The 43,073-nt window shown below is 65.5% G+C and carries 37 protein-coding genes, 1 pseudogene and 1 riboswitch; of the genes and pseudogenes, 20 read left to right on the top strand and 18 right to left on the bottom strand.

Annotated elements, in window-relative coordinates; all coding sequences use genetic code 11:
* The first annotated feature begins 57 nt into the window (after window positions 1–57).
* Entirely contained in the window at window positions 58–996 is a 939-nt protein-coding gene (locus ACE3TQ_RS19520) for a diguanylate cyclase domain-containing protein (RefSeq protein WP_374584074.1), read from the top strand.
* A 9-nt stretch (window positions 997–1,005) separates the two neighbouring features.
* Here ACE3TQ_RS19520 and ACE3TQ_RS19515 read toward each other — a convergent pair whose 3' ends face one another.
* Both ACE3TQ_RS19515 and ACE3TQ_RS19510 read right to left on the bottom strand, forming a co-directional pair.
* Window positions 1,006–2,406: a D-amino acid dehydrogenase gene (locus tag ACE3TQ_RS19515; protein WP_374584076.1), complete on the bottom strand. Its 1,401-nt coding sequence runs from the start codon at window positions 2,404–2,406 to the stop codon at window positions 1,006–1,008.
* Window positions 2,407–2,434: 28 nt separating this feature from the next.
* Window positions 2,435–2,521: riboswitch (glycine riboswitch) on the bottom strand.
* 36 nt (window positions 2,522–2,557) lie between these two features.
* Window positions 2,558–2,932 carry a hypothetical protein gene (locus ACE3TQ_RS19510; RefSeq protein WP_374584072.1) on the bottom strand — a complete coding sequence of 125 codons (375 nt, stop codon included), beginning with the start codon at window positions 2,930–2,932 and terminating at the stop codon, window positions 2,558–2,560.
* 121 nt (window positions 2,933–3,053) lie between these two features.
* Here ACE3TQ_RS19510 and tal point away from each other — a divergent pair, with 121 nt between their 5' ends.
* The 6 genes from tal to ACE3TQ_RS19480 all read left to right on the top strand — a co-directional run bounded on the left by tal (window position 3,054) and on the right by ACE3TQ_RS19480 (window position 12,852).
* Window positions 3,054–3,983: a transaldolase gene (tal, locus tag ACE3TQ_RS19505; RefSeq protein ID WP_374584070.1), complete on the top strand. Its 930-nt coding sequence runs from the start codon at window positions 3,054–3,056 to the stop codon at window positions 3,981–3,983.
* Between the two features lie 121 nt (window positions 3,984–4,104).
* Window positions 4,105–5,295, top strand: a complete 1,191-nt coding sequence (locus ACE3TQ_RS19500; protein ID WP_374584068.1) for an efflux RND transporter periplasmic adaptor subunit — start codon at window positions 4,105–4,107, stop codon at window positions 5,293–5,295.
* A 12-nt stretch (window positions 5,296–5,307) separates the two neighbouring features.
* A complete protein-coding gene (locus ACE3TQ_RS19495) occupies window positions 5,308–8,454 on the top strand; it encodes an efflux RND transporter permease subunit (protein ID WP_374584066.1) in 3,147 nt (1,048 codons plus the stop codon).
* Window positions 8,451–9,923 (top strand): efflux transporter outer membrane subunit, encoded by a 1,473-nt coding sequence (locus tag ACE3TQ_RS19490; protein WP_374584064.1) that lies wholly within the window; start codon window positions 8,451–8,453, stop codon window positions 9,921–9,923. The genes ACE3TQ_RS19495 and ACE3TQ_RS19490 overlap by 4 nt, the downstream gene beginning before the upstream one ends.
* On the top strand, window positions 9,923–10,996 hold the full coding sequence (locus ACE3TQ_RS19485; RefSeq protein ID WP_374584062.1) for a patatin-like phospholipase family protein: 1,074 nt from the start codon (window positions 9,923–9,925) through the stop codon (window positions 10,994–10,996). Before ACE3TQ_RS19490 ends, ACE3TQ_RS19485 begins: the two co-directional genes overlap by 1 nt.
* 89 nt (window positions 10,997–11,085) lie before the next feature.
* Entirely contained in the window at window positions 11,086–12,852 is a 1,767-nt protein-coding gene (locus ACE3TQ_RS19480; protein WP_374584060.1) for a methyl-accepting chemotaxis protein, read from the top strand.
* On the opposite strand, the gene hemW is transcribed toward ACE3TQ_RS19480, so the two are convergent.
* The 5 genes from hemW to ACE3TQ_RS19455 are packed head-to-tail and all read right to left on the bottom strand — an operon-like array spanning window position 12,849 to window position 17,360.
* The gene (hemW, locus tag ACE3TQ_RS19475; RefSeq protein ID WP_374584059.1) at window positions 12,849–14,096 is read right to left on the bottom strand and encodes a radical SAM family heme chaperone HemW; all 1,248 of its coding nucleotides are present in this window, start codon (window positions 14,094–14,096) and stop codon (window positions 12,849–12,851) included. The genes ACE3TQ_RS19480 and hemW overlap by 4 nt on opposite strands.
* On the bottom strand, window positions 14,093–14,677 hold the full coding sequence (gene rdgB / locus ACE3TQ_RS19470; protein WP_374584057.1) for an RdgB/HAM1 family non-canonical purine NTP pyrophosphatase: 585 nt from the start codon (window positions 14,675–14,677) through the stop codon (window positions 14,093–14,095). Before rdgB ends, hemW begins: the two co-directional genes overlap by 4 nt.
* A gap of 9 nt (window positions 14,678–14,686) precedes the next feature.
* A complete protein-coding gene (gene rph / locus ACE3TQ_RS19465; RefSeq protein WP_374584055.1) occupies window positions 14,687–15,415 on the bottom strand; it encodes a ribonuclease PH in 729 nt (242 codons plus the stop codon).
* 7 nt (window positions 15,416–15,422) lie between these two features.
* A complete protein-coding gene (locus ACE3TQ_RS19460) occupies window positions 15,423–16,355 on the bottom strand; it encodes a PP2C family serine/threonine-protein phosphatase (protein WP_374584053.1) in 933 nt (310 codons plus the stop codon).
* 12 nt (window positions 16,356–16,367) lie between these two features.
* Window positions 16,368–17,360, bottom strand: a complete 993-nt coding sequence (locus ACE3TQ_RS19455; protein ID WP_374584051.1) for a serine/threonine protein kinase — start codon at window positions 17,358–17,360, stop codon at window positions 16,368–16,370.
* Window positions 17,361–17,457: 97 nt separating this feature from the next.
* On the opposite strand from ACE3TQ_RS19455, the gene ACE3TQ_RS19450 reads away from it, so the two are divergent.
* Entirely contained in the window at window positions 17,458–18,348 is an 891-nt protein-coding gene (locus ACE3TQ_RS19450) for a YicC/YloC family endoribonuclease (protein WP_374584049.1), read from the top strand.
* A 193-nt stretch (window positions 18,349–18,541) separates the two neighbouring features.
* Here the strand turns inward: ACE3TQ_RS19450 and ACE3TQ_RS19445 are convergent, their stop codons facing one another.
* Window positions 18,542–19,843: a M20/M25/M40 family metallo-hydrolase gene (locus ACE3TQ_RS19445; RefSeq protein ID WP_374584047.1), complete on the bottom strand. Its 1,302-nt coding sequence runs from the start codon at window positions 19,841–19,843 to the stop codon at window positions 18,542–18,544.
* A 49-nt stretch (window positions 19,844–19,892) separates the two neighbouring features.
* Here ACE3TQ_RS19445 and ACE3TQ_RS19440 point away from each other — a divergent pair, with 49 nt between their 5' ends.
* Entirely contained in the window at window positions 19,893–20,642 is a 750-nt protein-coding gene (locus tag ACE3TQ_RS19440) for a DUF72 domain-containing protein (protein ID WP_374584045.1), read from the top strand.
* 6 nt (window positions 20,643–20,648) lie between these two features.
* On the opposite strand, the gene ACE3TQ_RS19435 is transcribed toward ACE3TQ_RS19440, so the two are convergent.
* Window positions 20,649–21,686: an ABC transporter ATP-binding protein gene (locus tag ACE3TQ_RS19435; RefSeq protein ID WP_374584043.1), complete on the bottom strand. Its 1,038-nt coding sequence runs from the start codon at window positions 21,684–21,686 to the stop codon at window positions 20,649–20,651.
* 52 nt (window positions 21,687–21,738) lie between these two features.
* On the opposite strand from ACE3TQ_RS19435, the gene ACE3TQ_RS19430 reads away from it, so the two are divergent.
* Complete coding sequence (locus ACE3TQ_RS19430) at window positions 21,739–23,385, top strand: ABC transporter permease (RefSeq protein ID WP_374584041.1); 1,647 nt, start codon at window positions 21,739–21,741, stop codon at window positions 23,383–23,385.
* Here ACE3TQ_RS19430 and ACE3TQ_RS19425 read toward each other — a convergent pair.
* The 3 genes from ACE3TQ_RS19425 to ACE3TQ_RS19415 form a co-directional block, all read right to left on the bottom strand.
* Complete coding sequence (locus tag ACE3TQ_RS19425) at window positions 23,361–24,368, bottom strand: extracellular solute-binding protein (RefSeq protein ID WP_374584039.1); 1,008 nt, start codon at window positions 24,366–24,368, stop codon at window positions 23,361–23,363. The genes ACE3TQ_RS19430 and ACE3TQ_RS19425 overlap by 25 nt on opposite strands.
* Before the next feature lie 70 nt (window positions 24,369–24,438).
* A complete protein-coding gene (locus ACE3TQ_RS19420) occupies window positions 24,439–25,320 on the bottom strand; it encodes an alpha/beta fold hydrolase (RefSeq protein WP_374584038.1) in 882 nt (293 codons plus the stop codon).
* Window positions 25,317–25,901, bottom strand: a complete 585-nt coding sequence (locus tag ACE3TQ_RS19415) for a TetR/AcrR family transcriptional regulator (protein WP_374584036.1) — start codon at window positions 25,899–25,901, stop codon at window positions 25,317–25,319. The genes ACE3TQ_RS19420 and ACE3TQ_RS19415 overlap by 4 nt, the downstream gene beginning before the upstream one ends.
* Before the next feature lie 105 nt (window positions 25,902–26,006).
* Between ACE3TQ_RS19415 and gmk the strand changes: the two genes are divergently transcribed.
* From gmk to ACE3TQ_RS19400, 3 genes are read left to right on the top strand one after another with little or no spacing between them, the layout of a single operon-like run.
* Window positions 26,007–26,645 carry a guanylate kinase gene (gene gmk, locus ACE3TQ_RS19410; RefSeq protein WP_374584034.1) on the top strand — a complete coding sequence of 213 codons (639 nt, stop codon included), beginning with the start codon at window positions 26,007–26,009 and terminating at the stop codon, window positions 26,643–26,645.
* 27 nt (window positions 26,646–26,672) lie between these two features.
* Window positions 26,673–26,876: a DNA-directed RNA polymerase subunit omega gene (gene rpoZ / locus ACE3TQ_RS19405; protein WP_005665923.1), complete on the top strand. Its 204-nt coding sequence runs from the start codon at window positions 26,673–26,675 to the stop codon at window positions 26,874–26,876.
* A 24-nt stretch (window positions 26,877–26,900) separates the two neighbouring features.
* Complete coding sequence (locus tag ACE3TQ_RS19400) at window positions 26,901–29,180, top strand: bifunctional (p)ppGpp synthetase/guanosine-3',5'-bis(diphosphate) 3'-pyrophosphohydrolase (RefSeq protein ID WP_374584030.1); 2,280 nt, start codon at window positions 26,901–26,903, stop codon at window positions 29,178–29,180.
* A gap of 6 nt (window positions 29,181–29,186) precedes the next feature.
* Here ACE3TQ_RS19400 and ACE3TQ_RS19395 read toward each other — a convergent pair whose 3' ends face one another.
* The 6 genes from ACE3TQ_RS19395 to greB all read right to left on the bottom strand — a co-directional run bounded on the left by ACE3TQ_RS19395 (window position 29,187) and on the right by greB (window position 34,377).
* Entirely contained in the window at window positions 29,187–29,825 is a 639-nt protein-coding gene (locus ACE3TQ_RS19395; protein WP_374584028.1) for a transposase, read from the bottom strand.
* 103 nt (window positions 29,826–29,928) lie between these two features.
* Window positions 29,929–31,152, bottom strand: a complete 1,224-nt coding sequence (locus tag ACE3TQ_RS19390) for an ABC transporter permease (protein WP_374584026.1) — start codon at window positions 31,150–31,152, stop codon at window positions 29,929–29,931.
* A 4-nt stretch (window positions 31,153–31,156) separates the two neighbouring features.
* Window positions 31,157–31,840, bottom strand: coding sequence for an ABC transporter ATP-binding protein (locus ACE3TQ_RS19385; RefSeq protein ID WP_374584024.1), 684 nt, complete (start codon window positions 31,838–31,840; stop codon window positions 31,157–31,159).
* On the bottom strand, window positions 31,837–33,051 hold the full coding sequence (locus ACE3TQ_RS19380; protein WP_374584022.1) for an efflux RND transporter periplasmic adaptor subunit: 1,215 nt from the start codon (window positions 33,049–33,051) through the stop codon (window positions 31,837–31,839). The genes ACE3TQ_RS19385 and ACE3TQ_RS19380 overlap by 4 nt, the downstream gene beginning before the upstream one ends.
* A 9-nt stretch (window positions 33,052–33,060) precedes the next feature.
* A complete protein-coding gene (locus ACE3TQ_RS19375) occupies window positions 33,061–33,741 on the bottom strand; it encodes a YIP1 family protein (protein WP_374584020.1) in 681 nt (226 codons plus the stop codon).
* A gap of 72 nt (window positions 33,742–33,813) precedes the next feature.
* Window positions 33,814–34,377 carry a transcription elongation factor GreB gene (gene greB, locus ACE3TQ_RS19370; RefSeq protein ID WP_374584017.1) on the bottom strand — a complete coding sequence of 188 codons (564 nt, stop codon included), beginning with the start codon at window positions 34,375–34,377 and terminating at the stop codon, window positions 33,814–33,816.
* An 18-nt stretch (window positions 34,378–34,395) separates the two neighbouring features.
* Here greB and ACE3TQ_RS19365 point away from each other — a divergent pair, with 18 nt between their 5' ends.
* From ACE3TQ_RS19365 to ACE3TQ_RS19335, 7 genes and pseudogenes are all read left to right on the top strand, one after another.
* Window positions 34,396–35,475: a histidine kinase gene (locus ACE3TQ_RS19365; RefSeq protein ID WP_374584015.1), complete on the top strand. Its 1,080-nt coding sequence runs from the start codon at window positions 34,396–34,398 to the stop codon at window positions 35,473–35,475.
* Window positions 35,468–36,115: a response regulator gene (locus ACE3TQ_RS19360; RefSeq protein ID WP_374584013.1), complete on the top strand. Its 648-nt coding sequence runs from the start codon at window positions 35,468–35,470 to the stop codon at window positions 36,113–36,115. The genes ACE3TQ_RS19365 and ACE3TQ_RS19360 overlap by 8 nt, the downstream gene beginning before the upstream one ends.
* Window positions 36,116–36,227: 112 nt before the next feature.
* Window positions 36,228–37,805, top strand: coding sequence for a GGDEF domain-containing protein (locus ACE3TQ_RS19355; protein ID WP_374584011.1), 1,578 nt, complete (start codon window positions 36,228–36,230; stop codon window positions 37,803–37,805).
* 365 nt (window positions 37,806–38,170) lie between these two features.
* Window positions 38,171–39,658 (top strand): flagellin, encoded by a 1,488-nt coding sequence (locus ACE3TQ_RS19350; protein WP_374584009.1) that lies wholly within the window; start codon window positions 38,171–38,173, stop codon window positions 39,656–39,658.
* Between the two features lie 74 nt (window positions 39,659–39,732).
* On the top strand, window positions 39,733–40,107 hold the full coding sequence (locus ACE3TQ_RS19345) for a flagellar protein FlaG (protein WP_374584007.1): 375 nt from the start codon (window positions 39,733–39,735) through the stop codon (window positions 40,105–40,107).
* 183 nt (window positions 40,108–40,290) lie between these two features.
* Window positions 40,291–42,942, top strand: a complete 2,652-nt coding sequence (fliD, locus tag ACE3TQ_RS19340) for a flagellar filament capping protein FliD (RefSeq protein WP_374584005.1) — start codon at window positions 40,291–40,293, stop codon at window positions 42,940–42,942.
* Window positions 42,943–42,964: 22 nt separating this feature from the next.
* Window positions 42,965–43,073 (top strand): annotated as a pseudogene (locus tag ACE3TQ_RS19335) (flagellar export chaperone FliS); the annotation flags it as partial.

Raw genomic sequence — 43,073 nt, 5'->3', positions numbered from 1 at the left:
GGCCCAGTTCGTGTCCGATTGTCAGACCTGACCCCGAATTTCTATATAATCCGCCGCATGCAAGAAACTACCCTCTTCGGCCGTGTACTCGGCCTTGCCAATCTTGGCTTGATGGTGCTGGATTCGGACCAGCGTATCGTTTTCTGGAACCAGTGGCTGGCCAGCCGTTCGGGCATGGCGGCGTCGCGTGTGCAGGGCTTGCTCCTGACGGAGGCGTTCCCGGAACTCCTTGGCCAGCGTATGGAACAGGCGGTGCATACTGCGCTGGCGAACAAGCTGCCGACTGTGCTGCCGCAGAACCAGAACCGTTCGCCGTTCCCGCTCTTTGCCGCGGGCACCTGGGGCGGTGAACGCATCGAGCAGGCGGTGACGCTGACCCCGTTCAGTGAGGGCAAGGAGCGCTTTTGCCTGGTCGAGGTGGCGGACGTCAGCAACACCGTAGGCCGCGAGCGCCTGCTGCGCGGCCAGGCCGAGGCCTTGCGCGCGCAATCCTATGTGGATGGCTTGACCGGCATCGCCAACCGCCGCCATTTCGACGTAGCGCTGGATCGCGAGCTGCGGCGCGCCCACCGCCAGGGCAATCCGCTCTCGCTGCTGTTGATGGATATCGACTCCTTCAAGGCCTATAACGACCATTTCGGCCACCAGCAGGGCGATGCCTGCCTGACCCTGGTGGCGGAGGCCTTCGCTTCGCGCCTGCAGCGCCCGGCCGACCTGGCGGCGCGCTACGGCGGCGAGGAGTTCGCCGCCGTGCTGCCGGATACCACGGCGGAACAGGCGGCCCAGCATGCGGAAGTGATCCGCGCCTACGTGGAGTCGCTGAAGATGGCGCACGCGCCCAAGGCCGTGCATCCGCAAGTGACCCTGAGCATCGGCGTGGCCAGCTTCGACCGGGAGCGCCTGAACGACGCAAAGGCGCTGCTGGAAGCGGCCGACCGCGCGCTGTACACCGCCAAGCACGAGGGCCGCAACCGCGTGGTGGTGGCGCGCGGCTGAGGCCTGCCTTTACGCCGCCAGCACTGCCCGGCGCCGCTGCACGCCGGATTCCAGCGCGGCCTGTACCTGCCCGGCGATGAGGTCGGCCGTGGCAGCCGACATGGTCCAGCCCAGGTGGCCGTGGCCGGTGTTGTAGAACACGCCGGGCCGCTTGCCCGGCCCCACGCGCGGCATCAGGTCCGGCATCATTGGCCGCAGCCCGGCCCACGGCACCACCTGGCGCGTGCTGACGCCGGGGAAGCATTGCTGCACCCATTGCACCAGCGGCGCGATGCGGTCGGCGCGGATGTCGCGGTTGAAGCCATTGAACTCGGCCGTGCCGGCGACGCGGAAGCGGTCGGCGCCCAGGCGGCTGCTCACCAGCTTGGTGGCGTCGTCGAGCAGGCTGACATTGGGGGCGCTGGCGCGGCTGGCCGCATCGTCCAGCATGACGGTGATCGAGTAGCCCTTCACCGGATACACATTGACGCGGTCGCCCAGCATGGCGGCGAAGGCGCGGCTGGCCGTGCCGGCGCACACCACCACGGCGTCGAAGCGGCGCGCTTCCTCGACACCGTCGATCGCGAAAGCGACGCGCGTGCCGTCCTCCCCCGCCTCCAGCCGCCGCACGTCGGCGCCGCACAGCATTTGCACGCCGCGCGCCTGCGCCGCCTGCGCCAGGCCGACCGTGAACTTGTGGATATCGCCTGTGCTGTCGCTCTCGGTGAAGAAGCCGCCGTAGAAGCGGCCGGCCAGCGTCGGTTCAATCGCCTGCATCTCGAGCGGGGTGACGGCGCGCCGCTGCAGGCCGCCTTGCGCCAGCAGCTTGCTGACCTGCGCCGCGTGCTCGAAACCGGCCTTGTCGCGGTAGATGTGCAGGATGCCCTGCTGCTTTTCGTCGAACTGGATGCCTTCCTCACGCGCCCAGCCGAACAGGTGCTGGCGCGCCGCGATGGCCAGGCGCGCGCTGGCGACGGTGTTCGCTTCGTAGCGGGGAATGGCGGCCAGGAATTCGGCGAACCAGGACAGCTTGTGCCAGTCCGGCCGCGGATTGACCAGCAGCGGCGCATCGCTGCGCAGCATCCACTTCAGGCCTTTGGCCACCGTGCCCCAGCTGTTCCATACCTCCGCGTTGGAGGCCGACAGCTGGCCGCCGTTGGCGAACGAGGTTTCCATGGCGGGATAGCGATGGCGTTCGAACAGGGTGACGTCCAGGCCGCGCCGCGCCAGGGCGTAAGCGCTCGTGACGCCGGTGATGCCGCCGCCGATAACTGCGATTGATTTCATGTCGGGGTTCCGATCCCAGTGCAAAAAGGGGTTGGACGCCGCGCAACGCGCGCGGCGAACACCCCCTCTGTACGGAACCTGAGAGATTCGCGGCGTGGCGCGATCGGCGCCTGCCGCTTGCTCCTTCGGTGCGCCGGATGGCACTGCATCCGGCAACTCTTCAGAGTTGTACTGCGCCTGGTCGGTCCGGTGGCCTGAGAGATTCCGGGGTGGTTGCTCCTTCGGCGCCAGCTGTGCTGAACTCTCCCGATTTGGCGTTAGTTTTTAACTAATGGCCTGCAGCATACCACCGTTCTTATTGAACGGCTACCTTGCCGTGCGAGGCGGCGCCGGTGGCGCCCAGCACGCCGGCGATCAGCAGCACGTACCACAGCGCGCCGGTGCCGCCCTGCAGCGCCATGAGGGCGGTGGCGTCGGCCACCAGCACCGCCGCGCAGCCCAGCGCCAGCAGCAGCAAGGCCACCGAGACGGAGAACGACAGCAGGCGGAAGTTGGCCACGCGCGCGCCGGTGGCGAACATCAGGTAGCCGGTCACGCTAAACAGCGGGAACATCACCCACAGCGAGGCGCTGGCCGACAATCCGCCCACGCCCAGCTGCGACAACACCAGCGCGGCGCCGGAAAACAAACCGAGCGCCAGCAGCAGCGCTCCAACAATAGCCAAAACCATGGCGGCCTCCCCAGACATGAGATATGAAAATACCAATACCACTAATTCTAAACGCAACATAGACAGCCGCGCCGATTTAGTACAATAGGTTTTTTTGGTCCCAACCGTTTCCAGGACAGCAATGAACCAGCTCGAACAACTCAAGAAATTCACCACTGTCGTTGCCGACACCGGCGACTTCCAGTCGATCAAGGCCTACGCGCCGCAGGACGCCACCACCAACCCTTCCCTGATCCTGAAGGCGGTGCAGAAGGACGAGTACAAGCCGCTGCTGGAAAAAGCCGTGCGCGACAACCCGAACGCCACCACCGGCGACATCATCGACAAGCTGCTGATCGCCTTCGGCACCGAGATCCTGAAGTACGTGCCGGGCCGCGTCTCGACCGAGATCGACGCCGCCCTGTCCTTCGACGTGGCCGGCAACGTGGCCAAGGGCCGCGAGCTGATCGCGCTGTACGAAAAGGCCGGCATCCCGCGCGAGCGCGTGCTGATCAAGATCGCCTCCACCTGGGAGGGCATCCGCGCCTCCGAGCAGCTGGAGAAGGAAGGCATCCGCACCAATATGACCCTGCTGTTCTCCCTGTGCCAGGCGATCGCCTGCGCGGAAGCGGGTTCGCAGCTGATCTCCCCGTTCGTCGGCCGCATCTACGACTGGTACAAGAAGTCCACCGGCATCGACTACCAGGGCGCCGAAGATCCGGGCGTGCAGTCGGTCAAGCGCATCTACAACTACTACCGCAAGTTCGGCTACAAGACCGAAGTGATGGGCGCGTCCTTCCGCAACACCGGCCAGATCCTGGAACTGGCGGGCTGCGACCTGCTGACCATTTCGCCGGACCTGCTGCAAAAGCTGGCTGACACCCAGGCTCCGGTCGAGCGCAAGCTGAACCCGGCCGATTCCGGCACGGCGGTCAAGATCTCGGTGGACGAGAAGACCTTCCGCTTCATGCTGAACGAAGACGCCATGGCGACCGAGAAGCTGGCCGAAGGCATCCGCGCCTTCGTGGCCGACTCCAACAAGCTGAAGCAGATGATCTCGGCCATGCGCTAAGCGCTGCCTGCCGCATAGGGAAAAAGGGCGCTGCGGCGCCCTTTTTTGCTATACAAAACGTTACAATTAACAGTGTTATACAATTTTCGGCGCAGTCCCACTCCACAAGAAGAGACGCCCAATGAAACCTGTATCGCGCTCCCTGCCCCTGGCGGCAGCCGCCCTGTCGCTTATCCTGGCAGCCTGCGGCAACAAGAAAGACGCCAGCAACGGCCCCCCGCCCCCGCCCACTGTTTCCGTCATCACCGCCAGCGCCGGCGCCGTCACTGTCACCAATGAGCTGCCCGGCCGCGTCGAGGCCTCGCGCATCGCCCAGGTACGCGCGCGCACGCCCGGCATCGTGCTGCAGCGGGTGTTCAAGGAGGGCGGCGACGTGCGGGCGGGCGAGGTGCTGTTCCGCATCGACCCGGCGCAGTTCCAGGCCAACGTGGAAAGCGCCGATGCCGCGGTGGCGCGCGCCGAAGCCAACCTGGCCCAGGCCGAGCTGAAAGCCAGGCGCTACAAGCCGCTGCTGGCGGCGCAGGCGGTCAGCCAGCAGGAGTACGACGACGCGCTGACGGCGCAGAAGCAGGCCGGCGCCGAGCTGCAGTCGGCGCGCGCGGCGCGCAAGAATGCCGGCCTGACCCTGGGCTACGCCACCGTGACGGCGCCGATCTCGGGCCGCGTCGGGCGCGCGCTGGTGACCGAGGGCGCCCTGGTGGGCCAGAACGAGGCGACGCCGATGGCCACCGTGCAGCAGCTCGACCCGATCTACGTCACCATCACCCAGTCCTCGGCCGAGCTGCTGCGCCTGAAACAGGCGCTGGCCAAGGGCACGTTGAAGAGCGCCGGCAAGGACCAGGCGCGCGTCACCCTGCTGACCGAGGATGGGCAGGAATACCCGCGCGCCGGCAAGCTGCTGTTCTCCGATGTGGCGGTGGACGAATCGTCCGGCGCAGTGTCGATGCGCGCCGAATTCCCCAACCCCGAGCGCATCCTGCTGCCGGGCATGTACGTGCGGGCGCGCCTGGAGCAAGGCGTGAACGAGGCCGCCATCACGGTGCCGCAGCAGGCCGTGGTGCGCGGCGCGGAAGGCGCGTCGGTGCTGGTGGTGGGCAGCGACAACAAGGTGTCCTCGGTGCCGGTCAAGGCCGACGCGGCGGCCGGCGGCAGCTGGGTGGTCAGCTCCGGCCTGAAGGGCGGCGAGCGCGTCATCGTGGAAGGCTTCCAGAAGACCAAGCCGGGCGGTACCGTCAACCCGGTGCCGTGGAAAGGCCCGGCAGGCGGCCCCGCAGGCAGTGCGCCTGCCGCATCCGCCCCGGCGGCCAAATAAAGGGGCCGCCCCATGGCAAAATTCTTCATCGACCGCCCCGTCTTCGCGTGGGTGATCGCCCTCTTCATCCTGCTCGGCGGGGCGCTGGCGATCACCGTGCTGCCGGTGGCGCAATACCCGACCATCGCACCGCCATCCATCGTCATCAGCGCCGCCTACCCGGGCGCCTCGGCCCAGGTGCTGGACGACGCCGTCACCTCGGTCATCGAGCAGGAGATGAACGGCGCCGACGGCCTGCAATACGTTGAATCGCAGAGCGACTCGAACGGCTCGGTCAGCATCACCGTCACCTTCCAGCCCGGCACCAATCCCGACCTGGCGGCGGTGGACGTGCAGAACCGCATCAAGCGCGTCGAATCGCGCCTGCCGCAGGCGGTGATCCAGCAGGGCGTGCAGGTCAACAAGGCGCGCTCCAACATCCTGATGTTCGTCGGCGCCTCCTCCACCGACGGCAGCATGGACACCACGGCCATCGGCGACTACCTGGCGCGCAACGTGGTCAACGAGATCAAGCGCCTGCCCGGCGTCGGCCAGGCCGAACTGTTCGGCACCGAACGCTCGATGCGGGTCTGGGTCGATCCCGACAAGCTGACCGGCTACAAGCTCAATATGGGCGACGTCACCACGGCCATCCGCCAGCAAAACGCGCAGGTGGCGGCCGGCACGGTGGGCGACCTGCCCAACCCGCGCGCCCAGACCTGGTTCGCGCCGGTGGTGGTGACCGGCCAACTGAGCTCGGTGGAGGAGTTCGGCAAGATCGTGCTGCGCGCCAACCGCGACGGCTCGCTGGTCCGCCTGCGCGACGTGGCCCGCCTGGAGCTGGGCGGCGCCAGCTACCGCGTCAGCGCGCGCCTGAACGGCGAACCGTTCGTCGCCATCGCCGTGCAGCAGTCGCTGACCGGCAATGCACTGGCCACCGCCACCATCGTGCGCGAGAAAATGGACGAGCTGCAGAAGTACTTCCCGCCCGGCCTGAAGTACACCGTGCCGTACGACACCTCGCTGTTCGTCAAGATCTCCATCGAGGAAGTGGTCAAGACCCTGCTGGAAGCGGTGGCGCTGGTGTTCCTGGTGATGTACGTCTTCCTGCAGAACATCCGCTACACCCTGATCCCGACCATCGTGGTGCCGATTGCGCTGATGGGCACTTTCGCCGCCATGCAGGTGTTCGGCTTCTCGATCAACGTGCTGACCATGTTCGGCATGGTGCTGGCGATCGGTATCCTGGTGGACGACGCCATCGTGGTGGTGGAAAACGTGGAACGCATCATGCGCGAGGAAGGGCTGTCGCCGCGCGACGCCACGCGCAAGGCCATGTCGCAGATCACCGGCGCCATCATCGGCATCACCCTGGTGCTGATCGCGGTGTTCATCCCGATGGCCTTCTTCGGCGGCGCGGTGGGCGCCATCTACCGCCAGTTCTCGCTGGCCATGGTGTCGGCCATGGTGTTCTCGGCGCTGATGGCGCTGTCGCTCACGCCGGCGCTGTGCGCCACCATGCTGAAGCCGGTGCAGGCCGGCCATGCGCACGCCAGGAGCGGCGTGTTCGGCTGGTTCAACCGCGGCTTTGCCGCCACCGCCACCCGCTACCAGGGCTGGGTGGCGCGCATCCTCACGCGCACCGGGCGCTTCATGCTGATCTTCGCCGCGCTGCTCGGCATCGTGGCCTGGCTGTACGTGCGCCTGCCCTCCTCCTTCCTGCCGAACGAGGACCAGGGCTATATCATCGCCAACGTGCAGCTGCCGCCGGGCGCCGCGCGCGGCCGCACCGAGGCGGTGCTGGCGGAAGTGGACAAGTACTTCCGCAGCCAGCCCGGCGTGGCGCGCACCATCGCAGTGGCCGGCTTCAGCTTCTCGGGCAGCGGCCAGAACGCCGGCCTGGTGTTCGTGCCACTGAAGGACTGGAAGGAGCGCGGGCCGGACCAGTCGGCCGAAGCGATCGCCGGCCGCTCCTTCGGCGGCCTGGCGCATATCCAGGACGCGCAGATCTTCGCCTTGAGCCCGCCGCCGATCCGCGAGCTGGGCAACGCCACCGGCATCACGGCGCGCCTGCAGGACCGCGGCGGCCTGGGTCACGACGCCCTGCTGGCGGCGCGCAACCAGCTGCTGGAAATGGCGGGCAAGAGCAAGGTGCTGGTCGGCATGCGGCCGGAGGGCCTGGAGGACGCGCCGCAAATGCAGGTCGATGTGGACCGCGAAAAGGCCAACGCACTGGGCGTGGCCTTCGCCGACATCGGCGCCACGCTGGGCACGGCGCTTGGCTCGTCCTATGTGAACGACTTCGCCAACAGCGGCCGCCAGCAGCGCGTGATCGTGCAGGCCGACCAGGCGCGCCGCATGCAGCCGGAGGATATCCTGCGGCTGCAGGTGCGCAGCAACAGCGGCACCATGGTGCCGTTCGCCTCCTTCGCCACCACGCGCTGGGTGACGGGACCGATCCAGCTGGTGCGCTACAACGGCTACCCGGCCTACCGCCTGAGCGCCAACGCGGCGCCCGGCTATTCGACCGGCGAAGCCATGGCCGAGCTGACCCGCCTGGCCGAACAGCTGCCGCCCGGCTTCGGCATCGAATGGACCGGCCAGTCGGCCGAAGAACGCTTGTCCGGCGCGCAGGCGCCGATGCTGTTCGCCCTGTCGCTGCTGGCCGCCTTCCTGGTGCTGGCGGCGCTGTACGAATCGGAATCAATCCCGGTGGCCGTGCTGCTGGTGGTGCCGCTAGGCGTGCTCGGTGCCCTGCTCGGCGCCCACCTGCGCGACCTGCCGAACGACGTCTACTTCAAGGTCGGGCTGATTGCGATCATCGGCCTGTCGGCCAAGAACGCGATCCTGATCATCGAGTTCGCCAAGGACCTGCAGGCGCAGGGCATGGGCCTGATCGAAGCGACGCTGGAAGCGGTGCACCTGCGCTTCCGCCCCATCATCATGACATCGCTGGCCTTCATCCTCGGCGTGCTGCCGCTGGTGATCGCGTCCGGCGCCGGCTCGGCCTCGCAGCGCGCCATCGGTACCGGCGTGATGGGCGGCATGATCACCGCCACCGTGCTGGCGGTGTTCCTGGTGCCGGTGTTCTTTGTCGTGATACGCCGCATCTTCAAGGGCAGCGAACGCCAGCGCCGCCTGGCGGCGCATGAAATGGACCTTCCGGAGCCGAAGCAATGATGACGTCCCTCCCCGCCTCCCGCACGCCGCCGCTGCTGCGCGCCGTGGCCGCCACGCTGCTGCTGGCCGGCCTGGTATCGGGCTGCTCGATGGCACCTGCCTACCAGCGTCCCGCCGCCCCGGTGCCCGACACCTTCCCCGCCACGCCGCCCGCCGCTGGCGCGGCCGCGCCGGCCGCCAGCGCGCCATCGACGCAAGCGCCGCTGGCGGCAGCCGATACCGCCTGGCGCACCTTCTTCCCTGACGGCCGTCTGCAGCAAATCATCGCCACGGCGCTCGACAACAACCGCGACCTGCGCATCGCCGCCCTGCGCATCGAAGAAGCGCGCGGTGCCTACCGCATCCAGCGCGCCGACCGCCTGCCGGCCCTGAACGCCTCGCTGGCCGGCTCGCGCAGCCGCACGCCCGGCTTCGCCAATGCCGGCGGCCAGTCGCAAGTGGGCGAGCGCTACGACGCCGGCCTGGCCATCCCCGCCTTCGAGCTGGATTTCTTCGGCCGCGTAAAGAGCCTGAGCGACGCGGCCCTGTCCAGCTACCTCGCCACCGAGGAGGCCCGGCAGGCCGCGCATATCAGCCTGGTGGCCGAAGTGGCCAAGGCCTATTACACCGAGCGCGCACTGGCCGAACAGCAAGCCCTGGCCGAACGCACCTACGAAGCCCGCAAGCGCACCTTCGAGCTGACCCGCCAGCGCGTGGAAGGCGGCGCCTCCTCGCGCCTCGACCTGCGCTCCAACGAGCAGCAGATGGAAACTGCGCGCGCCGCCGCCCTGTCGCTGGCGCGCCAGCGCGCCCAGGCGTCCAACGCCCTCAACCTGCTCGCCGGGCAGCCCGTGCAGCCAGCCGACGGCGCCGCCCCGCTGGCCGACAGCGTGGCCGATACGGTCGCCACACTGAGCGCCGGCCTGCCGTCCGACCTGCTGGCCAAGCGGCCCGACATCCGCGCCGCCGAGCTGCGCCTGAAGGCCGCCAACGCCAACATCGGCGCCGCCCGCGCCGCCTTCTTCCCGCGCATCACGCTGACCACCGCGATCGGCAGCGCCAGCCGCGAATTCAGCGGCCTGTTCGACAGCGGCAACGACACCTGGAGCTTCACGCCGCAATTGGTGCTGCCCATCTTCGACGCCGGCCGCAACCTGGCCAACCTCGATGTCAGCCACGCCCGCAAGAACATTGCCGTGGCCGACTACGAAAGGACGATCCAGCAAGCCTTCCGCGAAGTGGCCGACGCCCTGGCGGCAAAGACCTACCTGGGCGAACAGGTCGCCGCCCAGCGCGCCGTGCAGGACGCCCAGGCCGAGCGCCTGCGTCTATTACAATTACGCTTTGAGAATGGGGTCGCCAGCTCGCTCGACGTGCTGGACGCCCAACGCGAATTGTTCAGCGCGGAACAGGCCCTGGTCCAGGCGCGCCTGCTGCGCACAACCAGCGCCATCGACTTGTATCGCGCGCTTGGAGGAGGTTTAAAGTAGTGGATTCACCGATCAGCATCCGGCTCGGCCAGCGCGCCCGCCAGCGCATCGAGCGCGAAGGCCTGCAGGCCGCCGACATCGCCATCATCCCCGCCGCAGCGGGCGGCCCCAAAGGCCTGATCCTGAACGGCATCGACCAGTGGATGTTCGGCGAATGGCTGAAACAGGCACCGCGCCAGCGCCGCCTGATCGGCGCCTCGATCGGCGCCTGGCGCATGGCCGCCGCCGCCTTCCACGACCCGGTGGCCGCGCACCAGCGCCTGGCCCACCACTACGCGCACCAGACCTACCCGGCCAAGGTGGACGCCGCCTACGTCAGCAGCGTCGTCCGCGCCCTGCTGGACAGCGTGCTCGATGGCCGTGGCAGCGAAATGCTGAGCAATCCCGACTACCGCCTGTCCGTCATCACGGTGCGCGGCATCGGCCCGCTGGCGCAGACGCGTGGCAGCAAATGGCGCGAAATGGCCGGCTTCCTGCGCGCCGCCGCTGGCAATGCCGTCTCGCGCAGCCGCCTGGCCGGCGCCATGGAGCGCGTGGTGTTCCATGACGCGCGCGACGACGCGGCCTGGCTGCGCAGCAGCTTCGACGCCTTTGCCTCGCACTTCGTCGGCCTGTCGGAGCACAACCTGCACGCCGCCCTGCTGGCCTCCGGCTCGATCCCGCTGGTGCTGCAGGCCGTCAGCGGCATCCACGGCGCACCGCACGGCGACTACTGGGACGGCGGCCTGATCGACTACCACCTGCACCTGCCCTACCAGCGCGACGAGGGGCTGGTGCTGTACCCGCATTTCACCGACCATATCGTGCCCGGCTGGCTGGACAAATCCATGCCGTGGCGCCGCGCGCGCGACAGTGCGCTGGACAACGTGATCCTGGTCTCGCCCTCGCCATCCTTCGTGCAGCGCCTGCCCAACCGCAAACTGCCCGACCGCACGGACTTCAAGCATTACGGCCAGGACCACGCCGCCCGCATCCGCGACTGGCTGCAGGCCATTGGCGAGAGCGAACGCATGGCCGACGCCCTGGCGCAATGGGCCGAAAAACCCGACCTGCGCCAGGTCCAATCCTTCTGATCGAGCCACAGCCGTTGCAGCCTTGCAACAACTTATCAAGGCGACACCTTTCAGGCGCATACTAGCAATCCAATCTCCGGGAGGCTGGTATGCAAATCCTCACCCAACTGCGCATTGGTCCCCGCCTGGCGGCGGGTTTCGGCATCGTCCTGCTGCTGTCGGCCCTCGGCACCGGCTACGCCCTGTACCACTCCAACGACACCGCCAACGCCACACGCGCCATGATGGACCGCCCGCTGGCCAAGGAACGCATCGTCTCCGACTGGTATGTGCTGATCTACTCCGCCATCGCGCGTACCCAGCTGATCGCGCGCAGCAGCGACGCCGAACTCTCGAACAAATTCGCCACCGTCATCGCCGACAGCACCAAGCGCGGCGGCGAACTGCTGAAATCCATCGAAGCCCTGCTCGAATCGGAGGTAGAACGCAAGATCTACCAGGACGCCATCGCCCTGCGCAAAAAATACCAGGACGCGAAGGACGCCGTGATGAAGGCCAACAAGGACGGCGACGCGGCCGAAGGCGAACGCCTGTACCGCGACGTCTTCGACCCGGCCGCCAAAGCCTACCAGGACAAGGTCAAGGAACTGCTGGCGCAGCAGCGCAAGGCGATCGACGCCACGGCGGCCGGCATCAACGCCGCCCACGAACGCAGCACACGCCTGATGATCTTGCTCAGCACCCTGCTGCTGGCCTTTGGCGCCTGGGCCGCCTGGATGATCTCGCGCAGCATCACGCGGCCGCTGAACTCCGCGCTCGGCATCGCCAACACCGTGGCCGAAGGCGACCTGACCACGCACTTTGAAGAGCAGACCGCGCGCGACGAAATCGGCGACCTGATGAAAGCCCTGCGCGGCATGAACGACGCGCTGCGGCGCGTGGTGAGCCAGGTGCAGACCGGCACCACCGCCATCGCCAGCGCCTCCAGCGAAATCGCCTCCGGCAACCTGGACCTGTCCTCGCGCACCGAGCAGCAAGCCAGCTCGCTGGAGGAAACCGCCTCCTCGATGGAGGAACTGACCTCCACCGTCAAGCAGAACGCCGACAACGCCAACCAGGCCAACCAGCTGGCGCAGGCCGCCTCCGACGTGGCAGCGCGCGGCGGCGAGATCGTCGGCCAGGTGGTGCAGACCATGGGCTCCATCGACGCCTCCTCGCGCAAGATCGTGGACATTATCGGCACCATCGACGGCATTGCCTTCCAGACCAACATCCTGGCCCTGAACGCCGCGGTGGAAGCGGCGCGCGCCGGCGAACAGGGGCGCGGCTTCGCCGTCGTGGCCTCCGAAGTGCGCAACCTGGCGCAGCGCTCGGCCGCCGCCGCCAAGGAAATCAAGGAGCTGATCGACAACTCCGTCTCGCAAGTGAACGCCGGCACCGCGCTGGTGCAGCAGGCCGGCACCACAATGGGCGAAGTGGTGAGCAGCGTACGGCGCGTGACCGACATCATGGGCGAGATCACCTCCGCCAGCCGCGAACAAAGCGTCGGCATCGATGAAGTGAACCAGGCCATCGGCCAGATGGACCAGGTGACGCAGCAGAACGCCGCGCTGGTGGAAGAAGCCGCCGCCGCAGCGGCCAGCATGCAGGAACAGGCCGCCCAGCTGGCGCAGGTGGCCGCCTCCTTCCGCCTCGGCACGGAAGCGGTGGCACGCTGGAGCGCCGCGCCAAGCGCGCCAGCGCCGCCGCCAGCCGTCGCCGGCGAGGACGGCGCGCCGCAGCAGCGCCTTGCCGCGCCCGATCAGCGCGCCAAAGCGCGCCCCGCAGCCGCCGGCGCGGCGCCGGCGACGGAACGCCGCAGCAAGACCGAGCGCCGCGCGCCGGCCGCGACCAACGATGAATGGGAAGAGTTTTAAGCCTCGTCGCCGAGGAACATCTGCTGCAGGTCGTTCAGGAAGCGGTGGCCTAGCTCGGTCGGTTTGATCAGCATGTGGTCGCGGTACAGCAGGCCTTTCGCCTCGGCCGCGTTGAGCTGCTTTTCAATCGCGTTCAGCGCCACCCCGGTGCGTTCGGCGAACAGGTTCGGCTCAAACCCGCCCTGCAGGCGCAGCGCGTTCAGCATGAATTCGAAGCCCATCTCATCGCGCGCCAGCTCGCGCTCCTCCTGCACCGGGTTGCCGGCAGCCACCGCGTCCATATACGCCTTGGGCTGCTTGAAGCGCGCCTGGCGCAGCACGCGGTGCGGGAAGGACAGCTTGCTGTGCGCGCCGGCGCCGATGCCCAGGTAATCGCCGAACTGCCAGTAGTTCAGGTTATGCCGCGCCTGGTGGCCCGGCTGGGCGTAGGCCGACACCTCGTAATGGCCGTAGCCGTTGGCCGTGGTCAGCTCGGCGATCATGTCCTGCATGTCCGCGCTCAGGTCGTCGTCCGGCAGCTGCGGCGGATACTTGGCGAACAGCGTGTTCGGCTCCATCGTCAGGTGGTACAGCGACAGGTGCGGCGGCTTGAAATCGATGGCGGTCTGGATATCCTGGCGCGCCTGCTCCAGCGACTGGTTCGGCAGCGCGTACATCAGGTCCAGGTTGAAGTTGTCGAAGTTCGCCAGCGCGATCTCCACCGCGCGCTTGGCCTCGCCGTCATCGTGGATGCGGCCCAGCGCCTTCAGGTGCCCGCTGTTGAAGCTCTGGATGCCGATCGACAGGCGGTTGATGCCGCTGTCGCGGTAGGAACGGAACTTCTCCGCCTCGAAGGTGCCAGGGTTGGCCTCCATCGTGATCTCGCAGGCGCCATCCAGCGGCAGCAGGCTGCGCAGGTCCGACATCAGGCGGTCCATGCCGGCCGCCGACATCAGGCTCGGCGTGCCGCCGCCGATGAAGACGGTGTAGATCTTGCGGCCCCAGATCAGCGGCAGCGACATTTCCAGGTCGCGCCGCAGCGCGTCCAGGTACTCCTGCTCCGGCACCTCACCCTTGGCCTCATGCGAATTGAAATCGCAATACGGGCACTTGCGCACGCACCACGGCCAGTGGATGTAGAGCGACAGCGGCGGCAATGCCTGCAGGTTAAGCGCGCCCGGGCGCAGGTAGGCTGCAGCGACGCCGGCGGCGCTGTCGATGGTGCGGCTTGGTACGGCAGTGCCGACCGGCTTAATCAGGATCATTTCAGCTTCTCAACCAGTGCGCGCAAGGCCTGGCCGCGATGCGACAGGCGGTTCTTCTCTTCCGGCGCCAGCTCGGCCACATGCTTGCCCAGCGACGGCACCAGGAAATACGGGTCGTAGCCAAAGCCGCCCGCGCCGCGCGCCTCGGGACGGATTTCGCCGTTCCAGCGCCCGTCGGCAATCACCGGCTGCGGATCGTCGGCATGGCGCACGTACACCAGCACGCAGTAGTAGTAGGCCGACTTGTCGGCATGCGGCGCCAGGTCAGCGATCAGCTTCTCGCTGTTGCGCGCGTCCGACTTCGGCTCGCCCGCATAGCGCGCCGAAAACACGCCCGGCGCGCCGCCCAGCGCATTGACGCACACGCCCGAATCGTCGGCCAGCGCCGGCAAGCCGGTCAGGCGCGACGCATGGCGCGCCTTGGCCAGTGCATTTTCGACAAAAGTATGGAACGGCTCCTCCGCCTCCGGGACGTTGAATTCCCCCTGCGGATGGGCGGACAGGCCAATGGTCGAGAGCAGCTCGTTGAATTCCTTCAGCTTGCCCTGGTTGTTTGATGCAAGAACGATTTTCTGGGTCATGGCCGTATTTTACAGGCCCAGCGCCTGCTTCTGCAGTTTGACCAGGTCGCGGATGCCGCCCTCGGCCAGGTCCAGCAGACGGTTCATGGCCGCGCGGTCGAAGGCCGCGCCCTCGGCGGTGCCCTGCACTTCCACGAAGCTACCGGCGTCCGTCATGATCACGTTCATGTCGGTATCGCAGTCCGAATCCTCCACATAGTCCAGGTCCAGCACCGGCACGCCCTTGTACACGCCGACCGAGATCGCCGCCACGAAATGCTTGACCGGGATAGTCTCGATCGCGCCGCGCGCCTTCAGCTTGGCGAACGCATCGTACGCCGCCACCATGGCGCCGGTGATGGACGCGGTGCGGGTGCCGCCGTCGGCCTGGATCACGTCGCAGTCCAGCTGCAAGGTGCGCTCGCCGAACGCCTCCAGGTCGAAGGCCGCGCGCAGCGAACGGCCGATCAGGCGCTGGATCTCCTGCGTGCGGCCGCTCTGCTTGCCCTTGGCCGCCTCGCGGTCCATGCGCGAATGGGTGGAACGCGGCAGCATGCCGTATTCCGCCGTCATCCAGCCCTGGCCCTTGCCCTTCAGGAAGCCCGGCACCTTCTCCTCGATGCTGGCGGTGCAAATCACCTTGGTATCGCCGCACTCGATCAGCACCGACCCTTCGGCATGCTTGGTGTAATCGCGCGTGATGCGGATGGTGCGCAGCGCATCGACAGCGCGGCCGCTTGGGCGGGTGACAGTACTCATGTGTTTCCTATTTCAATAATTGGGTGGATTTCTCGATCGCGCCGCGGATTTCCGCGATCGCCTTTTCAATTTCGTCATCGTCGAACACGTCGATCTCGGTCTTGGCGCCATGGATGGTGGTGCTCACCACATCCTCCGGCAATGCCTCGGTTGAGATCACGGTCGAACCGCCGTGGGTGGTCGGCGTACCGTCGGACACCAGCGCGCCCTGCCAGATGATGGCCAGCGCCGTCACGTTGTCGCTATGCTCGCCGGCGCGGCGCAGCGCGGTCGCCAGCATATCTGGCACGGCGCGCACCACGGTCTGCGTGGTCAGCATCTGCACCAGCTCATCGTCCGTCACCACCGACCACAAGCCGTCCGAGCACAGCAGCAGCGAATCGCCCGGCAGCAGGTTGGAGCGGCCCGAAATCTCGATGCGCGGAGCGCTGCCCGCGCCCAGGCAGGAGAACAGCTTATTGCGGTCCGGGTGCGTATTGCGCGCCGAGGGCGGGATCTGGCCCTTTTCGATCATGTTCTCCACATGCGAATGGTCGCGCGTACGGCCGTGGATCTGGCCATTGCGCACCCAGTACAGGCGCGAATCGCCGCAATGCGCCCACACCGCCGTATTGTGCTGCACCAGGCAGGCCACGATGGTGGTGCGCGGCGACTCCGGCATGTTATTGGCCGCCGTGTACTTGTGGATCTCATGGTGCGCAGCCTGCAACGCCTCCTCCAGGAAGCGCTCCGCCCCCTTCACGTAAGGCGTCGCCTGCTGCTGGAACATCTGCGAAATGGTGCGGGTAGCGATGGTGGCGGCGATCTCGCCGCGGGCGTGGCCGCCCATGCCATCGGCCAGGACCAGCAGCAGCGCATCGCGCGTGAAGCTGTAGCCCATGCGGTCCTGGTTGACCTTACGGCCGCCAATATGCGTTTCCTGATAAACGGCGAATTGCATGGCGTGCCCTCCTTAATGTTGCGTACGCGGGGCCGCGTCTTTTTTACGACCAAAACCAAGCTTGCCAGCCAGCTTGCCCAGCTTCTCCAAAGCCCCCGGCGGAGGCGGCGGCTCGACCGAAGTGGGCGGCTGCTGCAGCAGCTTTTGCAGTTCGAACAAGCTTTGCGGACGCGCCAGCGGATCGATCTGCAGCGCCCATCGTACCAGCTTGACCAGTTCCGGCGAATACTGCCCGTCCAGCTTCTGGAAATGCGGCTCCATCTTGTCCTCCTTGCGGCGCTGGTCGGCCGGCTGCGGCGGCTGGCCCAGCATGCAGGCGAACATCGAAGCCCCGATCGAATACACGTCGGTCCACGGGCCCAGCGCCTCGGTCTTGCTGTACAGCTCAGGCGGCGCAAAGCCAGGGGTATACATCGGCATCAGCTTCGGGCTGTCCGAATTAACGGTCTGGCGCGCCGCACCGAAGTCCAGCAGCATTGGCGTGCCATCCGTGCGCAGGTAAATATTGGCCGGTTTCAGGTCCAGATGCAGCAATTTATTGGTATGCACCTCACGCAAGCCTTTCAACACCTGCGTGAAAATCTGGCGCACGAACGCCTCGCTGCAATTGCGACCCTTGCTGCGCTGGCGCTGGATATGATCCTGCAATGAATGGCCCGATTCATAAGCCATCACCATATAAACAGTTTCATTGGCCCGGAAGAAATTCAACACTCTTACAACATTTGGGTGTGAAATTTTTGCCAGTGCACGACCCTCTTCAAAAAAGCATTTCAGCCCGATTCTAAAGACCGGAAGGTTCGCTTTAGTGACCACGGGCACCATTTCGCCCTCTTGACGTAATGCAAGGCTGCTTGGTAAATATTCTTTAATTGCTACCGCATTGCCCTCAGCATCGTAGGCCAGGTACACAATACTGAACCCGCCCGACGCAATTTTCTTTACAATGCGGTATCCAGCAATTTCCAGGCCATCCGGTAATGGAGCGTTGTTTTGAGCTGCCATAAGTTTCCTCGCTTCAACTAATCCGGATTGTGTGGGACAAAGCAATATATTGTAAAGACAAAGACAAAATCGGGGATATCCTTTGAGCATTTCCAGCATGACTGGCTACGCAGTAGCCACGAGCGAAAGCGCGGCGGGCACACTGACCATTGAAATCAAGAGCGTCAATTCACGCTTCCTTGACCTGCAATTCCGCATCAATGACGACCTGCGCGCCCTCGAACCCGATTTGCGTTCCGCCATCATGGGCGCCATCACCCGCGGCAAAGTCGAGCTGCGCCTGAGTTTTGGCCGCAAAGCCGCCGCCGCCGGCACGCAAGCCCTGAACGTCACCCTGCTCAACGAACTGGCGCGCCTGCAAGGCGAAGTCAGCAAGCACTTCACCGGTGCCGCACAGATGAGTGTTGCCGAACTACTGCGCTGGCCCGGCGTAGTGGAAGAAGCGCAAATCGGCCAGGAATCGCTGCAGGCCGACGTTTCCGCCCTGATGACCAAGACCCTGGCCTCCTTCGTGCAGAGCCGCCAGCGCGAAGGCGCGGCGCTGGAAGCGATGCTGATTTCGCGCATTGAAGCGATGGAAGGCATCGTTAAACGAATTACCCCTCTAATTCCGCAGGTAGTTGCACAATTCCAACAGAAAGCTGTCGAACGCATGCAGGAAGCGCTGGGGTTGGCCTGCCAGGGATCGAACACCGCCATGTCGCGCCAGGACGCGATGGAGCGCATCCGCCAGGAAGTGATCCTGTACGGCATCCGGATTGACGTCGCCGAAGAGCTCGGCCGCCTGTCGGCCCACCTGGGCGAGACCCGCCACATTTTGAAAAAAGGCGGCCAGGTCGGCAAGCGCCTCGACTTCATGATGCAAGAGCTCAACCGCGAAGCCAACACCCTCGGCGCCAAAGCCTCCGTCAAAGAGCTCGCCGACGCCTCGATGGAGCTCAAGCTCCTGATTGAACAAATGCGCGAACAGGTGCAAAACCTCGAATAAACCGGCGCCAAAAACCGGTGCCAGGTCTGTCATTCGGACACGCCGACCACACCTTTGAGAAATATCAAAACGGGGCGAACCGCATATATAGCGAGTTCGCCCCGTTTTGCTTCATAGAATACTTTGATAAATGTCAAAGGTATGTGCTGCGTGTCCGAATGACAGACCTGGCACCGGTTTTCGGCACCGTTTTTTAACGGGTGAGGCGGTACAGGAGGATGGCGGTGCGGATGGCGCCTTGTTCGATCGAGCGGATGTCGAGGTCTTCGCCGGGGGCGTGGGCGCCGCGGCCGATGGCGCCCAGGCCGTCCAGGCTGTCGACGTAGGGGGCGGCGAACTGGATGTCGCCGGCGCCGCGCAGCCCTGGCGGTAAGGCGGCGATCGGGCCGAGGCCGGCGTCGGCGCTGGCTTTGGAGTACAGCTCGAGCACTTTCAGGTTGCCGGCGGTGGGGGCCATCGGTGGGTAGCCGTCCTGGAACTTGATGGTGGCGCTGGTGCCGGGGAGGTTTTGCGCGACGATCGTGCGCATGCGGGCGCGTGCCTGTTCGCCTTGCTCGGGGGTGAGGAAACGCAGGTCGCCTTTCACGACCGTGGCGTTGGCAATGACGTTGGATTTGCCGAAGGCGCTGCCTTTGGCGCTCGTGTCGTCGTAGCCGATGTCGGTGCCGCCCAGGATGACGCCGGGGTTGTACGTGAGGTTGGGCTCTTGCAGCTGCTGGCGGAAGGCGTCGAGGATACGCGCTGCTTCGTACACGGCGCCGTAGCCTGCGCTCTGGCTGAAGATGCCGGAGGAGTGCCCTTGCTTGCCTTTCACCTCCAGTTGCCACGACGTCGATGAGCGGCGGCCGATGGTGCCGGTGGCTTTGCCTTGCTGGTCGGGTACCGTGGCTTCGTACGCTAGCGCGACGTCGCTGCGCTTGGCCATCTCCACCATGTCGCGGCGGGAGATCTCTTTGGGTTCGCCGGCATTCTCTTCGTCGCCGGTAAAGATGACGCTAATGCTGGTGTTCTCCAGCGCGCCGGCGCTATGCAGGGCGCGCAGGGCTTCGAGGATGATGACGTTGCCGCCTTTCATATCGTTGACGCCCTGGCCGCGTGCGCGGTCGCCGATGCGCTCCCATTTCTGCATCGGGCTGTCGGGCTCGAACACGGTGTCGAGGTGGCCGATCATCATCACGCGCTTGCCTTGCTTGCCCTGGCGCGTGGCGACAAGGTGGCCGGCGCGCTGCATCTCTTTCGGCATGTCGATCCATTGCGTCTTGAAGCCAAGCTTGTCGAATTCGGCGCGGAATAGCTTGCCGACTTCGCGCACGCCGGCGTGGTTCATGGTGCCGCTGTTGATGTTGACGGACTTTTCCAGCAGTTCGAGCGCTTTGCCGGAATTGGCTTTGACAGTGGCGACAATGCGCTCCTCCTCGGGCGTCAGCGACTGGGCGGCGGCGCCTCCCATCAGTCCAGCGGCAAATAGCGAAACGAACAGGCGGCTCAAGCGCATTTCTGGCATCCTCCATGAAGTGTGTGCGCAACTTTACTACGGAATCGCCATGAACATCCGCGTTGGCATCGGCGGCTGGGATTTTCCTCCCTGGCGCGAAACTTTCTACCCGCCCGAAGTGCCGCTCAAGCGCTCGCTGGAATATGCCAGCAGCGTGCTGTCCAGCATCGAGATCAACGGTACCTTCTACCGCAACGCGAAGCCGGAGCACTTCGCGGATTGGGCGGCGCGTACGCCGGACGATTTCGTGTTTGCGGTGAAGGCGTCGCGCTATGCCACCAACCGTAAGGTGCTGGGCGAGGCGGGCGAGTCGATCGAGCGCTTCATGCAAAGCGGGCTGTCGGAGCTGGGCAACAAGCTGGGGCCTATCCTGTGGCAGCTGGCTGCGACCAAGCGCTTCGATCCGGATGACCTGGAGGCTTTCTTCAAGCTGCTGCCGGCAAAACTGGGCACGCGCAAGCTGCAGCATGTGCTGGATGCGCGCCATGAGAGTTTCATGTGCCCGGAGTACCTGAAGCTGGCGCGCAAGTATAAGGTCGCGACGGTGTTGACGGATTCGCCGAAGTTCCCCAACTTTTCCGAACTGACCGGCCCTTTCGTCTATGCGCGGCTGATGGATGCGCGCAGCGAGGTGGCGACGGGATACACGCGGCCGGCCCTCAGGAGGTGGGCGGCGCAGGCGCATGAGTGGTCGGGCGGCGGCCAGCGCGATGTCTTCGTCTATTTCATCAACGGGGCCAAGGAGCGGGCTCCGGCGGCGGCCATGCAGTTGCTGCGCGAACTGGCCAAGGCGCGCTAGCCAGACCTACGGCGCGCCGGTGTCGAAGGCTACCACGTGTTCGGCGCCCAGGACGATGCCGATGCGTTCGCCCAGCGCGTGGTTGTGGTGGCTGGGCACCAGCGACAGCACTTGCGCGCCGCTGGCCAGGCGCAGCGTGTACAGGAACTCGGCGCCGCGGAAGGTCTTGCCCACCACTTCGGCCGTCAGCGGGCTGGCGTCGTCGTGCAGCACGTCGTCGGGGCGCAGCAGCACTTGCATCGGCTGGCCCGGTGCGCCGCGCTCGCCCTGCGCCGGCAGAATGCCCAGTTCCATCCTGATGCGGCCATCGGCCTGCACCTCGCCCGGCAGGAATACGCCTTGCCCGACAAAGTCGGCGACGAAGCGGTTGGCGGGCCGGTGGTACAGGTTGTAGGGCGTGTCCCATTGCTGGATGCGGCCTTCGTGCATTACCGCTACCTGGTCGGCGAAGGCGAACGCTTCGTGCTGGTCGTGCGTGACCAGGATGGCGCTGACGCCTTCGGCGCGCAGGATCTGGCGCACTTCCTGCGCCAGCCGTTCGCGCAGTTCGACGTCGAGGTTGGAGAACGGTTCATCGAGCAGCAGCAGGCGCGGGCGCGGCGCCAGCGCGCGCGCCAGGGCGACGCGCTGCTGCTGGCCGCCGGACAGTTCGTGCGGGTAGCGGCCGCCCTGCCCGGCCAGGCCCACCGTCTGCAGCAGGGACGCTACGCGCGCGGCGCGTTCGGCCCGCGCCAGGCCGAAGCCGATATTCTCGGCGACGGTCAGGTGCGGGAACAGGGCGTAGTCCTGGAACACCATGCCGACGCGGCGCTGTTCGGGTGCGATGTGCAGGCCTTGCCGGGCGACGATTTCGCCATCCAGCGCAATGCTGCCTTGCGCCACCTGCTCGAAGCCGGCGATGCAGCGCAGCACGGTGGTCTTGCCGCAGCCGGAGGGGCCGAGCAGGCAGGCGATGCTGCCTGCCGCCAGTTGCAGCGAGAGGCGGTCCACCACCGTGTGGCTGCCAAAGGCGTAGGATATTTGCTGCAGGTCGAGGATAGGCATAGCCCGGAATTATAATTCCCCTTTTCGCCTTGGAGCCATCTTGCCGACATCCGTGAAAGCGCAACCTTCCCTGCTCTGGTGGGCGCTCGCCGTGGCCGTGCTGGTCGCCGTGCCGATCGCCAGCGTGGCCTTCCACCTGCTGGCCGGCCAGGGCGGCGACACTTGGGCGCACCTGGCCGACACGGTGCTGGCCGGCTATATCGGCAATACCTTGCGCCTGTGCGCCGGCGTGGCGCTGGGGACGGTGCTGGTGGGGACCGGGGCCGCCTGGCTGGTGACCATGCACGACTTTCCGGGCCGCCGCCTGTTCGAGTGGGCGCTGGTGCTGCCGCTGGCGGTGCCGGCCTATGTGATGGCTTATACCTATACCGATTTGCTGCAGTTTGTCGGCCCGGTGCAAAGCTGGCTGCGCGCGGTCACCGGCTGGCAGGCCGGCGAGTACTGGTTCCCGGATGTGCGCACGGTGGGCGGCGCGGTGCTGATGTTCGTGTTCGTGCTCTACCCTTATGTCTACCTGCTGGCGCGCGCGGCTTTCCTGGAGCGCGCGGCCGGGGTGCTGGAGGCGGGCCGTTCGCTGGGCCTGGGCCCGTGGTCCAATTTCCTGCGCGTGTCGCTGCCGCTGGCGCGCCCGGCCATCGCGGCCGGCGCGGCGCTGGCCTTGATGGAGACCTTGGCCGATTACGGCGCGGTGTCGTATTTCGGCGTGCATACCTTCACCACCGGCATCTACCGCGCCTGGTTCTCGCTGGGCGACCGGGTGGCGGCTTCACAGCTGGCGGCCACCCTGCTCGGCTTCGTGGCGCTGGTGCTGTCGCTGGAATACCTGGCGCGCGGCCGCGCGCGCTTCCACAATACCGGGCGCCGGGCGCCGCAAACCGTGCAGCGCCTGCGCGGCCTGCGCGCCTGGCTCGCCAGCCTCGCTTGCCTGCTGCCGCTGCTGCTCGGCTTCCTGCTGCCGGGCGGGGTGCTGCTGCACATGGCGCTCACCAGCGGCGATGCGCAGTTCGGCGCGCGCTTTGTGGAGCTGGCGCGCAACAGCTTCCTGCTGGCGGCGCTGACGGCCGGCTGCGCGGTGCTGCTGGCGGTGCTGCTGGCCTACGCCGGCCGCCTGTCGGCCCACCCTTTGCTGCGCCTGGCCAACGGCACGGTGAACCTGGGCTATGCGGTGCCCGGCTCGGTGATCGCGGTGGGCGTGCTGGTGCCGCTGGCCTGGCTGGATAACCGGCTGGCGCAGGCCATCGGCGCTTTCACCGGGGCCAATCCGGGCTTGCTGCTGACGGGCGGCATTGCGGCGCTGGTGTACGCCTACCTGGTGCGCTTCGAGGCGGTGTCGCTGCGCACGGTGCAGGCCAGCCTGGGCAAGGTCACGCTGAATATGGATGAAGCGGCGCGCTCGCTGGGCCAGTCGCAAATGGGCGTGCTGCGCCGTGTGCACCTGCCGCTGCTGCGCGGCAGCCTGCTGACGGCGGCGCTGCTGGTGTTCGTGGATGTGATGAAGGAGCTGCCGGCCACGCTGGTGATGCGGCCGTTTAACTTCGATACGCTGGCCACGCAGGCCTACACGCTGGCGGCGGACGAACGCCTGGCGGAAGCGTCCACCGCCGCCCTGGCCATTGTGGCCGTGGGGGTTCTGCCGCTGATCCTGCTGTCGCGGCAGATCCGCCAGGGTAGCGCTTACTGCCAGCCGGCGCGGTCGTAAATCTTCTGCACCGCGGCCTGGTGCTTGGCCAGCTTGCCGACGTTGATGTCGTCCTGCTTGAAGGCGCCCAGCTTGGCCAGCGCCGGGTTGGAGGTCTTCACGCCCGCCACCACCGGCCATTCGTTGTTGCCGTCGGCGAAATACACCTGGGCCGCGTCGGAGGCCAGGTATTCCAGGAATTTGATGGCGGCGTCCTTGTTGGGTGCCGTCTTCAGCACGCCGGCGCCGGAGATGTTGACGTGGGTGCCCACGCCCTTCTGGTTCGGCCATACCACGCTGACCGATTCCATCAGCTTCTTGTCTTCCGGCTTGTCGGAGCGCATGAGGCGCGCCACGTAGTAGGAGTTAGCCAGCGCCACGCCGCATTCGCCGGCCGCCACCGCCTTGATCTGGTCGGTGTCGCCGCCCTTCGGTGCGCGCGCGAAGTTGGCCACCAGGCCTTTGGCCCATTCGAACACCTTCTGTTCGCCGCTGCGCTCGTACATGGCGGCGCCCAGCGACAGGTTGTACGGGTGGGCGCCGGAGCGCACGCAGACCTTGCCTTTCAGGCGCGGGTTGGCCAGGTCTTCGTAGTTCTGCACGTCGGCCGGGTTGACGCTCTTGTTGTGCACGATGACGCGGGCACGCGTGGAGAAGGCGTACCAGTCGGCGGTGCGCAGGTGGGCCGGGATGCGCGCGTTCAGCGTGGCCGATTGCACCGGTGCGAACAGGTTCAGTTCATCGGCCTTGGCCAGGCGCGCCGCGTCCACCGTCAGCAGCACGTCGGCCGGGCTGTTGGCGCCTTCGTTCTTGATGCGCTCCAGCAGTTCGTTCTCGCCCGCTTCAATGCGGTTGATCTTGATGCCGGTCTGCTTGGTGAAGTTGTCGTACAGCGCCTGGTCGGTCTGGTAGTGGCGCGCGGAATACAGGTTCAGCACCTGGGCTTGTGCGGCGCCGGCGGCCAGGGTGGCCGCCACCAGGGCAGCGATTTGCAGCAGCTTCATTGGGGCGTACTCCAGTGATGGGATGAAGCCCCGATGCTAGCAAACATTCAATGCCAAATGCAAACGATTCTCATTTTACGCCGGCAAACCAGTCCAGCGCGCCCTGCCACAGCGGCTGCGCGTGCTGGCGGAAGTAGCCCATATGACCGAGCTTGCCCAGCCCGGCGGCTGCCGGGTCGAGGTCAACGCCGTGCCACGGCGCGTTGCGGTAGCCGGACATCAGCGCGTCGCGCGACAACGGCGGCGCCCACAGGTCGTCGGTGGCGTTCAGCGCCAGGATCGGCGTGCGCACGGTGGCGAAACCGGCGGCGATCTCCGGCACTTTGGGGTCGTCCAGGAAGTAGCGCGGGAAGCTGCACCAGCGCTTCCACTGGCGGTAGACGCCGAGCGGCAAATCCTCGCCCATGCCCAGCTTGCTCCAGGCCAGGCGCCCTTTCCAGCGTGTGACGATGGGGCCGACGATATGCCACATGGCCAGCACGCGCAGGCGCTCCAGGCGCGGCATCCAGCCGTGCCAGCCGGCGCCGACGCCGAACAGGTAGACGCCGGCGATCTTTTCGTGATTGGGCAGCAGGCCGAGCGCGTGGCCGCCGTAGGAGTGGCCCACCATGTACAGTGGCGTGCTGTCGGCGGGGGCGAAGAATTCAATGGCGGCGCGCAGGTCGAGGTGGGCCCAGTCGAGGAAGCTGGCTTCGAAGCCGCGCAGCGATTTGGGCGCGGAGCCGCCGACGCCGCGGTAGTCGAAGGTGAGCACGGTGTAGCCCTGCCCTGCGGCGAATTCGGCGAAACGGCGGTAGAAGCCTTGCGGTACGCCGGTGGCGCCCGCGATCAGCAGGCGTGCCTTCTCCGGACCGCGCGCGCGGTAGCGCATGGCGGCCAGCGGATAGCCGTCGGCGGCGCGTAGTTCCAGCTTTTCCGCCAGCAGCAGGGCGGCGTTGGGCAAATCGCTCATGGTTTCTTCTCCACTTTCAGCATTGGCATCAGGGCGTCCATGGTCTGCACCATGGGCGCGGTGTCGCCCGCCACGCGGGCTTGCAGCAGGCCGCCTTCGTAGGCGGCGAGGATCAGGGCGGCGATCCCTTCGGCGCGGTGGCGTTCGTGGCCGGCCTGCACCAGGGCGTCCGCCATGCGCCCGCGCAGGGCGGCGAAGCCGGTGCGCAGCGCGCTGCGGATCTCGACATCGTCGGCGGTCGATTCCAGCGCGACCGCCGCCAGCGGGCAGCCCAGCTCGAATTCGCTGTCGTCCAGCCCGCGCAGGGCGCGCAGGATCCAGGCTTGCAGCGCTATCGTCACATCCGGCTCGCGCTCCATATAGGTGTCGAGCTTGTGCAACAGGAAGCTGAAGGTGGCTTCAATGGCGGCCACCGCCAGCTGGTCCTTCCCGCCCGGGAAATGGTGGTACATCACGCCTTTCGGCGCCTTGGCCGTGGCCAGGATCTCGCTCAGGCCGGCGCCGTGCAGGCCGCGGTGCTGCAGCGTGGTGATCATGGCGTTGATCAGGCGTTCGCGGGTGGTCAGGGTGTGCGCAGTCATACGATTTACTCTATAGACCGGTCGGTCCATTGTCAAGTGCTGCAAAACCCCTTGCTCTTGGTAAAATAACTCTTTGGGCGCTAGCCTAGCCTTTGAGAATTGCAAATGAGCCAACATTTTTCCGGCAGCCTGTTCATGGTGGCTGCCCCATCCGGCGCCGGTAAATCGACCCTGGTGAATGCCCTGCTGGCCCAGGAACCTGCGATCAAGCTGTCGATTTCGACCACCACGCGCCAGCCGCGCCCGGGCGAGCAGCACGGCCGCGAGTACTTCTTCACCACCGCCGAGGACTTCAAGCAGCGCGCCGCGCAGGGCGAATTCCTGGAGTGGGCCGAAGTGCACGGCAACTACTACGGCACCTCGCGCATCTTTGTGGAAGAGCAGATGAAGGCCGGCACCGACATCCTGCTGGAAATCGACTGGCAGGGCGCGCGCCAGGTCAAGAAGCAATTCCCGCAGGCGGCCGGCATTTTCATCCTGCCGCCCTCCTTCGCGGCGCTGGAAGAACGCCTGCACAAACGCGGCCAGGACGAGATCCACGTGATCAACCGCCGCCTGCTGGCGGCGGGCGGGGAAATCGCCCACGCGCCCGAGTTCGAGTATGTTATTATCAACGAAGAGTTCCCGGTCGCCTTGTCGGAGCTGAGCGCGATCGTCCGATCGGCCCGTTGCCGGTTCGCGCAACAAGCCGCCCGCAATGCCAAGTTGATGTCCGAGCTGGGCATCCACGCCGACGCAGAATAATCACCGTATATATCCAGGAGTTTTAGCATGGCCCGTATTACTATTGAAGATTGCCTGAAGAATGTTCCAAACCGCTTCCAGCTGACCCTGGCAGCCACCTACCGCGCGCGCCAGCTGCTGCAAGGCCACACCCCTAAGGTCGAAGCCAAGGACAAGCCAACCGTGGTGGCACTGCGTGAAATCGCAGCAGGCAAAGTAGGCCTGGAAATGCTGAAAAAGGTCCCTATGTAAGCTGGGAACCTTTTTGTTCCCGATATGAACCTGACTTCCGCCGATCCCCACATCAGCGAACAGCCCGCACGGCGGGCGCGGCGCCCGGCTAAGCAACAGCCGGGCGTTGACGTTTCTGCACCTGCTGTTTCGACCTCCCCGCTGGCCGCGCCGACCGTGGCCACCGGTGTCGCCACCATCACCCACCTGACCGAAAAGCTCGCCGAGTATATGGGCGAGGCCGACCTGAAAAAGGTCAAGGAAGCCTATCGCTTCTCGGACGAGATGCACCTGGGCCAGGTGCGCAAGTCGGGCGAGCCGTATATCTCGCATCCGATCGCCGTGGCCGAGATCTGCACTGAGTGGAAACTGGACGCGCAAGCCATCATGGCGGCGCTGCTGCACGATGTGATGGAAGACCAGGACGTCAAGAAGGATGAGCTGATCGAGCGCTTCGGCGCCCAGGTCGCGCACCTGGTCGACGGCCTGTCCAAGCTGGAAAAAATCGAATTCCAGAGCCAGATCGAAGCGCAGGCGGAAAACTTCCGCAAGATGCTGCTGGCCATGGCCTCGGACGTGCGCGTGATCCTGATCAAGCTGGCCGACCGCCTGCACAATATGCGCACGCTGGAAGTGATGGCGCCGGCCAAGAAGGCGCGCATCGCGCGCGAGACGATGGAAGTCTACGTGCCCATCGCGCACCGCCTGGGCCTGAACAATATCTACCGCGAGCTGCAGGACCTGTCCTTCTCGCACCTCTACCCCACCCGCTACAACGTGCTGCACAAGGCCGTGAAAGCGGCGCGCGGCAACCGGCGCGAGGTGGTGACCAAGATCCTGGACGCGGTCAACCATACACTGGCCGCCGCCGGCATCCAGGCCGAAGTCTACGGCCGCGAGAAAACGCTGTACGGCATCTACAAGAAAATGCGCGCCAAGCACCTGTCGTTCTCGCAGGTGCTGGACGTGTACGGCTTCCGCGTGGTGGTGGACAGCTTCCCCAATTGCTATGTGGCGCTGGGCACCCTGCACTCGCTGTACAAGCCGATGCCGGGCAAGTTCAAGGATTACATCGCGATCCGTAAGCTGAACGGCTACCAGTCGCTGCACACGACCCTGATCGGCCCCTACGGCACGCCGGTCGAGTTCCAGATCCGCACCCAGGAGATGCACCGCACCGCCGAATCGGGCGTGGCGGCGCACTGGCTGTACAAGAACGGCGAAGCGAATATGTCGGACATGCAGCAGCGCACCCACGCCTGGCTGCAGTCGCTGCTGGACATCCAGCAGCAGACCGGCGACTCGGCCGAGTTCCTGGAGCACGTCAAGGTCGACCTGTTCCCCGACTCGGTCTACGTCTTCACGCCCAAATCCAAGATCATCGCCCTGCCACGCGGCGCCACCCCGATCGATTTCGCCTATGCCATCCACACCGGCATTGGCGACCACACGGTGTCGGTCAACATCAACGGCGAAGCGGCCCAGCTGCGCACCGAACTGCGCAACGGCGACATCGTGGAAATCGTCACCGACCAGAATTCGCGCCCAAGCCCGACCTGGCTGTCCTTCGTCCGCACCGGCAAGGCGCGCTCGGCGATCCGCCACCACCTGCGCACCATCAACCTGCCGGAGTCGATTGGCCTCGGCCGGCAGCTGCTGAACCAGGCACTGAAGGCGATCAATGTGCAGCCGGACCAGGCGGCACCGATCATGGAACGCCTGCTGAACGAATCGTCGGCCAAATCGGAAGAAGAGCTGTATGCCGACATCGGCATCGGCAAGCGCATGGCAGCGCTGGTGGCGCGCCACATCTTCGGCCTGCTGGGCGGCGAATCGGCCAGCGCGCCGGTCGAGCACACCAGCCCGAAAGAGCTGGACCCGGTCACCATCTACGGCAGCGAAGGCGTGTCGGTGCAGCTGGCGCCGTGCTGCCTGCCGATCCCGGGCGACCACATCATCGGCCAATTGCGGCGCGACCAGGGCCTGCAGGTGCACACCGGCGACTGCGCCGTCGCCAAGCGCCTGAAGCAGAAAGAACCGGAACGCTGGATTGCCGTCAAATGGGGCACCGAGATCAACCGCCGCTTCGACAGCCGGATCCGCCTGATCATCAACAATGAGAAGGGAATCCTGGCGCGGGTCGCCGCCGAAATCGGCGAGTCCGATGGCAACATCACCTTCGTCGGCATGGACGAAGACCGCGAGCACGTACTACACCAGCTGCGCTTCACGATCCAGGTCAAAGACCGCGTCCACCTGGCCGCCCTGATCCGCAACGTCAGGAAAGTCGCCGGCGTCAACCGCGTCACCCGCGAGCGCGCCTAAGCGGGGTCAGACCCTTGGGTCTGACCCAGGTTTACCGGGGTTCCGCATCGCAAAATCATTCCCGATAGCAAACCGAATCCGCATCAAATCCGTTTCCGCAAACGGCGTATCAAACAAGGCCCGATAAGCAGCCTCCCTGGATAGCCGGTCCAGCCCAAGTCCCCGATAGACCGGATGCGGCACAAGCCAATCCTCCTCGCGCCCCTCAGCATTCGTCCGATAGCTAGACCAGCGAAAATGGCCAGGAAACGCCACAATCCCCGCACGCACCGGATTCAGTTCGATATAGCGCTGGCACAGTAACAGATAAGCCTCGCTATCAATTTCGGAAGCATGGTATCGCCCTTCCCACATCGTGCCGGAGGTGCCATAACGCTGGTGCATCCAATGCGCCGCGAATTGCGCGATGGACTTCATCAGCCACGATTGGGCATTGCGCTCGTTGATCGTAAGTAGCAGATGCACGTGGTTCGGCATCAGGGCATATGCATGTACGTTACAGCCTGTCTTCTCACTATGTTCGGCTAGCAGGTCGAGATAATGCTGCCTGTCGATGTCATCGGCGAAACACGGGCGCCGGTTGTCACCGCGTTGGACGATGTGCAGGCAGTTGCCTGCCTGGTAGCTGCGGAGGGATCTTGGCATGGCTGGCTCCTTAAACCCGGTAAACCAGGGTCTGACCCAAGGGTCAGACCCTGTCTTGGCTAAGGATAGCGGTGCTGTTTTTTTGCGCTTTGTGCGGGCGCAATTATTCGTAGCGTAGCGCTTCGATGGGGTCGAGCTTGGCGGCTTTGGCGGCGGGCAAGACACCGAATACGACGCCTACGCCGGCGGAGAAAAGGACCGAGATGGCGACGGCCCACCAGGGCACGTAGGCGCCGGGGAAGTCGGGTATCACGCTGGCAATCGCGTGGCCCATGCCATACCCTAACAGCACGCCAATGGCGCCGCCCAGCATCGACAATGTCACCGCTTCGATCAGGAACTGCATCAGGATGTCACGCGACCTTGCGCCGATCGCTTTGCAGATGCCGATCTCGCGCGTGCGTTCGCTGACCGACACCAGCATGATGTTCATGATCCCGATCCCGCCCACCAGCAGCGCGATGCCGACCACGCCGCCCATCACCAGGGTGACCGTGGTGGTGACCGTTTCGAAGCTCTTGAGGAACTGGTCGGACGATTCGATCTCGAAGTCGTCCGCCTGGTCGCCGCGCAGGCGGTGCGACTGGCGCATCACGGTGGCGATGCGGGCCTTGGTTTCCTCGGCCCTGGCGATATCGCTGATCGACACCGTGATCGACATGCTCGGCTTGCGCGTGGCGCCGATCAGGCTTTGGCCGGTGCGGAACGGCACCAGCACCTGGTCGTCCTGCGACATGCCGAGGATCTCGCCCTTCTTCTCCATCACGCCGACAATCTTGAACCACTCGCCGGAGAACTGGATGAATTCACCGAGCGGATTCTCCGGCAGGCGCAGCATCTCGATCAGTTTTTCACCGATCACGCATACGCGGCGCGCGCCGGCATTGTCCGATTCGCTGATGAAGCGCCCCAGGCGCGGATAGGCGCCGTTCACCTCCATGTAGGCCGAGGTCACCGCCAGGTACTGGCGGCTGGTGGCGCGCTGGTTGCCGTAGCGGATTTCGCCCGGCTGCAGCATGAACACCGGGCTCAGTTCGCGGATGCCTTCCACCCGCCCGCGCAGCTGCTCCACGTCCTCGAACTGCAGGTAGTTGATCTTCCCGCGCATCACGTCCTTGAAGTCGTTCTTGGCGTGGATCGACAAGGCGTTGCCGCCCAAGCCTTCGAACTGGCGCGTGATCGACTGCGACAGGCCCTGGATCAGCGAGATCACGGTGATCACCGAGGCCACGCCAATGATGATGCCGAGCGAAGTCAGGAAGCTGCGCATGCGGTGCGCGCGGATCGCCGCCATGGCCGAACGCAGCGCTTCGATAAAGATATACATCGGCTTAGCCCCCGTTCACCAGCTGGTCCGACAGCACACGCCCATCCTGCAGGCGCACGATGCGCTGGCACTGCTCGGCGATGTCCGGCTCGTGCGTCACCATCACCACCGTCTGGCCGTTGCGGTGCACGTCCTTGATCAGCGCCATGATCTCGCGCGTGGTGGCCGAGTCCAGGTTGCCGGTCGGTTCGTCGGCCAGCAGGATCGACGGCTTGCCCACCAGCGCGCGCGCGATCGCCACGCGCTGCCGCTGCCCGCCCGACAGTTCATTGGGGCGGTGGTGCATGCGCGAACCCAGGCCCACGTGTTCCAGCGCCTCGCGTGCCATGCGCTTGCGTTCGGCCGGCGGGATGCCGCGGTAGATCAGCGGCTGCGCCACATTGTCCAGCGCCGTATGGCGCGGCAGCAGGTGGAAGCTCTGGAAGATGAAGCCGATTTCCTCGTTGCGCACCTGGGCCAGGTCGTCGCTCTGCATGGTGGCCACATCCTTCCCGTTCAGGAAGTAGGTGCCGCCGCTGGGCCGGTCCAGGCAGCCGACGATATTCATCATGGTCGACTTGCCGGAACCGGAGGCGCCGATGAAGGCCACCAGCTCGTTGCGCTCGATGTGCAGGTCGACGCCTTGCAGCGCATGCACGGTCTGGTCGCCCATCTGGTACTGCTTGGTAATGCCCTTCAGCGTGATCACGGCTTGCTTCCGGCTGCGACCTTGAGCGGCTTATCGTCCGCGGCCTTCGGTTTCACGGCGGTGCCTTCGCGCAGCTCGCGCAGGGTGCGCGCCGGGCCGACGGCAACCGTCTCGCCCAGCGCCAGGCCCTTGGTGATTTCCTGGTTGCTGTCGTCGGACAGGCCCAGTTCCACCGTGCGCTTTTTGGCCACGCCGTCGACAATCGCGTACACGTAGTTGGTGCGCTTGCCCTTGCCTTCCGCCGCCTCGCTCAGCTGCACCGCCTGCAGCGGCACCACCGGGCGCGGCGCGCCGTCGCCGGTCACGATCTCGGCGCGGCAGGTCATGCCGGCGCGCAGCGCCAGCTGGTGGTCGGCCAGCTTGACCTTGACCACGTAGCTGCGGCCCTGGCTGGCCTGGCCCAGCGCCTGCGGCTTGGGCGCCAGCGAGACCGACTCCACGCTGCCGGTCAGCGGGCGCTCGGCGTAGGCGGACGGGAAAATCTTCGCTTTCAGTCCCGGCACAACCTGGGCGATATCGCCCTCGTCCACGTTCACTTCCGCGATCATGGAACTCAGGTCGGCGATGGTCATCAGGCTGGAGCCGGCGATGCCGGTGGCGCTGGCCACGGCCGTTTCGCCGGCCTTGATCGGTACTGCGGTGGCGGTGCCGGAGATCGGCGCCTTCACCTCGGTCTTGGCCAGGCGCTCCTGCGCCAGCGCCAGCATGGCCATCGCCTGCTGGCGGCTTTCGCGCGCGCTGCGCAGGGCCACCTGCGCCAGGTCGACCGCCAGCTTGGCTTCGTCCAGGCGCGACACGTCGATGAATTTTGCGGCCGCCAGCTGGCGTGCGCGTTCCAGCTTGCGCTGCTGGTTATCCAGGTCGATCTGGGCGCGCTCCACGCTGACTGCCGCATTGCGCACGGCAGCTTCCTGCTGCGCCACGTCGGCCTTGTAGGTGCTCGGGTCGAGGCGCAGCACCACCTGGCCTTTCTCGATCCTGTCGCCTTCCTTGACCAGCACTTCGGAAACTTTGCCGATCACTTCGGGCGACAGTTGCACCTCCTGGCGGAACACCAGGTTGCCGGAAGCCAGTACCGCCGGATGGATAGCTTTGTTCTCCACCTTGGCCAGTTCGGCCTCGACCTTGTTGGGCGACTTGGTGAATTTGATGGCGACCGGCACGCCGATCATGGCCGCGACCACGGCGGCGGCAATCAGTTTGCGTTTCATGGCGCCGCCTTAGTTCTTGACCAGGATCCAGGCCGCCCAGCAGCCGTAAATCACCACCAGCGGCAGCGCGGAAATGATGGCGCAGGTCGAGGTGCTCTTGCCGGTCCAGGCGCGCAGGCCGATGGTGCACAGGGCGATGAACCACAGGTCGGTCAGCTTCATGGTGGAAGCCAGGCTGAACCATGGAGTGTTCGGCGCCGCGTTGACGAACAGGTAATTGATCGACAGCATTTCCGCGTTTTCCAGCGCCAGCTGGCCTTTGCTGGTGGCGATCTGCAGCGCCATCAGCGGCACGCTGATCAGGCCAGGCAGCGAGGCCCAGGCGGCCAGTGCGAAACCGGACTTGAAGCTCAGTTCCATGCTGGCCAGCTTGCCCGCCAGCCAGAAGTAAAAGCCGTACAGGGCAAACACCGCCAGGGTGCCGAGCACCACGCCGGCAATGCCCATGCCCATCATCACGCCGCGCGACATGGCCTTGGCGGCCGCTTCGCGCTGTTCGGCCGGCATGTCGGCCGGGAAGCTCTTGTTCATCATCCAGTCCATGTCGACCGACTGGAAATACCAGACCATGATGCTGATCGTCGCCACGTACAGCAGCAGCAAGGGCAGCCAGGCCCGTGGGCGTTCCTTCAAGGCGGCGAAGGCTGCCGAAGGTTCATAGAAGACTTGGGTCAGTTGAGCGAAAGCCATGGCACACCTTGCTAAAAAAGTAATTGAAAGTTGATTATAACAACTTAGCAAGGTTGCGCAAAAACATCTTTTTCAGCTTGTTGGGGCCGGGTAGCTGACCTCCAGGATGTCGAGTTCCTCTGCCCCGCTGGGGGTGTGCAGCAGCACGGTGTCGCCCTCGCGCGCCTTGGTCAGGGTGCGGGCCACCGGGCTGATCCAGCTGACCTTGCCCTTCAATGGGTCGAACTCGTCGATGCCGACGATGGTGATGGTGTGCTCTTCGCCGTCGCGCTTGGCGTAGGTCACCGTGGCGCCGAAGAAGATCTGGTCGTTGCCGTGGTGGATGCTGGGGTCCACCACTTCCGCCAGGTCCAGGCGCTTGGTCAGGAAGCGGATGCGGCGGTCGATCTCGCGCAGGCGGCGCTTGCCGTAGATATAGTCGCCGTTCTCGGAACGGTCGCCGTTGGAGGCGGCCCAGTGCACCACCTTCACCACTTCCGGCCGCTCGACATCGATCAGCTGCAGCAGCTCGTCCTTGATGCGCTGGTAGCCGGCCGGCGTGATGTAATTCTTGGAGCCGGGCGGGATCGGCGGCGCGCCAGGCGGCAGGTCGTCGTCATCCTCGGCGTCGCTCTCTTTTACGAATGCTTTGTTCATACCGTATTATTGCACGTCATGAACCACGCCCCGACCAGCCTGGTGTCCCATACACCGGCCCTTGTCTACCAGTTCCAGCTGGCGCCCGGCGGCGCCGTCGCCTTCCCCTACCTGAGCGAGGGCTGCCTGGCCCTGCTCGGCCTGCCCGGCCCCGAGCTGCAGGCCGCGCCGGCGCGCTTCGAGCAGCTGATCCTGCCGGAAGACCGCCCGTCCTACCTGGAGTCGATGCGCGCCTCGGCCAGCTCACTGTGGAGCTGGAACTGGGAGGGCCGCATCTGGGTCGAAGCCTGGAAGGACGTGAAGTGGATCAACCTGCGCGCCACCCCGCGCCAGTTGCCGGACGGCGCCGTGCAGTGGGACGGCATCATGTCCAACATCACGGAAAGCAAGCAAGAGCAGCAGGAAGTGCGCGCCAGCCGGGCCCGCCTGGCCGAGCTGACGGCGCACATCGAGCGCGTCAAGGAACAGGAGCGCGAACGCATTTCGCGCGAAATCCACGACGACCTGGGCGGCAACCTGACCGCCATCAAGATGGCGCTGGCCATGCTGGTGGCGCGCCTGCCGGACGGCGACCCGCTGCTGCAGCAGAAGGCCGCCTACGTCGATTCGCTGGTCGACCGCACCATCGACGCCGTGCACCGCCTGACGCTGGACTTGCGCCCGTCGGTGCTCGACTTCGGCCTGCTGCCGGCGCTCGAGTGGCAGGTCAAGGAATTCGAAGCCCAGGCCGGCATCGCCTGCACCCTGCAGGCCAGCATGAAGGAGCTGGAACTGGACCCGGAGCAGGCCACTGCCCTGTTCCGCATCGCGCAGGAAGCGCTGACCAATATCGCCAAGCACGCCCACGCCAGCGTGGTGACGATCAAGCTGACGCGCAGCCGCGGCGTGCTGACCCTGAAAATCAGCGACAACGGGCGCGGCATCCAGGCCGCCGACCGCGCCAAACCCGACTCCTTCGGCCTGCGCGGCATGGCCGAGCGTGCGCGCGCCCTGGGCGGCACCCTTAACCTGGGTCATGCCGCCGGCGGTGGCACCGAGGTGGCGATCAAAATCAAGCTCCCGGCGCCCGCGCCAGAAGTTACAATTGGCCATGAGTGAAAAAGCTGTCATCAAAGTCTTTATCGCCGACGACCACGCCATCGTGCGCGAGGGCCTGAAGCAAATCCTGGCGGAAACCCGGGACATCATCGTTGCCGGGGAAGCGGAAAACGGCCTCGACGCGGTCAAGCTGTTCCGCAAGTCCGGCTGCCACGTCATGCTGCTCGACATCTCCCTGCCCGACCGCAACGGCATCGAGGTGCTGAAGCAGGTCAAGAAAGACAAGCCCGAGCTGGCCGTGCTCATGCTGTCCATGCATCGCGAAGACCAGTACGCCATCCGTTCGCTCAAGGCGGGCGCATCGGGCTACCTGACCAAGCAAAGCGCGCCAAAAGAGTTAGTCAATGCAATCCGCCAGTGCGCGGCGGGTTTAAAATACGTGAGTCCGGCATTGGCGCAGGAACTGGCCAACCATGTCGGCGAGGACCACCAGGCGGCGCCGCACGAGGCGTTGTCGGACCGGGAGTACCAGACCCTGACCATGATTGCCTCCGGCAAAACGGTGGGCACCATCGCCAAGGAACTGTCGCTGTCGGTCAAGACCGTGAGCGAGTACCGCGCCCGCCTGCTGGCCAAGATGAACCTGAAGAACAGCGCCGAACTGACGCATTACGCCATCAAGAACCAGCTGATCGACTAGAAATGATGCTATGAAGTAAGCACATTTCCTCCCGTTTATCGTCGCTTCGGCGAACTCGACAGTGGCTTAAGATGCTGGCAATCGGTAAACCTTTGTAAAGGCTGTACGTCAGATGTCTAGCAAACCCACCAATCCAGCCGCGGCGGACATGAATCCGGCTGATATCGCACGCGAGGCCTTCCGCCGCCTTGCTGTACGACGTGTGGCCCCGACGCCCGACGCGTATCGCGACATCTACAATGAAATTGCCGGCATCGTCGCCGTGCCGCCGGCGCCCGCGGTGCCGGAGAATCCGGCCGAAACCATGCTGGCCCAGTTCGCCGCCCGCCTGACCGACCAGCCGGGCGACCTGGCCGACTTTGGCCGCCGCTTCAACCGCGCCGTCAAGGCGCGCGACTGGGATACCTATGCCCGCACCCTGGCGGCGCTGGCCGAGCGCCCGCTGGTCAAGGTCGGCGCCGGCGGCCTGGTGCCGGACGAAAACAATGAACAGGCGCGCCAGCTGCGCGAGCTGCTGAGCCGTACCCTGACCTTCGCCGTGGCTTCCCTGCTGACCGGCGCGCCGGCCCTGGTGGCCGAAGCCGAATCGCTGGGCGCTGCCACCAAGGAAGCGCACACCGAGGCCGCGCTGGCCGAGATCGGCACCCGCCTCAAGCAGCTGTGCTACCAGATCGAAATCCGCAGCGGCGACACCGCCGAGCAGCAGGAACTCTTGCTGCGCCTGTTCCGCCTGCTGCTGGAAAACGTCAGCGAGCTGCTGGACGACGATTCCTGGCTGCGCGGCCAGATCGACGCCGTGCAGGACCTGATCGCCGGCCCGCTCGACCAGCGCGCGCTGGAGGAAGCCACGCGCAGCCTGAAGGATGTGATTTACAAGCAAAGCCAGCTCAAGCACTCGATCACCGACGTCAAGGCCACCGTCAAGAACATGATGATGACCTTCATCGACCGCCTGGGCGCCGTCGCCACCTCGACCGGCGACTTCCACGAGAAGATTGGGGGATATTCCGACAAGATCCGGGCCGCCCGCGATATCGGCGAGCTGAACCAGATCCTCGACGAAGTGCTGAAGGAAACCCGCCTGGTGCAGAACGAGGCCCTGAAGGCGCGCGACAATATGATGGTGGCGCGCCAGGAAGTGCAGGATGCCGAGGCGCGCATCCACGCGCTGGAAGCCAAGCTGCAGCACTTGAGCGAACTGGTGCGCGAGGACCAGCTGACCGGCTCGCTCAACCGGCGCGGTCTGGACGATGTGTTCGAGCGCGAAACGGCACGGGCCGACCGCCGCGGCACCCCGCTCTGCATCGCCGTGCTGGACCTGGACGATTTTAAGAAGCTCAACGACACCCTGGGCCATATCGCCGGCGACAACGCGCTCAAGCACCTGGTGAAAGTGGTGAAGGAAACCCTGCGCTCAATGGACGTGATCGCCCGCTTCGGCGGCGAGGAATTCCTGATCCTGCTGCCGGAAACCACCATCCAGGCCGCCGAAGCGACCATGACCCGCCTGCAGCGCGAGCTGACGCGCCATTTCTTCATGCACGAGAACGAGAAAGTGCTGATCACCTTCTCGGCCGGCGTCGCCCTGCGCCGCCCCAACGAAAACCAGACCGACCTGGTGAAACGCGCCGACGAGGCCATGTACAAGGCCAAGAAATCCGGCAAAAACCGCGTTGTTGTTGCCGAATAGACAACTACACCCGCGCGCCAGCCCGCCCTCCGGCGGGCTTTTTTTTTATCCGGGGAAGCGGAACACCAGGGGCCGCCCCCCCTCCCCCCGGTCCGGCCCCTGGCGCCCCACTTCCCCGGAGCTTATCCAGCCCTGAAAAATATTTTTTTTGGGCCTAAAGTTCAGCAAAAGCGCGCCGTTTTAGCGAACGCTCCGGACGCAACTTGAGGGGTAATACAGGGCGATTTACCTGCTAAATCACCCTAAAGGTTCCCACAGGGCAACCGTTACCCAATTCAACAGCGGCTTGATCGTCACAGAACAGCGTGGCGGGCCAAAGTGAATGAGCAAATTGCCCAACCAAGCAGTACAAATGGAGAAATACCATGGCTTCCGTAATCAACACTAACATCGCCTCCCTGAACTCGCAGCGCAACCTGACCGCATCCCAGGGCAGCCTGTCCACTTCCCTGCAACGTCTGTCTTCCGGTCTGCGTATTAACAGCGCGAAAGACGATGCGGCAGGCCTGGCGATTTCCGATCGTATGTCCTCGCAGATCCGCGGCATGTCGCAGGCAATGCGTAACGCCAACGACGGCGTTTCCCTGGCCCAGACCGCTGAAGGCGCCCTGTCGTCGTCCGGCGAAATCCTGCAGCGTATCCGCGAACTGGCAGTGCAGTCGTCCAACGCCACCAACTCCGCTTCGGACCGTCAGGCCCTGCAGACTGAAGTTGGCCAGCTGGCTTCCGAACTGAACCGTATCGCCCAGACCACCACCTTCAACGGCCAGGCTCTGCTGGACGGCACCATGGGTACCGCGACCTTCCAGGTCGGTGCCGATGCCAACCAGACCATCCAGACCAACGGTGCGAACTTCCTGACCAACACCTACGGCGACAACCGTATCGAGAATGACCAGGTAGCGGTGCTGAACACTGCCGGCGGCTCCAACGCGGCAGCCAGCACCTTCGACGTGGCCGGCGTGCGCGGCAAGGCAACCATCACCACCGCCACCACCGACACCGCCAAGTCGCTGGCCGCTGCCGTCAACAAGCAGACCGCCAACACCGGCGTGACCGCCACGGCCAAGACCGATGCCAACATCACCGTGGGCGCCGGCGAGTCCTACACCCTGGAACTGGAAGGCGACAACGCCGGCAGCCCAGTGACCATCTCGTTCTCGATGGGTTCGTCCACCTCCGTCGCTGCTGACTTCGCTGCTGGCATCAACGCCATCAACGCCCAGTCGGCCAAGACCGGCGTGACCGCCCAGTTCGACGAGACCAACGGCGGCATCAAGCTGAGCCACGCAACCGGCGCCGACATCAAGATCACCAACCGTGCCACCACCCCGAACACCACCCTGGGCGTATCGACCTACACCCTGGCTGGCGGTCTGACCGCGTCGGCCAGCCCGCTGAACGGTGGCGATGCATCGGTGGCCAACGGCCGCGTGACCTTCGACTCGGAAAGCTCGTTCTCCGTGACCGACGCTGGCTCCGGCTTCGGCCTGGGCGCCACCGGCGCAGGTACCGGCGCGCAAGCGTCGACCCTGAAGGCCGTGTCGACCCTGGACGTGACCACCTTCGACAATGCCCAGCTGGCAATCAAGATTGCTGACGCGGCACTGGCTTCGGTGAACAACCAGCGCGCAGCCTTCGGTGCTCTGCAGTCCCGCTTCTCGTCGACCATCTCGAACCTGAGCGCGACCACCGAGAACCTGTCGGCATCCCGTTCCCGTATCGTCGACACCGACTTCGCCGCAGAAACCGCGAGCCTGACCCGCGCGCAGATCCTGCAGCAGGCTGGTACCGCGATGCTGGCCCAGGCGAACTCGCTGCCAAACGGCGTGCTGAGCCTGCTGCGCGGTTAATCGCCGGATAGCGTGTAAAAAGCAATTCCCCGCTCCGGTCAGCCGGACCGGGGAATTTCCCGTAGGAGGTCTGTATGACTATCGATTCGATTACTGCTACTGCGCCACGGCCCGACCGTGGCAGCGTGGGTGCGGAGCCGGCCGCCGCCCCGGTGGCAGGCCGCAGCCCCGCCGCTGCGGTGGAAACCGTCGATGCGGTCAAGGCCAAGGAGGCCGCCCCTTCCAAGAAAGACGTGGAAGAAGCGGTCGCCAAGCTGAACCAGTCGGTGCAAAGCCGGGCGCAGAGCCTGGAGTTCTCCATCGACAATGACAGCAACCGCACTATCGTCAAGGTGATCGACCAGAGCACCAAGGAAGTCCTGCGACAGATTCCTACCCCGGAAGCTTTGCAGATCGCCAAGTCCATCGACGCCCGCAGCGGCGGCCTCCTGGTCGACCAGGAAGCCTGAGCCCTGCGCCAGCAGTCCCGAGCCCGGCATGCCAAGCGGCATCCCGGGCTTTTTTGCGCTATGCTGGAACCATTGGCCCAGCAAGGGTGCTTGTCACCGGAACAAGCCCGGAAATCCCCCTCTCAAGTCACGTTTGATTTTGCCGATAAGCACTTATAGTGACGCTTTCTATGGAGTACCTCTGTGGCTATTAACTCTCCCACCATGTCATCGCCGGGTATCGGTTCTGGTTTGCAGGTCGACCAGATCGTGGCGAAGCTGATGGCTGCCGAGGCAGCCCCCTTGCAAGCCTATGAGCGCAAGACCGCCTCCTACCAGGCCCAGGTCAGCGCGCTGGGCGCCCTGAGCGGCGCGGTGGGCGTGTTCCAGAGCGCCCTGGGCAGCCTCACCAAGATCGACGCCTTCCGCAGCCTGAGCGCGGCCTCCGGCGACGAGAAGATCTTCACCGCCAGCGCCGGCGCCAAGGCTTCGCCTGGCAACTACAACATCAACGTGACGCAGCTGGCGCAGGCCCAGACCCTGACCAGCAACGGCCTGGCCAGCAAGACCTCGGCCATTGGCCTGGGCGGCAAGACCACCCTGTTCTTCCAGTTCGGCACCAGCACCAATGTCGGCTACGGCATTGCCGGCGGCGGCCTGCCAAGCAGCATGCACGCGAGCGGCATTGCCGACGGCTCGCTGACCATCAACGGCACGGCCATCAGCACTTCGGCCGACACCAATAGCGCCGCCACCCTGGCCGCCGCCATCAACGCCAAGACCGGCGCCACCGGCGTCACCGCCACCGCCGTCAATGTCTTCAGCACGTTCGGCAATGTGGCCACCGGCGCCGACGGCAGCTATTCGCTGACCGTGGGCGGCATCGAGATTGCCGCCCAGGGCGCCAGCACCAATGTGGGCGACGGCGTGACCACCGCCAAGATCGATACCGCCCTCGCCTCCGGCCCGGTGCGCGACGCGCTGGACGCGGCCGGCATCACCTTCAGCGGCACGGCGGCGGCCGGCACCCTGGAATTCCGCAGCGCCACCGGCGGCAGCATCGCCCTTGAGGAAGTGGTGGGCGGCACCGTCACCGGCGGCCTGGAAACGGCGGCCGGCACGGCCAACGATGGCTCGACCTATACCTCGGCCACCAGCGTGCGCCTGACCTCGGCCAACAACACCGACATCACGATCGGCGGCAGCAATCCGGCCGCGGCCGGCCTGAGCGCGGGCACCAGCGGCGGCAACCTGGCGGGCAGCTTCAAGTACGATTCCTCGCCGCTGACCGGCGTCACCATCGACGGCAGCAACAACACGCTGGAAGGCATCCGCGACGCCATCAACAAGGCAAATATCGGCGTCAACGCCAGCATCATCAACGACGGCAGCGGCACGCCGTTCCGCCTGGTGCTGAGCTCGACCAAGACCGGCGAAAAGTCGTCGATGAAGATCACCCTGCAGGGCGATGGCGGCAACCCGGCCGACGCCGCCCTCAGCAACCTGCTGTCCTATGATCCGGCCGGCACCACGCGCAATATGAAGCAGAGCGCGGCGGCGCAGGACACCAAGGCCACCGTCAACGGTATCGCCGTCACCAGCGCCGGCACCTCGATCAGCGAGGCGATCCAGGGCGTGACGCTGAACGTGCTCAAGGTCGGCAACACCTCGCTCAACATCAGCAAGGACACCAGCACGCTGAAGACCAACCTGACCAACTTCGTCAAGGCATACAACGACCTCGACAAGGCGATCAAGGATATGACCGGCTACAACGCCGAAACCAAGAAGGCGGGCGCGCTGCAAGGCGACTTCACCGCCCAGACCGTGCAATCGCAGCTGCGCAAGATGATGGGCGCGCCGATCACCGGTCTGTCCGGCACCCTGACCAACCTGGGCCAGGTCGGCATCAGCTTCGACAAGACCGGCGCGCTGACCCTTGACACCGCCAAGATGACCAAGGCGATCGACGAGAACTTCAACGACATCGCCGGCCTGTTCGCCGCCGTCGGCAGTTCCAGCGACAGCAATATGAGCTTTGTCAGCTCGACCAATGCCACCAAGCCCGGCACGTATGCCGTGTCGGTGACGCAATTGGCGGAACAGGGGTCCATCACCTCGGTCGGCGTGCCGGGCGCCACCACCATCGCCGACGGCACCAAATGGAAGGTGACCCTGAACGACGGCACCCCGAGCAGCGCCAAGAACACGATCAACATCGACATCCCGGCCGGCACCTACACCCCGGCCGAGCTGGCGCGCGTGCTGCAAGGCGCCATCAACGGCAATTCCGGCTTCGCCTCGGCGGGCTCGAGCGTGAGCGCCAGCATCGATGCCAACGGCAAGCTGGTGCTGGCCTCCAGCAAGTATGGCTCGGTCTCCAACATCAAGCTGGCCGATGCCGGCGGCACCACGGTCAACAGCATCTTCGGCGGCGCCACGCCGGTGGCCGGCAAAGATGTGGCCGGCACCATCAACGGCCTGCCGGTCACCGGCAGCGGCCAGTTCATGACCGGCCAGCCCGGCTCCGGCATCGAAGGGCTGAAGATCGAGATCACCGGCGGCGCGATTGGCGACCGCGGCACCATCTCCTTCTCGCAAGGCTATGCCTACCAGCTCAACAACCTGGCCACCAGCTTCCTCGGCGCCAAGGGCTTGATCGGCAGCCGCACCGAAGGCTTGAACAAGAACATCAAGGACATCGCCAAGCAGAAAGACGCGTTCAACACCAAGCTGGAAGGCGTGGAAGCGCGCTACCGTGCGCAATTCTCGCGCCTGGACACCGTGCTGGCGCAGATGCAATCGACACAGGCATATTTGACGCAGCAATTGGCCTCCCTCGCGGCCAACCGCTGATCAAGAGTACAGAGGAGAGATTATGTTTGGAACCAACTCACGCGGCGTGAACGCCTATGCCAAAGTCGGCCTGGAAACCGGCGTCAGCGCCGCCTCGCCGCACAAGCTGATCGTGATGCTCTACGATGGCG

Source organism: Pseudoduganella sp. (assembly GCF_041914865.1).
GTDB lineage: Bacteria > Pseudomonadota > Gammaproteobacteria > Burkholderiales > Burkholderiaceae_D > Rugamonas.
This window is presented reverse-complemented; position numbering and strand designations above follow the sequence as displayed.

What these genes read in the sequence shown, in the direction of transcription:
- ACE3TQ_RS19490 (WP_374584064.1), top strand. Translation starts at nt 8,451, where the DNA reads ATGATGACGTCCCTCCCCGCCTCCCGCACGCCGCCGCTGCTGCGCGCC.
- ACE3TQ_RS19375 (WP_374584020.1), bottom strand. Translation starts at nt 33,741, where the DNA reads ATGGCTTTCGCTCAACTGACCCAAGTCTTCTATGAACCTTCGGCAGCC.
- ACE3TQ_RS19460 (WP_374584053.1), bottom strand. Translation starts at nt 16,355, where the DNA reads ATGCAATTCGCCGTTTATCAGGAAACGCATATTGGCGGCCGTAAGGTC.
- ACE3TQ_RS19395 (WP_374584028.1), bottom strand. Translation starts at nt 29,825, where the DNA reads ATGCCAAGATCCCTCCGCAGCTACCAGGCAGGCAACTGCCTGCACATC.
- ACE3TQ_RS19380 (WP_374584022.1), bottom strand. Translation starts at nt 33,051, where the DNA reads ATGAAACGCAAACTGATTGCCGCCGCCGTGGTCGCGGCCATGATCGGC.
- ACE3TQ_RS19435 (WP_374584043.1), bottom strand. Translation starts at nt 21,686, where the DNA reads ATGCCTATCCTCGACCTGCAGCAAATATCCTACGCCTTTGGCAGCCAC.
- ACE3TQ_RS19415 (WP_374584036.1), bottom strand. Translation starts at nt 25,901, where the DNA reads ATGACTGCGCACACCCTGACCACCCGCGAACGCCTGATCAACGCCATG.
- ACE3TQ_RS19440 (WP_374584045.1), top strand. Translation starts at nt 19,893, where the DNA reads ATGAACATCCGCGTTGGCATCGGCGGCTGGGATTTTCCTCCCTGGCGC.
- ACE3TQ_RS19425 (WP_374584039.1), bottom strand. Translation starts at nt 24,368, where the DNA reads ATGAAGCTGCTGCAAATCGCTGCCCTGGTGGCGGCCACCCTGGCCGCC.
- ACE3TQ_RS19450 (WP_374584049.1), top strand. Translation starts at nt 17,458, where the DNA reads ATGACTGGCTACGCAGTAGCCACGAGCGAAAGCGCGGCGGGCACACTG.
- ACE3TQ_RS19510 (WP_374584072.1), bottom strand. Translation starts at nt 2,932, where the DNA reads ATGGTTTTGGCTATTGTTGGAGCGCTGCTGCTGGCGCTCGGTTTGTTT.
- tal (WP_374584070.1), top strand. Translation starts at nt 3,054, where the DNA reads ATGAACCAGCTCGAACAACTCAAGAAATTCACCACTGTCGTTGCCGAC.
- ACE3TQ_RS19400 (WP_374584030.1), top strand. Translation starts at nt 26,901, where the DNA reads ATGAACCTGACTTCCGCCGATCCCCACATCAGCGAACAGCCCGCACGG.
- hemW (WP_374584059.1), bottom strand. Translation starts at nt 14,096, where the DNA reads ATGATCCTGATTAAGCCGGTCGGCACTGCCGTACCAAGCCGCACCATC.
- ACE3TQ_RS19350 (WP_374584009.1), top strand. Translation starts at nt 38,171, where the DNA reads ATGGCTTCCGTAATCAACACTAACATCGCCTCCCTGAACTCGCAGCGC.
- rph (WP_374584055.1), bottom strand. Translation starts at nt 15,415, where the DNA reads ATGAGTACTGTCACCCGCCCAAGCGGCCGCGCTGTCGATGCGCTGCGC.
- ACE3TQ_RS19420 (WP_374584038.1), bottom strand. Translation starts at nt 25,320, where the DNA reads ATGAGCGATTTGCCCAACGCCGCCCTGCTGCTGGCGGAAAAGCTGGAA.
- gmk (WP_374584034.1), top strand. Translation starts at nt 26,007, where the DNA reads ATGAGCCAACATTTTTCCGGCAGCCTGTTCATGGTGGCTGCCCCATCC.
- rpoZ (WP_005665923.1), top strand. Translation starts at nt 26,673, where the DNA reads ATGGCCCGTATTACTATTGAAGATTGCCTGAAGAATGTTCCAAACCGC.
- ACE3TQ_RS19390 (WP_374584026.1), bottom strand. Translation starts at nt 31,152, where the DNA reads ATGTATATCTTTATCGAAGCGCTGCGTTCGGCCATGGCGGCGATCCGC.
- ACE3TQ_RS19445 (WP_374584047.1), bottom strand. Translation starts at nt 19,843, where the DNA reads ATGCGCTTGAGCCGCCTGTTCGTTTCGCTATTTGCCGCTGGACTGATG.
- ACE3TQ_RS19455 (WP_374584051.1), bottom strand. Translation starts at nt 17,360, where the DNA reads ATGGCAGCTCAAAACAACGCTCCATTACCGGATGGCCTGGAAATTGCT.
- ACE3TQ_RS19365 (WP_374584015.1), top strand. Translation starts at nt 34,396, where the DNA reads ATGAACCACGCCCCGACCAGCCTGGTGTCCCATACACCGGCCCTTGTC.
- ACE3TQ_RS19480 (WP_374584060.1), top strand. Translation starts at nt 11,086, where the DNA reads ATGCAAATCCTCACCCAACTGCGCATTGGTCCCCGCCTGGCGGCGGGT.
- rdgB (WP_374584057.1), bottom strand. Translation starts at nt 14,677, where the DNA reads ATGACCCAGAAAATCGTTCTTGCATCAAACAACCAGGGCAAGCTGAAG.
- ACE3TQ_RS19495 (WP_374584066.1), top strand. Translation starts at nt 5,308, where the DNA reads ATGGCAAAATTCTTCATCGACCGCCCCGTCTTCGCGTGGGTGATCGCC.
- ACE3TQ_RS19345 (WP_374584007.1), top strand. Translation starts at nt 39,733, where the DNA reads ATGACTATCGATTCGATTACTGCTACTGCGCCACGGCCCGACCGTGGC.
- ACE3TQ_RS19500 (WP_374584068.1), top strand. Translation starts at nt 4,105, where the DNA reads ATGAAACCTGTATCGCGCTCCCTGCCCCTGGCGGCAGCCGCCCTGTCG.
- ACE3TQ_RS19520 (WP_374584074.1), top strand. Translation starts at nt 58, where the DNA reads ATGCAAGAAACTACCCTCTTCGGCCGTGTACTCGGCCTTGCCAATCTT.
- greB (WP_374584017.1), bottom strand. Translation starts at nt 34,377, where the DNA reads ATGAACAAAGCATTCGTAAAAGAGAGCGACGCCGAGGATGACGACGAC.
- ACE3TQ_RS19360 (WP_374584013.1), top strand. Translation starts at nt 35,468, where the DNA reads ATGAGTGAAAAAGCTGTCATCAAAGTCTTTATCGCCGACGACCACGCC.
- ACE3TQ_RS19355 (WP_374584011.1), top strand. Translation starts at nt 36,228, where the DNA reads ATGTCTAGCAAACCCACCAATCCAGCCGCGGCGGACATGAATCCGGCT.